This window comes from Mesorhizobium sp. WSM4837, assembly GCF_055811435.1.
Genome location: NZ_JBVVQE010000050.1, coordinates 1 through 54,381, shown reverse-complemented (window position 1 = coordinate 54,381; position 54,381 = coordinate 1). Strand labels below are relative to the sequence as shown.

The following is a 54,381-nucleotide window of genomic DNA, read 5'->3' as shown; positions in this document are numbered from 1 at the left end:
TGGGGGGGGGTTTTTTTCCCGCCCCCCCAACAAACCCCCACCCCCACCCCCCCCCCCCGCCGCCCCCCCACCCCCCCCCCCCCACCCACCCCCCCCCCCCCCCCCCCCCCGGCGGGGCCCGCCCCCCCCCCGGTTCTTTTGGCCCAAGGGCGGGAGATTTGAAAATGGTTAGCGCGACACGAAACAGTTGCCGCCGGCAGCCTTGTAGTTGGTGCACAGGCTGATCGCATCGTTGCGCGACTTCGCCGGGACGCGAACGCGATAGAACGTTCCCTTGCCGGCGATCTCGGCCTTGACGATGTTGGCCGTGTGGCCGGAAAGCACGCTGCCATAGCGACGCTGCAGATCCTGATAGGTCGACTGGGCGCTTTCGACGGTCGGCTGCGAGGCGATCTGCATCGACCACGAGCCACCGCCGGTCGAGGCCGCCGCCGGACTGATGGACGCAACCTGGTCGGGCTTGACCTCACCGACGACGTCGACCGGCTGGTCGGACGGACGCTGCGGCGCCACCGGAACCGTGGCCGGCGTGTTGGCAGGCTGGTTGGTTTGAGCTTCAGCCTCAGCCGTGGGCACGGCGGCCAGATTGACTGCTTCCGGCGTGGCGGTTTCGGCCCGGTCGCCGGCCACTGGGTCGCCCACCGGATCGCCGCCCAACAGGTCGCCACTTGCCTGGTCGGCAACAGACGCTACGGTACCGGTCTGCGCCGCGTCGCCGGCCTGACCCGCCGGGGCCACAAGCTGCGGCGCCGGATCGACAGGCTCGACGGCAGCCACCTGCGATGCCGCAGGCGCCGGATCCTCGCGCGCAACCAGTGAACCATCAGATTTGACGACCATGGTTCTCACCTTGCGTGGCGCAACGGCGACGACATCCGGGTCGATGCCCTGCTCGGCCTCTTGCAGAACCTGGGCGATACGATCCTCGGACTTGGGTGCCGGCGCGGCGGCGTCGGCATTCCCGGCCGCTTGCGTGCCGCCGGCCGCATCGGCGGCTTCAGCCGTGTCGATGTCGTCGGGCGAAAGATCGACCACACGGCTCTGCGGCGGTTCCTTGGCCGCCACGTCCACCGGCTCTTCGGTGTTGGTGACCAGTTTTTCCTGGACCGGTTCGGCAGGCCTCGCGCCCCCCTTGGCCACGGCGTCGTAAACCTTGTTGTCCTGGTTCGGCACGACGGTGCCGCCCGGGTTTTCCGGCCTGACCTTGATCGGTGCGTTGTCCGCCTTGACGATGACCGGCGCATCGGTGCCGCCGTTGCCGCCGAAAGACAGCGCGAAGGCGCCAAGACCGCCGGCGATCGCCACGGCGCCGACGACTGCGGCGACCAGCAGGCCGCGGCTCCGGGGCCTCGCGGCATTCTGCTCGGCCAGGCCTGGAACCGACATGGCCTCATCCAGTTCGGGGTCGTAGTCGAGTTCGTCCAGGGCAAAATCGTTGGCTTGCGCTTGCGAAACCGGCCGGCCGCTGGGCAAGTCGCCCAGATCAAAGCCGCTGGCGGCATCGGCGTAAGACGCACTGACGGGCGCTGCTGCCGGTCTCGCCGCATAGGTCCGCGTTTCAACGCGGTCGGGCTCATGGCCTGACTGGAACCCGGCCGCTGACTGGAACCCTGCCCCCGGCTGGGGTCCGGCCCCCGGCTTGAATCCGGATTTGTAGGATTCGTCGTCATACGCCGTGCTGCGCGCCGGGCCGGCAGCGACGTCCACGGCATTCATTTCCGAGAGAAGGTTGGCGAACTCGGTATCGAGATCGTCATAGGCAGGCGCCGGCGGTGCGTCTTCATTGACGTCGAGTTCCGGAATATCGAGGTCGTCCGCCAGCGCTACGACGCGCTCGGGCACATCGACTGTCTCGACATCGGGCATCTCGTCATATGCAGAGGCTTGTTCGCTTTGAGCGGGCGCAGGTGCCGCATTGGCGGCATCGTCTTCGGCCGGCTCATCCTGATAGGCCGGCTCATCCTGATATGAGGGTGCCGCAGCGGTTGGCGGTGTCGTTGTTTCTGTGGTCGCCGAAGCCGTCGGCTGGGCTGCAAAGGCGGGTTGCGGCTGTGCCACCGGCGTTACGCGGCTCCACGAACGGGCCGGCGCAGGCGCGGCGGAGGGTGCCGCCATCCAGCTGAGCGAATCATTCGGATCCTGCTGTGGAGCGGGGTCATCGCCATGATCCAGACCGATGTCCTTGGCGAAGGCGGCGTGCAATGCATCGTCGTCGAAATCGATATCAGCCGGTCCGGCAGCGTCTTCAGCGCCGAAATCATGGCCCACGAGCCCGTCGAGGAGAACGGTGTCGAGGTCGGCGTCGGCGGCCTGGACCGCGTCTTCATTCGACTGCTCCGAAAGGTCTTGCTCGTCAAGGCTCCCGGCCAGTTCGTCGGTGGGATCCACTGGTTCGTCGGCGGCTTCTCCAGCCGCGGCTACAGGTTGCTGGACCATGGCGGCCGCGGACGCTGCCACCGGGGCAGCCCGTGCGCTCATGGTGCCCAACAGCGCGTTCAATTCGTCTTCGAGGCTCCGCTCCTCAGCGACGGCGGCTGGCGCCGTCGGTTCGGCTGCAACGCCGGGGGCCTGAGTAGCCGGCTTCTCGGCTTCCTCGGCAAGCGTGTCGTCGAAGCTCAATTCAAAATCGTCGTCCAACGCATCTTCCGGGGTCGCGGCGGAAGGCTCGTCGTCGTTGGCGGCGATAGAATCCGGCTCGTCAATTTCTGGCTCGTCGACTTCGACCGGCTCAGCCGTGCGAATGTCGAAATCCATGTCGACGTCATCCATGGCGACGTCGGCCATAGTGTCGTGGTCGGCAAAGTCCTCGTCGGACTCATCCGAAACGGCCCAAACAGCCGCAGCGGGAGCCTCGACAACGGCCTCGATCGGCTCATGCTCGTCGAGCGTCAGCTCGTCTTCGAGCGAGCTTGCGACGGCGTTGTCGAATTCATCGTCGAACGCGGGTTCGGCGGCCGGCGCGGCGATGTCGGCGGCTTCGGCAGCCTGCTCCACCTGCACGTGCTCGTCGAGCGTCAGCTCGTCTCCGAGTGAGCTTGCGACGGCGTTGTCGAATTCATCGTCGAAGGCGGGGTCAGCGGCCGGCGCGGAGATGTCGGCGGCGGTATTCTGTTCGTCCGTCGCATCGTCGTCCAGCCGGAAATCCTGTTCGATCGACGCAGAGAGTTCGTCGTTTACCGGCAAATCGTCTTCGAACGGCGACACGTCTTCGAGCGAACTGGCGATCGCATGGTCAAAATCGTCGTCGAACGCCGCTTCAACAGCCGGCGCGGATACTTCGGCAACACCGGAACCCAGGTCGGCGGCGGCAACGGCATGGGCAGTTTCGTCCGCCGTGTCGTCGTCCAGCCGGAAATCCTGTTCGAGCGACGCGGCAAGCTCGTCGTTCCCAAGCTCGTCGTTCGCAAGCCTGTCGTTCATCGGCAAATCGTCTTCGAATAGCGACACGTCTTCGAGCGAACTGGCGAGCGCTTCGTCGAAATCGTCGTCGAAAGCAGCTTCAGCAGCCGAGGGAGTTCCGGCAAAGCCAGAGCGCACATCGTCGGCAGCAATGGCAACGGCGGTTTCGTCTACCGCATCGTCGTCGAGCAGGAGATCCTGTTCGAGCGACGCGACAAGCTCGTCGTCGATTGGGTCAGTAGCAGCCGCGTCGAAAGCCGGCTCGCGAAGCTCGGCTGCGCCGTCATTGGCGTCGCCGCCGAATTCGCCCATCAACTCCTTCTCGAGGTCGATGCCGAAATCGCCGTCGTCCGCTGGCTGACTTGCTGCAGCCGCCGTCGACTGGGCCTGCGGCTTGACCGGCTGGCGCGGGTCGAAGCCCATGATCCTGGTCAGTTCCGCGAACGGATCATCGTTGGCGATATCGTTTTGGGCGGCTGCTTTCAGCTGGGTTCTGTCTGCCATTATTGTTCCCGAACTCGCACTCATTCGGACGCCGTTGACGTCGCGCAGGGTTGGCCCTTACCAGCGCAATGTGGGCAAAAGGTGACAGGTTTTTTAGTCAAACCTAACGCATTTCGGTGGGCGCATCGGCTCCGATCAGCGTCAGGCCGGACGTCAAAACGTCCGAAACAGCCTGCACCAGCCCTAGTCTGGCATGGGTCAATTGTCGGTCGTTAACCTTAACAAAACGTAAGTCGGGATTTTCGGTGCCGCGGTTCCAATGTCCGTGGAAACTGGAGGCGAGATCGTAGAGGTAGAATGCCAGCCGGTGCGGCTCGAGCGCAAGTGCCGCGGATTCGATCAGCCGCGGATATTCGGCAAGCTTCCTGATCAGGCCGATCTCGCCTTCGTCGGTCAGCGAAGCGGTGGCGGCGGCCAGCCGATTGCGGTCGAAATTGGCCTCGCCCAGCTGTTCGCTCGCCTGCCGGAACACCGAATGGCAGCGCGCCGAGGCGTACTGGACGTAGAACACCGGATTGTCCTTCGACTGCTCGGTCACCTTGGCGAAGTCGAAATCGAGCGGCGCATCGTTCTTGCGGTAGAGCATCATGAAGCGGATCGGGTCGCGACCGACCTCCTCCACCACTTCGCGCAGCGTTACGAAATCGCCCGACCGCTTCGACATGCGCACCGGCTCGCCCTCGCGAAAAAGCTTCACCAACTGGCAAAGCAGCACGGTGAGCTTCACCTCGTCGCCGGAAATCGCCCGGGCGAGCGCTTCCAGGCGCTTCACATAACCGCCATGATCGGCGCCAAGCACATAGATCAGCTCGACGAAACCGCGATCGACCTTGTCCTTCAGATAGGCGACGTCCGCGGCAAAATAGGTGAAGGTGCCGTCCGACTTGACCAGCGCCCGGTCCATGTCGTCGCCGACCGCTGTCGAGCGGAACAGCGTCTGCTCGCGATCCTCCCAGTCGTCCGGCTTCTCGCCCTTGGGCGGCGGCAGCTTGCCCTTGTAGATATGGCCCTTGAGGGTCAGGTCGTTGATCGCCGAGCGGATTTTCCGGGCGTTGTCGGCGTGCAGGGTGCGCTCCGAGAAAAAGACGTCGTGATGCACATTGAGCAGCGCCAGATCCTCACGGATCATTGCCATCATCGCGTCGATCGTCCTGTCCTTGACAATGGCAAGCGCTTCCTCATCCGGCATCTGCAGCAAGGAACGGCCAAATTCGCTTACCAGAGCCTGGCCGACCGGCACGAGATAGTCGCCTGGATAGAGCCCGGCAGGAATCTCGCCGATGTCTTCGCCGAGCGCCTCGCGGTAACGCAACATGGCGGAGCGGCCGAGCACGTCGATCTGCGAACCGGCGTCGTTGATGACATATTCCTTGATCACGTCATAACCGGCGAAGGCCATCAGATTGGCGAGCGCATCACCCACCACCGCGCCGCGGCAATGGCCGACATGCATCGGTCCGGTCGGGTTGGCCGAGACATATTCGACATTGGCCTTCTTGCCGCCGCCAACGGTCGAGCGGCCGTAATTGCGGCCTTCGCCGAGCAGCGCAGTCAGATGCACCTGCCAGAACGCGTCCTTGAGCCTGAGATTGACGAAGCCCGGACCGGCAACGTCTGCAGCGGCGATGTCCGGGTCGGCGCGCAGCGCTTGCGCCAGCCTTTCAGCCAGAACGCGCGGCGGCTGGCCGGTCGGCTTGGCCAGCACCATTGCCGCATTGGTCGCCAGGTCGCCATGGCTGGCGTCGCGCGGCGGCTCGACGGCGACGCGCGACAAGTCCAGCGAACCGCCGTCTTTGTCTTTCAAATCAAGCGCTTCGACGGCCTTTATAATTCGCGCGTTGAAATCGGCGAAGATGTTCATTGGTGTGGCCCTGGCTCTGGCGGCTTTGCGGGAATCCGGTCTATTGGCCGGCAAAATCGAGCCCCGCCTAGCTTAATTCAGGCGTATGGTCAAACAAACGGCGGTGTTCCTTCAAAGCGTAGGTATCCGTCATGCCAGCCAGGAAATCGGCGACGCTGCGCGCCTTGATGCGATCATCAGCCCGGTCGAGCCCCTCGCGCCAGCCATCGGGCATGGCGCGCGGATCGGCGAAATAGACATCGAACAGGTCGTTGACGATCTGCTCGGCCTGGTTGCGCACGCGCACGACTTCGCTGTGTCGATAGAGATGCTTGTAGAGAAAGGCTTTCAATTCCTCTTCGAAAGCGGCCATTTCGGCTGAAAAGGTCACCATCGTCTCGCCTGCCGCCCTCACCGCGTCGGCGCTGTCCGGCTTGATGCGGGCCAGATTGGCGGTGGTGGAGACGATGACATCCTCGACCATCATCGTGATCTGCCGGCGCATCAGTTCGTGCCCTGTCCTCACATCGTCCAGCGCCGGATAGCGCTGACGCACGCCGTCGAGGATCGAGCCGGGCAGCGAAACCTTTTCCAGCATGTCGAGCTTCAGAAGGCCCGACCTCAGGCCGTCATCGATGTCATGGCTGTTGTAAGCGATGTCGTCGGCGATCGCCGCGCACTGCGCCTCGATGCCGGCGAAGCGGTCGAGCTCGAGGTCGTGCAGCTCCGAATAGTCGCGGATCGCTTGCGGCACCGGCCCCTTCAGCCCGTTTCCGCCGGCGTCGGTCAGCGGTCCGTTGTGCTTGACCAGCCCCTCCAGCGTCTCCCAGGTGAGGTTCAGCCCGTCGAATTCGGCATAGCGGCTCTCCAGCCGCGTCACCACTCGCAGCGACTGTGCATTGTGGTCGAAGCCGCCCCAGGCCGCCATCTTCTGGTTCAGCGCATCCTCGCCGGTATGGCCGAAGGGCGTGTGGCCGAAATCGTGCACCAGCGCCACCGCCTCTGCCAGGTCCTCGTCGCCGCGCAGCGCCCGCGCCAGGGCGCGCGCGATCTGCGCCACCTCGATCGAATGCGTCAGCCGGGTGCGGTAATGGTCGCCTTCATGCGCGACGAACACCTGCGTCTTGTGCTTCAGCCGGCGGAAGGCCGTCGAATGGATGATGCGGTCGCGGTCGCGCTGGAACGGCGTCCGGGTCGGGCTCTCCACCTCGTCGAACAGCCGCCCGCGCGACTTTGCCGGATCGCAGGCATAGGCGGCGCGTGGCCGATAGCCGAATCCGATTTCGCCCAACTCATTTGTCATCGCCCCAACCGATTTCCATAGCCCCAACCAATTTCCATAGCCCCGCCAATTTCCATAGCCTACGCCGCAGTTGACTTGCCCCCTCGCGCTTCATACCTATCATGTGAAACCGAAAGCAAGGTGACGCCCATGGGCGCTGATGCCAAGACCGCCATGAAAGTCGAGATGACCGACGCCGCCGCCAGGCGGATTGCCAAGATTGTGTCTGGCGAAGCCGGCAAGACGGCGCTGCGCGTTTCGGTCGAGGGCGGCGGCTGTTCCGGCTTTTCCTACAAGTTCGACCTGGTCGACACCCGCAACGATGACGACGTCGCCATCGAGAAGGACGGCGCCACCGTGCTGATCGATGACCTCTCGCTGGTCTATATGGGCGGCTCGGTGATCGATTTCGTCGACGATCTGATGGGCCAGTCGTTCCAGATCAGGAACCCGAATGCGGTCGCCTCGTGCGGCTGCGGCACCAGCTTCAGTATTTAGAGAATGCCTACCATTAGCGCGGTCCGTCAGGTCGCGCTTTCAGCCGGGCGCGATCTCGATGCAACGCTGGCGTTCTGGCAAGACGTGCTTGGCATGGCCGTGCACGTGCGCTTCGATCCGCCTGGCATCGCCTTCATCATGGCCGGCGATGTGCGGCTGCTGTTCACCGATGGCCTGCCGGCCGGCACCGTCTATCTCGACATTTCGGGCCTTGACGATTTCCACGCCTCGGCAAAAGCCGCCGGTGTCCCCTTCACTGCGCCGCCGATGCTCGTCCACCGCGATACCGAGGGCCTGTTCGGGCCGGCGGGGGAAAGCGAATGGATGGCCTTCCTAAAGGATCCGGCAGGCAATACGATCGGCCTCGTCGAACGCCATCCGCCCGAGCAGCAATGAGGCCGTCATGAAAATCGTCACCTGGAACATCAATGGCGTTCGGGCCCGTATCGGCAATTTGACCCACTGGCTGACGGAAAGCGCGCCCGACATTGCCTGCCTGCAGGAGATCAAGACGGTCGACGAGCAGTTTCCGCGGGCCGAGATCGAGGCGCTTGGCTACAACGTCGAAATCCATGGCCAAAAGGGTTTCAACGGCGTCGCCATCCTGTCGAAGCTGCGCTTCGACGAGGTCATCAGGGGCCTGCCGGGCGACGATGCCGACGATCAGGCGCGTTTCATCGAGGGCGTGTTCTCGACCGACAAGGGCGCGTTGCGCGTTGCCTCGCTCTACTTGCCGAACGGCAACCCGATCGATGACGAGAAGAAGTTCTCCTACAAGCTGTCTTGGATGGCGCGGCTGGAGCGCTGGGCCGAGGAAAGGCTCGTGCTCGAAGAGGCGCTGGTGCTGGCCGGCGACTACAATGTCATCCCCGAACCGATCGATGCGAAGTTTCCGGAGAACTGGCTCGGCGATGCGCTGTTCCAGCCGCAGACCAGGCAGGCGTTCCGCCGGCTGAAGAACCTCGGCTTCACCGAAGCCGTGCGCGCGGTCACCGACTCGCCGGACATTTTTACGTTCTGGGACTATCAGGCCGGCGCCTGGCAGAAGAACAACGGCATCCGCATCGATCACTTGCTGCTCTCGCCCGAGGCCGCCAATCGCTTTTCCTCGGCCTCGATCGAAAAGCATGTGCGCGCCTGGGAAAAGCCCTCGGATCACGTGCCGGTCGCCATCGAACTGGGTTTTGCGCCAATCTGATCATTCGGGGCCCGAACCGCCGGATTCCCGGTGGATGGACCGTCATATCGCCACAATCGGGGTTTCCGCTGCAATCCGGGTTCGGCCGGGGTTCAGGATGACGATCAGGTTTGCGATTTGCCCATGTGCCGCCGCGCTCGCCCTCGCGGCAACGTCGGCGTTTGCCAATCCTGCATGCCTGGCCAACGGAACATCATTCCAGATCGGCCAGGTCGCCTGCCTGACGCTTTCCGGTCGGAGCCATCTCGCCCGCTGCGACATGGTGCTCAACAACACGTCATGGACAAGGATCCGGAACGATTGTCCTAAAACCAAGCTGGCGCCGCCAGCCACGCCGATTTCAACGCCGGAGTCCGGTCCCGTTCCGACGCAACCGACCGAGAATTGATCTCGACTTTTCGAGATCCCCACTCTTCCTGGCTATTGACCCAGCCTTTACTGGCTGTTGGCTTCGTGCTGGTTTTACCGGTCGCCGCCACCCTTGGTGAGGATGTCGTCGGCCAGCGAAATCGCGGTGCGGCGGTCGGCCTCGCCCGCGGCGGCAAACGCCTCTTCCTGCATGCCGCGTATCCATGGCTGGTCGGAAGGCGCGGCCCGTTCAAGCGCCGCGGTCATCATCGCCAGCCCCCGAACGATCTTGCCGCTCTGGAAGAGCAGGTGGCCGAGCGTCGCCTGCGCGCCGGCATGGCCCTTTTCCGCAGCGAGTTGGAACCAGCGTCCGGCCTGCTTGATGCTCGCCTTGACGCCGCCCTTGCCATTCAGGAAGATCTGGCCCATCTCGAACTGGGCATTCGGGTTGCGGTAGTTGGCGGCGGCGCGCATGTAGTACTCTTGGGCCGCCACCTCGTTCTCTTTGATCGGGCTGCCGGGGATGCCCTTCCTCAGATAGTCGCCGAGCGCCACGAGCGCATCCGAGACATAGCTCTCTTCCGGCGAACCGGGCTCGACGTCCTGGTCGACGATCTCGCTGAAGAACTTGAACGCCGCGTAGTCGTCGCGCTCGACGCCGTCGCCCTCGGCATACATGCGCGCAAGCTTCCAGGTGGCGCCGATCTGGCCGTTTTCGGCCGCGTATTTATAAGCCTCCGCAGCCTGCTCCTTGCGGCCGTTCTTGTAGGCGGAGAAGCCGAACTGGAACACCGCCCACGGGCTCGACTGCGGCTTCACGCCGGTCTTGTCGTCGAACACCTTGTCATCGAAGGCCATGGCCTGGCCCGCGGCGCCCAAGGTCGCGCCAAAAGTGGCGATCGCGACCAGTGCCGAAAAGACAGACAGCCTCAGCAACTCAGATATCCGCATAACAATGTGTTTCTCTCGCACCACCGGGATGGGTGACCGCCCCGTCGCGGGCAGGCCCTACCGTTTGTGCATATTTCCAGATCGCGCCCGACTGATAGTCGGTCGCGCGCGCCTTCCATGCCTTTGCCCTGGTCGCCAGTTCGGTGTCGGACAGCGCCACCTCGATGGTGCCGTTCACCGCGTCGATCGAGATCAAATCGCCATCCCTGAGCAGCCCGATCGGGCCACCCACAGCGGCTTCCGGCCCGACATGGCCGATGCAGAAACCGCGTGTCGCGCCCGAAAAACGCCCGTCGGTGATGAGAGCCACCTTGCCGCCCATGCCCTGGCCATAGAGAGCCGCCGTCGTCGATAGCATTTCGCGCATGCCCGGACCGCCGCGCGGCCCCTCGTAGCGGATCACGAGGACCTCGCCCTCGCTGTAGCTGCGATCCGTAACCGCCTGGAAACATTCCTCTTCCGAATCGAAGCAGCGCGCCGGACCAGAGAATTTAAGCTCCGACATGCCCGCGACCTTCACGATCGCGCCTTCGGGGGCAAGGTTTCCCTTCAAGCCCACGACGCCACCCGTTCGGGTGATTGGTCGGTTGGCGGGACGGACCACATCCTGGCTATCATTCCAGGCAACGTGCTCCATATTTTCGGCTAAAGTGCGGCCGGTCACGGTCAGGCAGTCGCCATGCAAATAGCCGTGGTCGAGCAACGTCTTCATCAAGAGCGGAATGCCGCCGGCCTCGAACATGTCCTTGGCGACATATTTGCCGCCCGGCTTCAGGTCGGCGATATAAGGCGTCTTCTCGAAGGTCCTAGCGACGTCGAACAGGTCGAACTTTATCCCCGCCTCGTGCGCGATCGCCGGCAGATGCAGCGCCGCGTTGGTCGAGCCGCCGGTGGCCGAGACCACGGTCGCCGCATTCTCCAGCGCCTCCAGAGTGACGATGTCGCGCGGGCGGATATTTTTTGCGATCAGCTCCATGATCTTTTCGCCGGAGGCGAAATTGAAGCGGTCGCGCATCTCATAGGGCGCCGGCGCCCCGCAGGAATAGGGCAGCGCCAAGCCGATGGCCTCGGCGACGGTGGCCATGGTGTTGGCGGTGAACTGGGCGCCGCAGGAGCCGGCCGACGGACAAGCGGCTTGCTCGATTTCGAGGAGTTCGGCGTCGCCGATCGTGCCGACCGAGTGCTGGCCGACGGCCTCGAACACATCCTGCACGGTGATCTGCCGGCCCTTGTAGGAACCAGGCAGGATCGAGCCGCCATAAATGAAGATCGACGGCACGTTGAGCCGCACCATGGCCATCATCATGCCGGGCAGCGACTTGTCGCAACCGGCAAGGCCGACCAGCGCATCGTAGCAATGGCCGCGCATGGTGAGTTCGACCGAATCGGCGATGACCTCGCGCGACACCAGCGACGATTTCATGCCCTGGTGGCCCATGGCGATGCCGTCCGTGACGGTGATGGTGCAGAATTCGCGCGGCGTGCCGTTAGCCGCGGCGACGCCCTTCTTGACCACCTGCGCCTGGCGCATCAGCGAGATGTTGCAGGGTGCCGCCTCGTTCCAGCAGCTGGCGACGCCGACCAGTGGCTGCGCGATCTCGGCCGCCGACAAGCCCATCGCATAAAGATAGGAGCGGTGCGGCGCACGCGCCGGACCGACAGTCACATAGCGGCTGGGCAGCTTGGCCTTGGAGATGACTCTGGCGTTCATTCTCTTCCCTTGCCGCGAGCGGCGCGACCTGCCCCATAGCCGAGCCTTTTGGCATGCCCTGGGACGCATTCGAGGTGCGCCGGGTTTATGGCGGGAAGTAGGCAATGTCGGCGGGCGCCGTTGTGGCGCGAGGGTTGTTCAGAAACTGTTGCCAAAACATCACGATCGCGTGAGGCAGGGGGAAGCGGCGTCGTTGCGACGCCGCTTGGTTCGCCGGCAAGCCCCTCAAGCAAAAAAAGGCCGGGCGTCGCTCGGCCTTTTTGATATTGAAAACAGATGCTTAGAACTTGACCTTAACCGAAGCTGAGCCAGCAAGCAGCAGATCGTCGTCATATGTGTAGGTGATGGCATTTGCCGTGTCGCCAACGCCGGTGAAGGTCGACGACCCACTGGTCAGGACACCGATCGAGCCACCAAGTCTGACCTCGATCTTGTCATTCGGCGAATAGGAGATGCCGCTGGCGACCGCCCAAGTGTCGGACTGATAGCCGGAGGTCGTCGAGGTTCCACGATCCCAGGTCAGCGAAACCGCGGCCGACAATTGGTCGGTGAACTTGTGCGCTATGCCGCCCGTGACCGTCCAGCCGTCGCGATAAAGCAGATCGAAGGAAACTGGCGAGGGAGCACCGGTCACCGGGCTACGCACACCTTGGATCGGAATGATGCCAAGCTTGCTCCATTCCTGCCAGCGGATAGAACCAAACGCCAGCCAGCCAGGCGCTATGCCGCTCTGCAGCTTGAGTTCCACCGCCTGGGGTATCTCGGCCGAGGCGGAGACAGGGAACACCCCGGTGGCGCCTGGAACGAGATCCGCTGGAAAGGCGCCCCTGAACCCGGTCGTGTCGACGGTTCCCGACAGTTCGTCATATTTGTAGCTGGAAGAGTAGACCAGGCTTGCGCGCAAGGCGATTTCGGGAATTTCATAGGCGGCGCCAGCACGCCAGCCCCACGCCTCGTCGGAAAGCTGGAACTTGCCGAGGCCGGTATTGCCGAAGGCCAGCAAGGTCTGGCGCGACAGGAATGCATCGACCTCCTGGTAGGAGACCCCGCCGATGAAGCGCAGGGCGCCCTTGCCGACATTCACCTTGTAGGAGCAGGTAAGCCCGAAATCATTTGTTCTGACGTAGTATTCGACCGCTGATGGCGAATAGGCGTTGTTCGTTCCGAAGTCCGCCTCAGCACCATACGGTTCCGTATAGCTCGCAAGGCAATCCACTGGCTCAAAGATGTTGGCCTTGATGCCGATGCGCGGCACCGCATAGTCCCCACCAACGTCCACAGACGAAGACGACAGTCCCGAGCCATCCAGGCGCCGCACATTCTTCAGTGTGCGCTGTGGCGAAACATAGGTGACGCCGGCGTCGATCGAATATGGCGTGGCATCGAACAACTGGTCGATGTTGACACCGCCCCGGTCGAAGCCGCCGGCGTTGACAACGCCCGACATCAACAGCGAAAAGCACCCCGCCCCCAGCAGCGCTTTCAGACGCAAATTGTTCATGAATGTCCTCCCCTAGTACGAATGGACTAAGCTAGACCCAATTCAGGTTAACGGCGCAACAACGAATTCTCGATGCGTACATGTACGCCTCGCCGACCGTGTTTCAGACAAGGTGACAGCTTCACCGCAGAGCCGGAAAACGACCCATTTGGCTGCAAATCGAGCAAAAAAACTCGGAAAAACAAACCTGAAACTGCGCAAAAACCGCCCGTTTTGCGGCAACCGAGCCCATTGTTACATTATGGCAACAATGGGGCCAAAACATTCCGTTTACGTCAAGATTTACGCTGCGGAATGCCTATTTTTCGTGCAGGAAGCCGCCCGAAAAGCGCGTTCGCAGAACTCGCGAATCCGGAGCATCAGGCCCAAAAAGCGGAAGCCGGTTTGGCAAATCCGCTTCCTCAGCCGGTTAAACTCTCAAACACCAGAGATGATGGGTCAACCGGCTTCGCGCACGCGTGTCAGCGCCACCGAAAGCTTCTCTTGCGCCTCGCGATATTCGGCGAGTTTTTCGCGCTCGGCTTCGACGACATCTTCCGGTGCGTTGGCGACGAATTTGTCGTTGGACAGCTTCTTGTGCAGGCGGGCGATCTCTTCAGTCACCTTGACCAGTTCCTTCTGCAGCCGCGCCGCCTCGGCGGCAAGGTCGATCAGGCTGCCGAGCGGCAGGCAGATGGTGGCCTCGTTGAGCACGATTTGGGCCGAGCCCTTGGGCGCCGTATCGACAAGCGAGATGTCGCCGACCCGCGCCAGTCGCTTGATGGCCGAGGTCTGACGCTCAAGCCTTTCGCGGGTTGCGGTATTGGCCCCGATCACCATCAGCGGCGCGATCGCCGCCGGCGGCACGTTCATTTCCGAACGCACGGAACGGATGCCTGAGACCAGGTCGATCAGCCAGTTGATGTCGGCGGCCGCTGCCTCGTCCTCGAAGTCGGGCGACGGCCACGCGGCATGGCAAAGCAGCGACGGCCGTTCCTTGCCCTCACCCGATGTCTCAGCCCACAGCTCTTCGGTCATGAACGGCATCATCGGATGCAGCAGCTTGTAGATCTCGTCGAGCACGAAGGCGACGCAAGCCCGGCTCTCGGCCTTGGCAGCCTCGTCCGCGCCCATGAAGACCGGCTTCAACAGTTCCAGGTACCAGTCGCAGAACAGGTTCCAGACGAAGCGGTAGGCAGCAGTCGCAGCCTCGTTGAACCGATATGAAGTGATTCCATCAGTGATTTCACGTGCCGCGCGTGTCAGTTCCGTCAGAATCCAGCGGTTGACCGCCAGTTTGGCGTCGTTCAGCCAGAAATCGTCGTTTCTCGCGACGTCGTTCATCTCGGCAAAACGTGTCGCGTTCCACAGCTTGGTGCCAAAATTGCGGTAGCCGGCGATACGAGCCGGATCGAGCTTCACGTCACGCCCTTGCGCGGCCATCACCGTCAGCGTGAAGCGCAGTGCGTCGGCGCCATATTCGTCGATGAGATCGAGCGGGTCGATGACGTTACCTTTCGACTTCGACATCTTCTGCCCGTTCTTGTCGCGCACCAGTGCATGGACATAGACGGTGTGGAACGGCTCCTCCCCCATGAAATGCAGGCCCATCATCATCATCCGGGCGACCCAGAAGAAGATGATGTCGAAGCCGGTTACCAGCACGTCGGTCTGGTAGTAGGTCTTCAGCTCCGGCGTCTGGTCCGGCCAGCCGAGCGTCGAAAACGACCACAGCGCGGACGAAAACCATGTGTCGAGCACATCCTCGTCGCGGATCAGGATCTCGCCCGGCTTGAAATTCTCGAGTTTGTCCTCGACCCAGGCCTTCCACGGCCCTTCCAGCGCCAGATAATATTCGATCGCGGCGGCGAGCGCCTCCTCCTCGGTCTTCTCGACGAAGATGCGGCCGTCCGGCCCGTACCAGGCCGGGATCTGGTGTCCCCACCAGAGCTGGCGCGAAATACACCAGGGCTGAATGTTCTCCATCCAGTCGAAATAAGTCTTCTCCCAGTTCTTCGGCACGAACCTGGTACGGCCCTCGCGCACGGAGGCGATCGCCGGCTTGGCGAGCTCCGCCGCGTTCGCATACCATTGTTCGGTCAGGAACGGTTCGATCGGCACGCCGCCGCGATCGCCATGCGGCACGGCATGGCGATGCGGCTCGACCTTTTCGAGGAAACCGCCCGCCTCCATCAGCTCGACGATCTTGTTGCGCGCGACGAAACGATCGAGCCCGTTGAGCTCATCCCAGACGGCCCGACGCTCGGGCGTTATCTCCAGCCCGGCGAGAAACTCGTCATTGTCGGTGAGGGCGACCGCCGCCTCGACGGTGAGGATATTGATGGCCGGCAGCTTGTGGCGCCTGCCGACCTCGAAGTCGTTGAAGTCGTGCGCTGGCGTGATCTTGACCGCGCCGCTGCCCTTCTCCGGATCGGAATATTGGTCCGCCACCACCGGGACCTTGCGGCCGACGATCGGCAGGACGAGGTTCTTTCCGACCAGATGCCGAAAACGCTCGTCGTCGGGATGCACCGCCACCGCCGTATCGCCCAGCATCGTTTCGGGCCGCGTCGTCGCCACGGTGATGAAGGTTTTTGGATTTTCCGGATCGAAGACCTCGCCCTCGACGGGATAGCGGAAATGCCAAAGATTGCCGTTGACCTCCTGCTGTTCGACCTCGAGGTCGGAAATCGCAGTCAACAGCTTCGGGTCCCAGTTAACGAGGCGCTTGTCCTTGTAGATCAGGCCCTGCTTGTAGAGGGTGACAAACACTTCGAGCACCGCCCTGGACAGACCCTCGTCCATGGTGAAACGCTCTCGGCTCCAGTCGGCCGAGGCCCCCAGCCGCTTCAGCTGGTTGAAGATCGCGCCGCCGGATTCGGCCTTCCACTCCCAGACCTTCTCGATGAACTCATCGCGCGTCAGGTCGCGGCGGTGGATCTGCTTCTCCATGAGCTGGCGCTCGACCACCATCTGCGTGGCGATGCCGGCGTGGTCCATGCCGGGCTGCCACAGCACGTTCTTGCCGCGCATGCGCTCGAAGCGCACCAGAATGTCCTGCAGCGTGTTGTTGAGCGCATGGCCCATATGCAGCGAACCGGTGACGTTCGGTGGCGGGATGACGATGGTGAAGGCTTCCGCGCCCTCCTCAGCGCCTGCGCCGGCGCGAAACGCGTCGGCCTCCTCCCAGACTTTGGCGATCTTCGGCTCGACGATTTTTGCGTCGTAGGTTTTTTCGAGCATGGGAAGGCGTCCGGGCTGTCGGGTTTTTGCTGGTCCGGTGTAAATCGGAAGGTTTTGGCCAAGTCAACCGCGACGCGGCAGGCGAGCGGGCTCGCCCGCCATACAGATCGATCGGACAAGATCACAGGCAATGCCACTGCCGAGGCCGTAGGCATTGCATTGCGCATCAACGAAGACGTCGCCCGCTGCGGCGGGGTTCATCCGCCGACCGTCGGAATTATTACTGCGCGCCGCGCGCCACGCGTTCGATTTCTTCGCGTACCAGCCGCTCGACCAGCGTCGGCAGATTGTTGTCCAGCCAGTCCTGCAGCATGGGCCTCAGCATCTCCTCGGCCATCTCGTCGAAGGTTTTCTTGCTGCGGCTGGCGAACGCATCGGAAAGCTCGCCGAAGGCGGCGGCAACTTGCCGGCCCGTATGTTCGGAAAGGATCGCCGGACGAGCGGACGGTGCCTCGCTCGTCGCCGGGCGCGCCAACCCGCTTCGCGGCGCGGCGGGCTCGAAAGCAGGTTCGGCCGCGTCCTCCAAAACCTCAGCCTTCTGTTCGGCATCTGGCGTCTGTCGCAGCTCAGCCCTGTCTGGGGCCCTGTCCGGCCTGGCCGCGGTCTTCGCTTCGCTGATTGCGGCGATATCACGCCGCCACCCGGCAACGATACTGTCGGTCGTCTCCGCAACCCTTGCCATCGCAGGCGCATTCGGCTCCGGCTTGGCGGCCGGGGCCGCTTCGGCCGCGACCCTGTCACCAGCAAGCGTCACGGGCGATTTGACCGGAGCCGGATCGGAACGCACCGGCAGCTCCACGCGCGCGATGACAGGCTCGACAGCCGAGGATTGCGCCTGCACCTCGGTCAGCGTGGCCGGCCTCCTGGCGTCGAACCCCGGACGCAACTCGGCGCGAAACGCGCCTGCCGCTGGTGGCGCCCCGCCTGCCTCCGGCGGCGCCTCGCCTGCCGCCGGTGCCGGTGCCGGCACGGCTACCGACGTCAGATCCTGCAGCAGGTCGTCCGTATCGTCCGGCTGCTTGCGGCCGGTGTCGTTGTCCTCGATGATCCTCCTGATGGAGGCCAGTATTTCCTCCATCGAAGGCTCGCGCTGTACGCTGCTTGCAGTCGCCATCGTCACATCCGCCGCCCTTGTGACTCGTTGCAGATTTCCTGTCCGGCCAAAGCCGGATTCGAATCATGGCAACAGCGTAACCCACGGATCGCCTTAGGAGAATCCCCAATCTGAGGGCATGTTGGATTTCAACAGATTAGAGCCCGCGCGTCCTTTTTGGAGGCGCGGGCTCTAAATAGCTTGAAACTGGATGGAAGTTGAAACTGGTGAGGTGATCAGCGGCCGTCTGGCGTGCGCAGGCCAAACCACTTGTCTTTGACCGCATTGTAATGTTCTTCGGGTCTGTATTTCGTTACCTGAAGGGCGAGACGCTCGACCGAAAGACGACCGACAGCCGAAAGGATGGCATAGCTCGCCACCACCAGATCGCGTTCCGAACTGGCCTGGTTGATCTTGGCGGTGATGAGGGTGGCCTGGGCGTTGAGAACGTCGAGCGTGGTGCGCTGGCCGACATTGCGCTCCTCGATGACGCCGCTCAAGGCAAGCTGCGCGGCGGCGATCACCTGCCTGTTAGCCACCACGCTTTGCTGGGCGGCGATATATTGCGTCCAAGCCGAGGTCACCGCTTGCCGCACGGTGTCGCGGCTGACATCGACCTCGATCCGGGCCTGGCTGAGCGATTCCTTGTTCTGACGCACTATCGCCGACGTCCGCCCGCCCGAATAGATCGGTATGGTCAGCGTGGCACCGATGTTGGCCGTATTGGTTGTGCCATCCCCACTGCTGAGGGGATCGTTTTTGATATAGTCACTGGAAACGCCGGCGGAAGCCGAAAGCTGCGGCAGCAGCGCGCCTTCGGCCGATTTCACCGAAAACGCCGCCGCGTCGACCAGATGCTGGGTGGCGAGGATGGCCGGGTGCTCACTGGATGCAATCGCGATCGCCGAATCGAGGTTCGACGGCAACAGGTTCGCCAGCGGCGAAGCGGCCCTGAGCCTGCCGGGCTCGTCGCCGACGATCTGGCGATAAGTCGCAGCGCTTGCCAGCGCCTGCGCGCGGGCGGCGGCCAGTTCCGCCACGGCGGAGGAGCGCTCGGCATCGGCCTGTGCGACGTCGGTGCGGGTGCCTTCGCCGACTTCGAAGCGCGAGCGCGCCGCGCGTGCCTGCTCGGTCAGGAACTGCAGGTTCTGCTCCGTCAGCACCGCCACTTGCCGATCGCGAATCACGTCCATGTAGGCGCTTGCCGCATTGAACAGAATGTTCTCTTCGGTATTGCGCAGGCTCTCGACCGAGGCGCGGACCTGCGATTCGGCGGCGGCGACGTTGTTCTTGGTCTGAAAGCCGTCGAACAGGGTCTGGTCGATCTGGACGCCAAAGTTGCCGGTGGTTATCGCGATTTTTCCGTTCTCCCCGGGGATATTTCTCCGGGCATCGAAATACCCCCTGGAGTAGTCGATGTTCGCGGAACCGGTGATGGTCGGGCGCCAGCCGGACTTGGCGATGGCAACGCCCTCATCGGTGACGCGGACGCCGGCGCGCGCCGAATTGAGCTGGGAATTGTTCTGATAGGCTTTTGAAAGTGCTCCGAGAATGGTTTCCGCCGAGGCGCCTAGTGGAGAAAGCGCGGTCGCCGAAAGGAAGGCGGCAAAAAGACTCTTGCGTAAAGACGGCACGTTATTCCCTCATTCGTTTTGCATGGGAACCACACCGCGCCGGCTTCTCCCATTCGAGCAGCCGGCGCCGTGTGTTTCAGGTTCCCTGCTGTCTGCCCCCAAAAAGAACACCCCGGTTGTGCGGATCAGCAACAATTATTCAAGCGCAAGCGAACACGACAACGGCTTTGCTGCAAGCCAAAATCATTCAGAACTCGAACGCACGGATACGTTCGAATCCCGGTAGTGGCTTAATTGCCGCATTAAAGGCGCCTCTTCCGGTTACACCCCCCCCTGTTTTCAGAAACAATCGGGCCACGCCCGAATTGCCCTGCCCTTCGACGGCGACGAGCCGACCGCCTTCGGCAAGCTGGTCGAGCAGCGGTTCCGGCACTTTCTCGACGCAGCCGCCGATGAAAATGACGTCGTAGGGTGCCCCGGCGGCATGGCCTTCCGGCAGCGGTCCGTTGACCACGCTGACATTGTCGCAGCCCAGCGCCGAAAGCGTCGACATCGCGGTCTCGGCCAATGCCGGATCGCTTTCCAGCGTAACGACCGACTTTGCCAGCCGCGACAGGATCGCCGCCGCATAGCCGGTGCCGCCGCCGACATCGAGCGCCGAATCGCCAGGGCCGATCTCGGCCAGTTGCATCAGCTTGGCCAGCGGCGAAGGCTCCATGAGATAGCGCGGGCCGTCCGCGGTATTGGCAATGCGGATGTCCTCGTCGATATAGGCCAGATCGCGCTGATCGGGGGCGACAAAGGCCTCGCGCGGCACGACAAGCATCGCCTCGAGCAGCGGCGCGCTGGTTACGTCGGTGGTGCGGACCTGGCCGTCGACCATTTTTACTCGACGTTCGGCAAAATCAGCGCTCATGTTCCAACCAATCCGCCCAAGACCAACCTGTTCAAGATCAATCCGCCCAAGATCGATCCGCTTGCCGCGCCAAGACCGCGGCTCATGTCGACTGGAACCCCCTGGCGCTGGTGCGCGGGAGCTTGGGCAACTGGAGGCCTCGCCCGGAATCGAACCGGGGTGCAAGGATTTGCAGTCCTCTGCGTAACCACTCCGCCACGAGGCCTCATTGCTCCCGGCGTTCCACCCGGTTCCAATAGGTTGCGGCGAAAATGCCGTCAAGCGGCCATGGTGCATTCCCGACGGTTTCCCCTCGGCCACGATGCCACGCGTCGAGCCAACGACACGCATGCTCCGAGAACCGGAGCGCAGCGGACATTAGAGCGCTGCGCTTCCAATTTGACGCGCGGCGCCGTAGGTAAGCGCAGAACCGCCATCATCTGGCCGTCGGAGCAGTATTTCCAAACAAGGCTCTCAGCCAGTCCGGGCATTTAGCCAGGTCGCCGGAAAGACGCCTTCGCAGGGCTTGCCGGCTTGCGAAGTCGGTACAGCCGTCAGTTCGGCCGCCGCCGCCGTTCCCACCAGACGACGAGGCGGCGCCGGTGGCGACGCACCACGGCAAACTCGTAGGAGAGCACAAGCAATCCGATCGGCACCATCCAGAAGCCCAGGATCGGCAGAAAGCCGAGAATGCCGCCGAAGATCAGCACGACGCCGATTGCAATCCTGAGGCCGCGCGAGCGCGGCATGGTGAACTCACGGCCGAAGACCGATATTTTTCGTGCCGGTGGGTGGTTGTGGCTTGCTGCGCTCATGTCTGGTCAGTGGTCCGTTCGGGCAAACTAAAAGCACTAGCTGACGAAAGCCGCAATCGCCTTTTCGGTTCCGCGCACCCCGCCAGACGGCTCATATGAGGACGCCCGCACATGATTGCCAGAAATCGTGGCGCGAAAAAGCGCCGAAAATACGAAATGCTTCTTTGCAAAGCCGAAACGGGTTTGCTATAGGCTGCGCCACTCACATGAGAGCCTCTGTTCCCCGGTAGCTCAGTGGTAGAGCAACCGGCTGTTAACCGGTTGGTCGCTGGTTCGAATCCGGCCCGGGGAGCCAACATTTCCAAAGGCTTAGCTAAACTTAATTGAGGCTCATAAAGCCCACTCTCAGGGCGGTGGCAACAATTTGGCAACAGTTGGCAGGATTCGTTGCCACAGCGTTGCCGTTGCTTTCCAAGGGCTTCCTGCGACTATCGGCAGGTCCATGGGGGACGTGGGAGGGGCGAAACCAATGACGCTACCAGCGTGGTTTCCTGAACTGAAAGACGTTGTGCTCTTTGCGCTCTCACTATGGGGCGCTGTTCTGTCGACCATTATGTGGCGCAAGAATGCCAGTCGTGATCGGCGGAGCGTCAGTGTCGAGGCGTCAACCGGGTTTGCCGGCTATGATAACGGGATGACTGGCCCGTCGTTGATTGTAGTAGAGGCAACTAATATCGGGCATCGCGACGTCACTATCACGACGCTTGCGCTCGAGCTCCCCGAAGGGAAGAGGCTGCTCGCGATGGCCAGGAATGTCGTCCCTGGCTATGCAGATACGCCGTTGCCCACGACCCTCAAAGACGGGCAGCGAGCTCGCTTGGTTTACCTCTTCAGCGATGTCGGACAAGCGATCAGAGGCCAAGGATTGGAGAAAACGACACTTCAGGCCGTCTGCGTAGACAGCACCGGAGGAATTCATCGTGGCAAGAAGATGCCCGTCAGCGCCAGCGACTTGCTAAAGTAAGAGCCCGCCACCGTGAGGCAGCGGGCTATCAAGTGGAAATGTTTTCCGGTTGATCAGTGCCGTCCCGCGGGCCCCTCAAGAAACTCCATGAAGTTTTCCACCACCTTGTCCGAGGGTGTTGACCGGGAATTGCAGGCACTAAGAATGGCAGCCGCGATTTTCAGCATGTCGGTGCGACTTCCAACAATCTTTGAGACCACGGCGTTTTCTGTGCCGCCGTCATAGGTCGAGCGCTGCAAGACATGCAGCGTCAGCCTGAGATTGTCGCCCATGAGCTGAAGCGGGCCGGCGCCAGTGACGAACGTGTCAGAGATGCAAAAGGGTTCGACGGTCGGGGCGGAAGTAAGCGCGTTCATGCTGACACCTTCTTTCCGATGAAAGCTTCGAATTCGGGCTCGGATTGCCTCATCCATTTCTGGCGGTCCTTTTCGCCGATCTGAATGACCGAAAATACGCGTTCACCACCAACCTTTGTGTCGAGCAGTTTCACGGTGTAGCGGTCTCCTTCTGAATACCGACCGCTGCCGGCATAAACGCCATCGCCTTCATACCGTCCGGTAGCCCATTGCCCCATAATGAGGAGGGCGAGATGGCTTTCGGATCTGTCGAGATTGTCAATCGTGCGGTTGAAGCGAACGAGCGGGTTTATCTCTGTCGCCGCCTTCTTCATTTCCGCAAAATGGAAATCAAACCGCTCCCTGGCCGATTGCGCCGCCTTCGTGTCGATGATCATCGAAGCGGCCGCCAAAGCCACCGCAGTTGCCCCTGTGCCGAGCAGCATTTGCCGCCGGTCGATTCTTACTACATCCGTGGTCATTAGGTTTCTCACTGGGTTTGGGCTTATCACGGCCCCTCACATGGCGATCGGCGCCAAAGCCGGGGGGTGATAACCTGCCAGTGAGACAGGCCGGTGGCTTTTAACCGCGAGGTCTGGACAGCACCACCGCCCCCGGCCTATAAGAAGGCCGTTCGCGGCAGCCGCCAAGCTGCGCGTCATCCCGATAGACGGGATAAACGACTTGAGATCGCGCCAACGATTTTAGGTCGTCACTGGTCCGGGTTATCACGCCCACGGACATGATGCTCTCAGTCGGTTAATAATTCAAGCACGCCCTTTCGGGGGCGAAGCTTGCGCGATCCTCGCGGGTGCGCAATGCTCGGGTTGGCTTGGCCGGGGGGATTATCATGCGCTACGGCCGCCGAAACGCAAAGAGCCGTTGCGTGACATGGTGGACTAGCATCGAAACGGGGGCATGCTCGGTGCTAATCGCTAGTACTGTTCTGCTGAGCTTGCTTCAGTGCATCGAGCTTGGCGGGGTCAAAGGAAATAGTGGTTCCAGAAGCTTTTTCATAGTGATCGATCGTCCGTTGTATAACTTGCCCAAGCAATTTTAGCGTTTTGTGAGACATCACAACAGATACTTGCTCGTAAATCTGGCCGTCGCTGCGCTCATCCTCCACCCCGAATGTTATGATTGAGTCATTGTCGCTAAACCGCATGCCGATTGAGCTCGCGGGTATGTATCTAAACTCTGGCGCCCTAGTTGCCAACGGTCATCTCCCTAACGTGTGTTGAGGTTTTTTGCATCGGCGCGCTTATTTCGCTGCGACTAGTAGTCGCCTCATATTTAGCCAAAAAATCATGCGTTTGATTGTTGGATCGCTCATGTCCGATTTTCTCGAACTTTATCTTGGGGACATACCCAAGGGATAACGCGATGTCAGAGATTGTGTCTGATTCCAGATTACAGGGGGCAGAGAGCCATCGCGTTATCTGCTCTGGCCGTTTGTCGAGTTTTCTTGCAATATCCGCTTTAGTGATGTCACTTTCATGAAAGGCTTCGAGTAGCTGATCATTAATCTCACCACGAAAATTTTCCCTAAAGTAACCTATCCAATATTTTGCAATGTTAGGTTCTTTTATCGCGCTCATCAATCGCGTTAGAGAGATAGTCATCCAATTTACCTCCTGATACTGGACCATAGGTCACAAACAGAGATCGCCAGACTGCCTTGCACCGTCTTATTTCTTCGCGCCACACGGGCCATCTAATATATCCATCCGTAACCCATTGAAGGCTGAAAAGGTCGTGCGAGGTGCGTATGTTTGTCGCGATGAACACATCCTTCATCGCGAACCGGCCAAATATTCTAGTGCTCGGTCTGTCTCTCTTTCTAAGCTCCCAAACCTCGTCATCGCGAGGGTTAAGGATCTTGATATCGACTTGCAAATTCTTGTCACTTCCCACCGTGACCCTTCTGCCTTTTGTGAAGCCATCAATCCAAGCGCGCAATTGGCCAGCGTTTTCCCCATCAACGCCATCTGCAGTCTCCGGGTCCAATTCCATCAGGACATCAGGCGGCGCATAAACAACCCTTAGTCGATGCCCAGATATGATCGATCGGACCTCCAGAAGGCGGCCGTCGGCGAGGCACTGCGTTAGTATGGGGTCTATTGACATTAAAATCAATACAGGTTCTTAAATTGAGAGACAGGCTGACACGTAGGCGCGCCGCGCGCGCTCAGTCAAATGCTCTTGCATACGGTGAAGGAAGTTCCGGCAAGACTGCACCTTGGGATACAGTGGGGTAGCACAGGTCCTGCTGGACCACCCGACCGGACTAAGGCCTAGTTTCCGAACGGGTCTGTGTTGGCTGATGGTGCAAACGGGTTGCTGTCGTAAGTTCGCTCATAGCCGTTCTGGTATTGCTGGGTATAGCCACCACCCAAATTCTGGCTGGTCTGCGAGTCGAGCGTCCCGTTCCGATAGGTGTTATAGCCACCGCCAAGATTTTGCTCAGTCTGATATGTGTTGCCCTGGTTGTCGGTTGAACAGAGGCCCGACGTGTCGAACAAGCAATTCGCATTTGCTGCCGAGGCAGCTGCGAGAACCGCCACGATCGCAGTAATCATACGCATTGGATCAATCTCCCCGGCCCCGACGACTGTCGGACCACAAATTAGACTGTGTCATGCATACAGAGGATCGGCAAGCACCAGCGAGCGTTACCGGCCGGCGCGCGCCTCGCCTTCAATCCTTGTCCCAAAAATCCTGCAGCGAGGCGTGCCGAAGGTCGTCCTCGCCGCGCAAGTGCTTCACGCGGGCTTTGATCCCCGGCTTGACCCACTGCGTCGCCGGCCGCTTCGGCATGTCCCTGGGCGGTGGCCCGGCATGTTCCTGAACCCGCTTCCAAAGCCGCTCGCGCATCTCGCGATTTACACTGACGCACGTCCAGACTCAGCACGCCTTTTCGGAGCGAAGCCGCGCGCGCAGGCTACCTGCTAAAAGTGACAATCTGGGATAGCTCGGCGATGTCGCCATAGATCATCGAACCTTTGACGAGAAAACACTTATCACCGAGGACTTCGAAGAGTGAGCTTGACGCGGTGCAAACCGGCAGATTCTTCGAATTGGCGTACGTACCGAGCGTCGCGGTTTCGACCTTACGGTCCGCAGCTTCGGCATAGCTGACGCTGATCGCGAGGATAGCGATAGCAAGGTGGCTCGGGCGTAAGTAGGGTCGCGACATGCATCAAATTAGCACCGGCCCTTGATGGGTTTCGTCCATCGTTTGGATGAAGCGGTCACCTATATTAGCAATCTCTTGACTAAGACGCGGGCCGCTCCAGACTCATGGAATGGCGCGGGGAATTGGGATTGGAGATCTGGTGGCGATCACGGCCACCGTCCGCAGGCGGGTCACTGAGGACCGCGTCAGCGTCTCAATCCCCTCTTACAATTTCCCGCATTCGATCATCGATCATACCAAGGTGAAGAAGGGGCAGCAGATCGAGCTTACCGGAGAGGTCACGCGCATAGACGAGGAAGGCGGCAGGGTGACAATCGCCATGGGACTGCTGGTGACGGTCGACATCGACAAGATCAGGCTCGTCGAGAAGTACAGGCCACCGAAGCGCAAAAAGCCGCTCCGCGACATGGTGGATTAACCACGATTAGGACTTCCGTGATCGCGTATCTCCGCCCGCCCCCAACCTCTGTTAGCTTATTCGTGCGGCGGACCCCAATCCGCCAGGCCGGCGTCCTACGCGCAATCTACCCCAACACCCCGCCCAAGCGGCGCCGGCCACTTTCAGCCCTCTCGTTCGAATGTTGGCTTCCAGTCTCGATTGCGTGCCCGCTGCTGGCCTTCGTAGTCAGGAATGCATGTGAAGAACACCGACCGTCGGTCACGGCCGGCAGCCTTGCAATTTGAGCAGACAAAGAGCCCGACTAGGTCGTCATGCATCGAGCCGTGGTCACGGCCGAGCCTGTCAATCAGCGCCTGGATGTCGAGTTTCGTCGATTTGCAGCACATCGGGTGTCCGCAATTGACATAGATGGTTTCGCGGGCGGCCAAGGTGTCGGCGAGGGTTTTTCGAGGCATGGCGATCTCCGTTGAAGGGGTCGCCGCAACGGAAAGGATTATATTCCTGAGGTCTATCTGAAACGCAAGCGGGCCTGCCCATCAGAGCGTTGACGCAACTGCCTCATCTAATAGCCCCGAACCTGCCACGCCCAGGAGCAACAGCACGGAAAGCGCCAAGACAGCCAATAGCATGATGGGTGTTGCGTCTGGGAAGATGACGGTGATCGCGCGAGTCGACAGAGCCCCCAAAATCTCACCGCCGCCCTCGATCGACGCTTCTTTCCGCTGGCTTCTCCTCATCCCACGGGACGGGACCCCAACATTGTTCATGTTCAAAATTCTGGCCGAGATGTCTCTGGCAATTACCGGATCATCGGACAGATGGCCTGTAATCCATTCAGGGAGGTATTCCTCACCGCGCTCGCTCATGGCACCTAGTAACCCGCGTCACATTTACTCAACTTGTAGACTTAATCATATCAGTTACTACCATCGGTTGCGACAGGCAAGTCTTAAAGCGCGTCGCGTCTGACCGACCTCATGCGACGCGCTTTATCCTGGCGCGCGGCCGGTATGTAGTAGACCCGCCGCTCCATTTGCGAAGCGACGGGCCTCCAACCCGTTCCCCATCCTTGACCATGCAATTGCGGTGCCAGACGTATTGACCCATTGCGGGGCACCTTATGGCTTTACACAGCGGACTACCGCCAGTCAGCTGTGACGACACGACGCCGTACAGCGAAAAGCCCGCTGGCGGGAGGGGCCGACCGCGGGCTTTCATTTGGGAGTGTCTTAGCGGCTACATCCTGAAGGAATCGACCGCTGCAGTTGTAATGCGTGGTTTGTGCAACGGTTCCGAAGTTTTTTGAGGCAGGGACCACGACCAACCAATCAAGCCCGAGGCGGAGCATTTCGAACATTGTCCAGTGTGCGGGCAGCATTTCGACATGCGCGATCTCGGCCAGGTGCTTCACCATGCGAAGCCGGAGCATCAACCGCTGCAGCCTGTGAATTGAAAAGCCCGCGCTCCACAGAGGAGAATGAACCCCACGGCGGGGTGGCGCCTGCCTTGTCGGCTAGACGCTCTAGCTGCTCCGGGTGAAGCTGCGGAACCACTGGCGAAGGTGCGCGTTAGGCACGACCCTGGTGAGGATGCAGCATGACAGCTCGCCCAATCGTCTCGACAGCCGCGGCGATCCTGTTCGCCGCCACAAGCATGGCTTACGCCCGGCCGGATGCGCGCACCATGACTTGCGAACAGACGCAGCAGCTGATCCAGAGCCGGCGCGCGGTCGCCCTGACCACGGGCCGCAACACCTATGATCGATATGTCCGCCAATTTGGCAATGAGTGCGACCGCCCCGCCGTGCCCGTCGCCTCCTATGTCCAGACGCTTGACGGTCAATGTCGGGTCCATCGATGCGTGGAATGGCAGCATTTCGATTTCCAGTGAGCCGGCTTTTGATCCAATGTCTGTTCGCGCGACGTCTCTGCCCCCGCTCTTCACGGAGAAAAGCGAGAGAAGCCCGCGCCTCTGGCGGAGAGCGCGGGCCCGATCGGGCCGCATCCCGATCTGCAGCGGGCAAGCGGGGGGCCATGCCCACTGGTCACAGACAATCATTAGGATTTACTAAAGTTCCGCTTGAGAAACACACCCGAGGCGTCTTTCAAACGATAGGGGCGAGAACCGCGTCAGGGTCGAGGCCAAGGGCCGTGACTAGCCGGATTGCGTCCGGGTCGTCGCAGTAGACCTCAGGTCGATCGGGCGCGAACCAGCGGGCGAAATAGACCGGGTTTTGCGTCAAGGCGGCGTAGGCATCGGACATCTTGCTGGCGTCGATGATGCGAGCCTGCACGAGCGATTTCAGAACTGTCGGACGAGGCGGCGGCGTTGGCTCTGGACCGGTGAATTTCTCACCATCGAATGAAAAGCCGGCGAAAACATCGTCGGGAACCTTTGTCCATCCCGGCTCTGGGCGACCTTCGAAATAGGGCCGATCATACGAAATCGAATCCACCAGGCCATCAATGATTCGGGCGTATCTCATGTCGTCCTCCAGAATTTCACCCGGGCGTAGACTTCAGTGCCTTGCGACAGCGCCAGACCTAGGCCGTTGGCGGCGGCGGACGAGGCGTAATACTGGATCGCAAAGGCCTTGCTGGCGACGACCGCAGCGCCGCCCGTCGATATCCCGCCTGAGTTCGGGCTGCCGTTGCTATGCGCTACGACACCCATTCCGGCGGTCGTGCCGTCGGTGATGTTTTGCAGGCGTGAGCCGAAACTACCGATGGTATAGGAGTTAATCTCCCATTCGACCCAACCATCGACAGTCGGGGTAAACTCGTTGGAGGCTACCGACACCAGGCCTGATGGGTCGCGAACTTCGGTGTTGAGCGCATGCGTCGTCCATGTGGTAGCGACCGGCGTTCCGCCCCCTGTCCCGGACGACTTCTGATCTTCGAGGACTGCATCAGGAGTGCCGCCGACGCGAGCCGAGCCGACATAGAAGCCGCCGGTCCCGGAAATCGCGCCGGAGAATGTCCCGGTCGTTCCCGAGACCGCGCCGGAGAACGTCCCAGTTGTTCCTGAAACGCCGGCTGAAAATGTTCCAGTCGTACCTGAGACGGCACCGCTGAACGTGCCAGTCGTACCCGCAACAGAGGCCGGTGTCGTGGCCCCGAGTGTGCCGTTGAACGCATTCCCTGTCGTGAACGTCTTGTTGGTGAGCGTCTGCGTGTCGGTCAGCGTGACGTAGCTGGAATGGTCCGTCGCATCGAAGGTGACGGCAATGTCGTCAGTGCCAATCACCGGCTCATCGGTCGTAAATATAAACATGCGGCTGGCGTTGACCGTCCCGAGCTGGGTGCGAACCGACGTGCCCTTCTGCAGGGTGCGGGCGGTGCGGGCATCGGCGGCGCGAAACCATTCGCCTTCGGACGCGGCGTAAATCCCGTTTTGCGTGCCGTCGGTCTGATCCTTCACAAGGACACGGTCGCCAACCTCAGTGACGACGCCATCGATCGTCAGCAAGCCGCCGGCTTCGACCCCGATTGGGCCGGTCGTGGCAAGGCGGACAGGCTCTCTCTCACCCGTCAGGAGTCGAACGGCAGCGGTGGCAGGTCGGGCCATGGAAAGGTCTCCTCAGGGCGATGTCATTTTTTAGAACGCTCCGAACGGGTCGAGGGGCTTGGGGGCGATGCTATGCTGGCCGTATTGCTTCTTGCGGCTGCGTTCCACGCGTCTCGCGTAGCCGGGCGAAGCCACTTCCCGCATTGAACTCAGGAACAGGAAATCCAGAGTTGGCCGGACATAGAACAGGTTGGCGAAAATCGTGTTCTGGGTCGCGAAGTTCAGCAAATCGGCGAACCTCACTTCTTCGTCCGGGCTCAATCCGGCATCGCGGGCCTTCAGGAAAAGGTCGCCGAGATCGGCCAACGTGCCAATCGCGGGGCCAGCGGCTGTTTCGAGCAGTCCAGCATGAAATCTGTTCATTGTGGCGGCCTCCAGTCCGAACCTATGGGCTGCACCACGCCGCCACGTAGGAACGGAGAGAGCAGATCCAGCGAGGCGCTTAGATCGGCGTCATCTTCATCCGTGATCTCTTCCGACACCCACGGCGGCTCTCGACCGCCGACGACTAGGTGCATAGCCTCTAGATATTTCACTGGCGCCGTCACTACGGTCGGCGGGTCGAGTTGTCCCAGGAGGTAGACATGCTCCCCGGCCTTAGTCTCGGCGGTGCCCATGAAGATCTTGGTGACACCCAGCAGGCCGCTACCATCCAACGACTCGGAAAAGCCCTTGAACGGTCCGCCCTTTTTCAGGACCACGGCAACCAGGTGGCCGGCTCGAATTTCCTGCGACGGGTCGGCCTCCAGCAAGCTCCCGTCGGGAACGAGGTGCCCGAGGCAATAGCCATTGGCGTAAAACGAATAGATGTCGCTCATGGCTGCCCCGCCTGTTGATGCCGGTAATCGGCGTTGGACGTGACGCCCTTGGTTTGAGCCCGAACGCCGGATCGGTTGTCGAGCGGACCGCCGAGGCTCAGGAAGGACAGCAACAGCGCATCGGCTTGGATTGCCGGGCGGCTCAATCGTGCCGGGATAGAGGCCCGTGGCCCTTCCATCGCCTCACGACGAAGGGTCGTCAGGTTGACACGCAAATCGGGACGCTTTGCCTTCTCAAACTCGCCGTCGGTCGCGATCAGGGAACGCTTCAGCGCATCGGCCTCGAACAGCTCGCCGCGTATTTCCTCGATCAGGCCGTAGACCTTGCGCCACCGCTTCGAAAGGTCGTCCGCCTTGGCCGCGGCGTTCTTTCCAAGCGCCTCGATATCAACGGCAGCCTCGTCTTGTGCAGCCTTCGCACGCCTGAGATCGGCGCCCTCGATTGCCTTCTCGATGAGCTCGATTTCAGCATTGCAGTCAGCGATCGACGCGCGAACCTCGGCCAAGTTGCCATCGCCGAAAATTGCCTGATCCTCGGCTTCCGCGAGCTCGGCTTTCCGGGCCATCGCCGAGTTAAGGTCGTTGTCGAGCAGGGAAATCACCGCGGCGAACTCGGCGGAGGTGCGGGCAGCGTGAAGCGCCTCGGAATGGGCGGACAGTAGCAGGGTCGTCATGGGTCTTTTCCTCATCTCGGGTTCATCGGAAACCATTTGTTCAAATCCTCACCAGCCGCCTTGCAAAGCTCGATCGCACGACGCGGGTTCTCGCGGGCAATCGCGGTGATCGCCGACAGGCTCTTGATCTTCCCGTCTTCGCCGCGCTTGAAGGGGTTCTCAGGCTGAGCCGACGAGGGCCACTTTTCGCCAATCGTGGTCATTTCCGGGCTCCTTTCGCGGTGCGAGCCTTTGCCTTGGCCACGGCTTGTTTCTGGGCCTTTCGCAGCTTGGCCGCGTTCGCGGGGGCTGAGTTGGTTGCGGTCTGGGTCATCGGTAGTCCTCCAGTGGGTCAACGTTGACGGCGGGCCGCGGGCGCTCCACCTCCAGGGGTTCGATCTCGTCAATGTCGGCATAAGCTCGCGCCTGTTCCCCAACCACGCGGCCCTCCCGGTCGAGCTTCAGGTAACGGTTGCGTGCCCTGTCCAAGCGCTGCACGAATTCGCTCATCGGAAAAACTCCAGCGGGTCGGAAATCTTGTTGGAGTGATTGGCCGAGGCCTTCACCGGCCAACCGTCGTCATCGGCCTTGTCGAAATCGAGGGTCAAAACACCGGCCGCAGCATTCGAAAAATCGTCATGGTCGCCGATCTGGTGATCGATCTGGGCGCCACGCACGACCAGCGTCAAAAGCTGCTCCTGCAACTTCGGCACGTCGAGCAATTCGACCTCACCAGCGTTGAGAAGCGGCTCGAAAGCCTCGTAAATCTCGGTGCGGCTCAATTCCGAGCTTTTGAGTTTGATTTGCTCCAGCGTGCTCATGAGCGGCCGCCCGTCGATCCAGAAGAGCCTTTCGAAGAAATCGAGGGGGCTCGGCACGGAAGGCGTCATGCCGACACCTCGCCGAAGCTCTCGACGCGGGCCAGATGCAGTTGACGCGCCCATTCCTCGAAAGCGAGCACGTCAGCAGCGGCGATCGCCTCGCGCATGAGACGGTGGCAACCGGAGGCGTAGCGACGATAACCGACAGGAAGGCTACGCAAGGCGGTACGGCTTTCAACGGCATAGGTGTGCCGGCGGCGGCGCAGATCGGTGCGGGCAATCGCCTGCCAATCCGTAAAGGTGATCCGCTCAGCCATGCTGCGCCCCCATGATCCGGTCGCGGAGCGAGCCGGGCGTGACATCCCTCGGCACCGGAGCCCCTATCAGTTCGCCCTCGCGGCGCCGTGCGTTGGCAATGGTGGTGAATTCCGCCCAGTCAACCGATTGGCCGTTGAGCCACTGAACCTGCATTGCCCGAAGCTGCGTCGTCAGAACGGACCACGTCTCGGCGGACACGGCCCTGGCGATATCAACCTGATCCCTGCCGCCGCGCTCTGAAATCACCTTCTCAATGAGATCGGTGGTATCTCGATAGGAAGCAGTGCGCTTGTCCAAGTCATTGAGCGACGGCAGACGCATCTTGCCGTTACGCGTCACACCACGTTCCCGGCGGGTTGCCTGCTTCGTCTCTGCGGCTTCTGCCTGCATTTTCTGCCTCGAAATCACTGCCCATGTTGCCATGACGTTGCCACGGCACAAATCACCTGATGCAGTTATCGCACTGAAAGCCTTTAAATACAAGGCATACGGCCTTTTAAAACAAACGGTGGAAACCCGGTTGTCGGCTAAAACGGCTGATTTTGCATGCCGAGGGCGCTGCGAAGAAAAAACGACGCGCGGGCGAGTGCTTCAGGCCACGAATGTTCATTTGACCTCTTCCTCGTACAAGCGGGCCACGATGATATCTGCGGCAGCCTCTTTTGCGTCTTCGATGGAATAGTGAATGGATTTTGCCCGCCACCGGCCGTTTTCGAACACCTGTAGTTCGAACATCTCGGCAATGCGGTGCGACGGCAACATGCCTACAACATTGGAGCGCTGGCTACGGGGCGGGAATTGGATTACCTCACCCACGGACTTCACCCCGAGATATAGATGTAGTGGTGGAATCCGCACTAAGCTCTGTAGTGGTGGAATCCGCACTAAGGATTTGCTTTTTGTGGTGCACAATCCGCACTGAAATCTGGCGTTTTCCACCACTGGACTTTTGTTTCTGAGATGCAGCCCGGGCAGCCCGGGCAATGAGTTCCGCAGCCTCTATGGTCTCAATCTTTCGCCAGTCATCTGTCGGTTGTGTCAACTCAGTGTGGCGGTAGGTCAGCCGGAAGAAGTTGGGCCGGCGCCATTCAGCATTTCCGGCCCTGCCTTCCTGTGTGATCTCGACAAAACCGAGCGCAACCACCTCACGCACCGCTGGCGCGATAGCGTGTCTGTGTATCCCATAGGCTTCGAACTGATCGAACGTCGTCGGCAGCTTGCCATTGTCGTTGCCGCCGTGGCGTCCAATCTCGATCTCAAGCCTGTCCAGCACGCGGTGACCGGATTGCGAGAGCACCCGATAAGCCGGGGACTCCTGCATCTCGACCAGGCGCCACGAGAACTGGCCTGCTATCTGAGTCCGTCGACCCTTTCGCGCTCGGCCTTTGTCAGCCATTGACGGCCTCGCATTTCAGCCGGATGTGGACTCGCCGGTGATGCAGCCGACATAGCCAGCGAACATCCATGGGGCGGTCATAGCTATCGTGGTGCGCCTCGGCATCGAGGGCGCCGCACTCCTCGCAGGGCTCCTGAATGATCAGGCCACGTTTCACCGCGGATCGGAGTGCTTGCTGAGCCCAGACAGCCTTGGGGTGCGCGTTCTTCCACTTCGTTGCCGAGGAGGTCATGGGCGGCCTCCCAGGCAGGCGAGCTCGACCACCACACGCGCAACGGGCGGTGTGAGACGATGCCGGACGGCGATGATGGCGGCGGCGATCTCCGTTGCCGAAACCCCTACGTTGGGGTACAGTGCCATTGTCTGGATGCCTTCGGAAAAAGCGCTGGATATTTCGACGCCGCCCTGCCTGACCGCAGGTGCGGCGTCTCGCTTATGAGCTTGTCTCATCCACGCTGACCCCTCAGAACGGAGGCAATGCGAACAGCCTCGACAGCTTCGGGCGCCGACAAGCCGAATTTCTTCCGCAGCAAGGGGACGATCGGTTGCCCGATCTGCTCGCGGCTGGTCTGCGAATACCACTCGCCGGCAAAGGCGACAGCTTCGCTCGTTTCATGATCGATATAGGACATCTCACGCGGCCTCCCGCTGGGCGGCCCAAGCCTCAAGCCATGCGTCGATTTCAGATTCCACCCAGAGACGGCGACCGGGAACCCGCCTCGGGAACCGTCCCTCCTTCTCCATCCTGCGGAGATGTTCGGCGCTGTAAGGAATGCCCTTCTCGGGCTTCAGTGCTGCATGCGGTATAAGTCGCATTGGATATTGCTCCTGTCGTGAAAGTTGCTGACAGGTGGCAATATGGCGGTGTTCATGGGTCCGCGAATACGACAGAACCCTAGCAGGAACCGAGGGGGGTTTTGTTCAGGCTTTGTTTCAGTTTGGCAGCAGCGCGCCTCACCTGAAGATCGATCTGCGGCTCGTCTTCGTCGGGGTCTCGGCCTTGGGCAATGGAGTAGAAGGCTTTCGCAAATTCAGAGAACCTTTTCCCGGGTGTCCCACTGATCTGCCCAGGCAAAAACATTTGAAAAAACCGGGCCGCCATATCGATGGTCCGCTGTTTTCGGTGTTCCGGGGGACGACCATTTTCAACGGTTTGAGCGTCGCGGGCGGCTTGAGCGATCGTCTGTACCGCTGCCAAGACGAGGGGCCGTTCGAACTGAGAAATGGTCTGTTCGAGCCGGTCGTTGTAAACAGGTCCAAATACGTCTGAGAGCCAAAAGTCTGCGTGAGAATGCGGATGGACACGGAGGGCGGTGATCCGCTCCATCAATGCTTCAGCTAGTTCTCCGACCTCTTTAATTGGGACATTTCGATCCGAAGATGACGGCCTCGCTTTTGCTCGCGGATGAGGCGTCGCCAGCAAGCATCCATTAAGTACCTGCCGAGCCGAGTGATTACAAAGGTCAAGCCTTGCGACGCCAAGAAGGTGGTCAAGCTGCTTGTCAGTGAACTCGCGCCTGTAGGGATCTACGATCTGTTGCTGGCCCATCACGCCCGCCCCCGGTACGCGTCGAGATCGGAAACGTTGTCCGGCGGCAACGGCGGCGGTGACACGATCTCCCGCAGCTTGCGCGCCCACTTGTCCAGCGCCTCGCGCATTTCGTCGGCGTATTCGTATTGATCGTATGTGCGTTCAATGCCCTTCTTGCCGTGGCCGGCGACCATTTCTGCGACATTGCTCGGCACTTTCAACGAAGAAAGCCGGGTCCGCACGGTGCGCTTCAGATCGTGATTGTGGAAATCGGCCGCGGCGCTGATCGGCGCGCCGCGCCTTCTCGCCATCGCCTTCAGTATGTTGGCGACGTGCTTGCGCTGGCGCTCCTGCGGCTTGCCAAGCGAGGATGATGGTTTCGTGCCGAACGTGGTTGAGAAGATATGATCGCCGGTATTCTTCCCGGTGAAGCGCGGCAGGCTTTCCAGCAGCGCGACCGCGTCGTCGCTGAGGTGGACCAGATGCGGCACGTCCGACTTGAAGCGCTCCGGCGGAACGGTCCAGAGCCTTTTGGCAAGGTCGATCTCGCTCCATCGCGCCTCTGCCGCCTCGTCCTTTCGGACGCCGGTCAGCAGCAGGAATCGGAACAGCGGCCCATAGGGATAGGCCATGCGCCCGGTCGCGCGCCAGAAGGCGACCAGTTCGTCATCAGTGAGGACGCGCAAGCGCGGCTTCTTCTCGCCGGTCAGTTTCTTCGGCTTCACGCTCTCGGCCGGCGAGAACTCGAGTCCGTATTTGTTACCGGTACGGGTGTCACCATCGTCGATGGCCCAATTGAAAAACGCTTTGATATGACCGAGCACGTTCCGCGCATGGGCGCCGGCCGGCGCACGCTCGACAATGGCCTGGATGAGTTCCTTCACGTCAAAGCGCGTGATGTCGCTCACCATCTTGTCTTTCCAGACTGGGATAAGCTCTTTGCGGATTTCGTATTCGGCGACCTTGCCGCGACGCTGGCCTTTCAGGGTCTTGATGTATTTCTCCACAACGACGCCGAACGCGTTCTGATTGCCCCTCTCGACCTCCTGGGTGGCGTCCTGGGTGGCCTTCCGCTTCGCTTCCGCTGCCTGCCGCATCTCCTCGCGGGGATCGATGCCCTTGCGGATCTTGCCCCGCCACTCGTCGGCCAGGGCGCGGGCCTGCTCCAGTGTCAGGTCGCCGCTGCCGCTGTCCTTATATTCACCGAAGGCATGGCGAACCGGATTGCTGCTGCCGGGGAACCGCGTCACCAAGCAGAATGTGCGGCGAAACTCGCCCTTGCCGTTCTCCGGCCCGACGCGGACGATCAGGTTGCGGGTCTGCTCGTCCTTCACATCGTACCACTTTTCGGAAGGCTTCAGCGCCTTCACTTCGCGGTCTGTTTTATAGCTGCGCTTTTCCATACCGGTTGGCCCTTCGTGGCAACGTTATGGCAACATTTTTCTTGCGCTACTGCTTGTTGCCATGTGCTACAATGTGGCATGGCTTAGACCTAACCGCAAGAGATAATTGGATTTTATGTGCTATGGCGAACCGGTATGTGCTACGATGTGCCGGCGCAAATGACGGCTGTTAACCGGTTGGTCGCTGGTTCGAATCCGGCCCGGGGAGCCAACATTTTCAAGCACTTAGATACCAATCTGAACTCTGCAATTTCGCAGGCAACTCGCTCTGGGCTACATTCCGGGCTACATCTGAGGCAACAAGTGACTTTCGCGTTTGCTTTCGTCACTCGACGATTGGCGTTCGTCGCAGCTGACCCGGCGCTTAAGCGGTGCGCCCGACGCGCATGGCCTTCTAGCTACCAAGCTGTGCAGCCTTGAGACGTCCGACGGTCAAGGTTCATCACTTACGCTGGCGCTGGCGCCAGGTCGGGCCGAAAGCCGTTCGAGGTCAGTGAGTGGATCGAGCGCGTTTTGCGTGGTGCCAACCGGACATTAAATCAGACCTTGTTGGAGATTGCTGCTGCTGCTGAGGAGCAACGTTTGGATAGCCATGCTGCTGGCCACACTTTCGGCTACGCGGGCTTCGTGGACGGGAAACCCAGGTTGCACGCGATCACATCGCGAGTTGAAATGCGAATGCGGGTCAAAGACAAGAACTCGCCGGTGGACACCGGAGGCCACACCAGGTTTCGGGTGATGAATTTCAACCTCGGCGACCGAGTAGACAATTGCGCTCGCTCGTGGGAGCGGTGCCCAACATTTCCCGCCGCACGCAATTATACAGATGATGGCGAGGCAGTCTGCCAAGGCTCGCACGAAAGAAGTTGCTGCGGATCGTCTTTGCGCGTGGTTTAACCACATCAACCGAGAGATCAGCGCGAAAGAGTCCGCAACTGTCGGGCCTGAGGCAGTTTGCGCATGGAAATTCGCCGGAGGCGGAGGTGCGCACATTGCCTACGATGCCAACGGCCAGCGGAGTAACAACGCTGGCTTGTTGCCAGCAATTTCAAAAGGCTTCCCGCTGAACCAGTTGCTCCAGCCAATGTGGGACCAAATGCAACTGCGAATGAAAGGGTGGAAGCCGGGGGATCCTCCGCCGGTACCTTCCCGCGAGGACTTGGAGGAATTGAACAAGATCGCCCGGTCGATCGACACTAGACCGCAACGAAAATTCTAAAGACACCCCGCCTTGGTCAAATAACCCGCCACCGTGAGGCAGCGGGCGCCGTATGACCGCACTCTGCTTGACCTTCAGGCAGCCTCGAATCCGCCGGGGTCGAGTTCATCCCCGAGAACGGCGGCGGCGCCGGGGTGAGGTTGAGGAAGAAATAACGCGGAAATCGTCAGCGCGCCCTTGCACTTGAAACTACACTTTTATGCGATAACCCTTTATGCGGATTGCTCTGGCTTGCCTTTGCGCCAGATCGGCGCGATGCTGCCCTTGGGAGTTGTCAAAGGAGAGATCTCCAGCAGCACACCGCTACCAGGAGGTAAGCGATGGGTCCTATGGAAAAGCCGCCTTATGTGCCGACAGAGATTCATGTCGGAACGGTCACGGACAAGATCGGCAATCTCGGAATCCTCTCAATCCAGACGACAGAAGGCCGCCTGGATGTTGCGCTTGACCGCCAGGCAGCGGAGGCGATCGTCAATGCCATTAGCGCAATTCGGAGGAAGCTTGCATCGAACCAAAGCTAGTGGCCTAGTCGTTCAACATTCTGCCGGTAAAAGCTTTCTAGTGACTTCCGCTTTTGCGGTTGGAGGGGCATCAACTGAAACGGCTTTGGAGATTCCTGATGCACCTCGTCATAGCAGCACTGAGATGGCAGTCCAATCGTTCGAAGGCAGCACTGCTCCTGGGATCGGCACTTTTCGCCGCTAGCGCATCCGTAGCATGGGCCGATGCTCTTGAGGTTTTGCAAGGCGTATGGGTCGGGGAACGCACCGACTGCACGAGGGTGTTCGAGAAGATCCAGGGGAAAGTCCGCTTCAAGGACCGTACCTATGCGTCCGAGCACGGTTTCATCATTACCGGCAACAAGGGAAAGGGCCCGGTTGGGGGCGCCTGCACGATCTCGCAAGTCAACGAGGAGAACGACCGCTTCTCCGCCCTATTAACCTGTGCGGACGCTGTTGTATCCCGGAACTTTTCATGGTCATTCCGCATCATCGACGCAACCCACTTTGAGCGCTTTGATGCGATGGTTGGTGCCTTTAAATACAAGAAATGCGCGTTCTGACTAAAGCGTTGAACAAGCCCGCCCGACACCCACTCATGGAACCGAGTCTAGGCTCATCCGATTTGAGGGCTAGAGGAACCGAACACAGCCGTCTTGCTAAGTTAGCAGCGATGCTTGAGCGGCCTACAGTCTTCCCAGCCGGCGAACCTACCCCGTTTGCTGGTTAGGCCCGGCGGCCGGCTGTTGATCACCCCCAATAGTGGCTGTCGGGCCGCTCGAACTTGCGGTGATGGCTGAAATGCAAAAAGCCCCGCCGCTCCATTTGCGAAGCGGCGGGGCCCCCCACTCGCCCCGATGCTGACCATGCAATTGCGGCGCCAGCAGCAAATGACCCACTGTGGGACAGGCCCACGGGCGCCGTGGTTTTTCCGTGCCGTACAGAGCCTCGCCAGCGTGCGTTCCCGCTGGCCGCTGTCCTACACCGCCGAAGCACCTCGCGCGTCCTGGCGGCCCCTTGTGCCAGCGCCGGCACTCACTCTTTTAGGCACCAAATTGACTCTAGGCTCATCCGATTTGACAGCCAGGGGAACGGAACGTGACCATTTTACTAAATTACCAATGATGCATTTAGCCGCCTATGGTCGAAGTAGCCGGCGACCGTCCCGCAGACGCCACCCGCCGGTCAGGCCCAGCGGCCACCCACCCAAACTCCAACTGGCTGCTGGGCCGCCCATTGACTCTCGCTCTCGCTACTCAAAGCTCGGGCTGCGACGTGCACACCTTCGCCGTGCGTAACGGAAACTCAGGCGCTATAGAAAATACCTGCCAGCGAGGGCGTACCAGGCCAAGCCCAACATTGAGAGCACATACAGAACCAGGAACGGAAGCACGGGCGGCTGGCTGTCTAGGACGGCGTCAGCTTCTTCCCATTCCTCAACCAGATTGCGATCCCGCCACGCCTCCGTGACCGCGAAACCGTCCGGCCCGATTTTACCCTCAATCTCTCTCGAAATTCTGTTCGTGATATCGGCTAGGATCACTGGATCCTCGGGCAGGTTGCCCGGAAACCACTCAGGAAGATTGTCGCCATCGTTCTTGTCCATGGCGCCAACAATGTTTCTGCCTCACTTATGTTCCAAGTTGCTGAGCAAGATGGTGGCTGCCGAGCGAAGAAAGCACTGCGCCTAAAACTTGTAATACGCCCTATCCACGAGGGCGAAGCACTTGCGAAGGCAATCATTGAGACCGTCGCAAGGCTAGAGCGCCGCGACAGCGAAAATCCGTGACGCCTAAGCTCGGCGACGCTCTTCGGACCCCAGCCCTGCCCTGAGTGCCTCCAGGCTGTTCGCGCCATTTCTAAATAGCAACATGACTAGCCACGCGGCGTCGTCACGGCCTTGCTCGTCCGAAATCCCACGAGTGAGGCAATACTCGTGCAAAGCTTGGCGAAGAATGCTGAGCTGTTCCGGGTCAGCTATTCCTGTGAAAGGCATCGGGCCAACTCCCTTTTGCGTTAGGGCGAAAGCGATCGACACTTTCAATCGCCCCTGTGCCGTTCGAAAGCAGGCGACGGTTTATTGTATGAGATCGGGCAGAAGAGTCTATTCGGAAGTTGGTGGAAAAGCCCGCCTACCGCTTGGCAGCGAGGGCCTTTGCTTCCCGGAGCAGCGATGCCCAATGGAGCCCGAGGAAAAAGATAAGCTCTCGGGCCTGTTCTTCAGTAATGCCGGTTTCTGTGACCAAGCGTCGAACGACGACTTCAGGGTTGTTCGGCGTTCTGTCCTGTTCGTCAGCCATAGGAGAAACTCCTTACGTTGGTAACTTCGCTATCTAGCGCTTGTTCCCAAGCGCGTGACATCGCTCGGCTTATTGCCAGAGGCTGGCGCAACGGAAACTCAAAGCGCGCTATGGAAGATACCAACTAGCGAGGGCGTACCCTGCCAAGCCCAACATAAAGAGCGCATACAGAACCAGAAACAACGGAACCACGGGCGGCTGGCTGTCGATGGCGGGGTCAGCTTCTTCCCATTCCTCAACCAGATTGCGATCCCGCCTGGCCTCCGTGACCGCCAAACCGTCCGGCCCAATTTTACCGTCGATCTCTCTCGAAATTCTTTTCGTGATATCGGCTAGGATCACTGGATCCTCGGGCAGGTTGCCAGGAAACCCCTCAGGAAGATTGTCGCCATGGTTCTTGTCCATGGCGTCACCAATGTTCTCTGCCTCACTTATGTTCCAAGTTTCTAATGTGAAATTTTGACCAGATCCGGCCACCTCAACGGCGTGGTAAGGAAAGGCGGCTGTCGGGGAACGACACAACCAACCCTCAACCAGCCACCCAGACAAGCAGTGCGACGCCGATGAAGAGCATGGCCCGTTGGGCCTGTCCTAAACTTCTAGGCTGATTTGCCGGACGCCGATCACTTCCATGCACATCATGAAAAACGCGGCGGTGAAGCTGCCCCGGCTTATCTTGTTGGCCAGATTGCGCTCGCTCTCGTGCGCCCCTCGTTCATTCAATTTCTCGGCGAGCAGCGCATAGGTTATGCCCCGGCGTTTCAGCTCGCCCTTCAGAATGTTTTTTGCTTTTTCCTCATAGAACGCGGTGGGGGAAACATCGTCGGACATCATCATTTCTCCTGCGAAAAACACCGCAAATGATGATGTACCCCCTTGCATCTGCTGATTCAAGATCCCACATCCGATGTCCAACATCATCGGATGTGATATGTCTCGGCGATTTTTCCTCCTTGTGGTTCTTTTCCTCAGCCCCTCATTGGCCATGGCCGGGAAGAACGATGCCGAGTGGAACCCGCCCGCCCGCTTCGATCACGCCTATACCGGCCAGTTGACCGTGCGTTATCTGCCTCAGAAGAAGGTCGTCACGGCTTGCGCAAAGCTGTTTGCCGAATACATGGTTGCGACGAAGTCATCCTTTACCCAGCGCGGGTGCTCAGCGATCACCAACAAGACATCCTGCACCGTGATTGTGATCGACAAGACCTTTGGGCTAGCTACGCCGAAGGCAGTCCTTCGCCACGAAATCGGCCATTGCAATGGCTGGTCGGCGAGCCACCCTGACTAGTACTTCGGGTACGATTGCAGGAGCATCGAAACGAGCGCGCTGCTGCTGCTGGTAAAACTGACCACACGGTTGCTCTGCAGCACAGTCGGATGATCCCAGCCCCAACTTCTCGTATGGCTGCCCTGGGTGTCCTCGCCCTGCTCTGTCAGATTGGTCCAGGTGATGTTGTTCGTGTTGCGCTTGCCCTTGTCGCCGTAACGGCGTCGCTACCGGCCAGAAACTGCTTGGGCGGATTGTCCATGCCGGCGATTTTCACAAGGGCGTCGCCAAGTTTGGCGAGGTCACCCTGCTGCTTGCCGTTGTAGCCGGACCACATGGCTTTGGCGCTGCCTTCTGCAGCATAGTCGTCGATGGTGCTGCTGCCTGGCGTTCTGATCGTCGAGGAGGTCGGTGCGGAAAAAGCCCGGCGCGACGGCTGTGACAATGATGCCGAATTGAGCGACTTCCTGAGCCACCGACTGCGAAAGGCCTTCGACGGCGAACTTGGCGGCGCTACAGGCTCCGCAATGCTTGAATCCGATGATTCCGGCGAGCGAACTGACGTTGATAATGTGTCCTGAGCGCCGCTTGCGCATGACCGGAATGACCGCACGCATGACGTGAACCACGCCGTGCAGATTGGTCGAAATCAGCCCATCGAATTCAGCGGTGGTCAACTCTTCGAAATTGCCGAGCAGGCTGTAACCGGCATTGTTGACCAGAACGTCGATGCGGCCGAACGCCTCCATCGCCTTGTCGACGGCCGCCTTGGCCTGAATTGCATCGGCCACGTCCAACTGGACGACCGCAAGTCTGTCGCTGGCGACACCACGCAGGGCGTTCCTTATCTTGTCGGGATTGCGGCCGGTGGCGACCACCCGATCGCCTGCTCCCAGTGCCGCCCTGGCGGTTTCGGCGCCGATGCCGCTGCCAGCCCCTGTGATGAACCAGACTTTGCTCATATCCAACTCCTGTTTTCGATGATCAGGAAGTTAGGTGATGGCGCGCCGGCCGATTAGACGGCATAATCGGCATGAAGTTAGAAATCACATTGATAAATGATCGGCCACCCCTTACCCCCTGTATCGGAGGGCGTCGACCAGAAGCGTGAAGGCGGCAGTATGCTGCCGCCGGCTTGGATAATAGAGGTGGTAGCCCGAATATGGCGGGCACCAGTCTTCCAGCACCCGGACCAGGCGGCCGTCCGCAATATGCTGGGATATCTGGTTTTCGAACGTGTACACCAAACACAAGCCATCGACTGCGGCATGCAAGAGCATCTCGCTGTCGTTGAAAATAACCGGTCCATTGACCCGGACCTCAAGTTCGACACCGTCCTGTTCGAACTCCCAGGCATAAAGGCCGCCCCCGGTGTTCTGGCGATAGCTTGCGCATCGGTGTTCGCTCAAGTCGCGGGGTGTCTGCGGGGCGGGATGATTGGCAAAGTAGGCCGGGGATCCCACGACTGCCATCCTGACGTCTGGGCTGATCCGGACCGCAACCATGTCCTTTTGCACCTGTTCACCCATGCGGATACCGGCGTCGAAGCGCTCTGCGACAATGTCGGTGAGACCTTCATCGACATGGACCTCAACCATGATGTCGGGATAATTCTGCAGCAGTTTCGACAATACGGGCCACAGGACAGTTTGGGCGGCATGCCGGAACGTGGTGATGCGAATCGTGCCTGCAGGCTTGTCGCGAAGCGCGGTGAGCGCAGCAATTTCACTGTCGATATGGTCGAATGCCGGCCGCAGGCTGATAAGCAGCCTTTCGCCTGCCTCGGTCAGCGACAGGCTGCGCGTCGTTCGCGAGATCAACCGCACACTGATCCGTTGTTCGAGCATGCGCACCGCATAGCTGAGCGCGGATTGGGAGAGGCCGAGCTTCGCGGCCGCGCGTGTAAAACTCCCCTCCTCGGCAACCGCGATAAACACAGCCCATTCGCTGAAGTCGCCTTTTCTCACCTATAAACCTCATTTCTGTATCCATGAGGATTATGGCAGATCATCAGCATACCTGTCTCGTCATATTTATGCTCCGCGCGCCCCGACGGCACGAGTCAGCATCAGGACTGCCTGGTACTGCGCGGATTCCGAACGCCCCGATGGCAGCCGAGCGCCGACAAGGCGTTATCTGCCTTGCTCGCTGCCGGAACAGCACGCAGCGAGCAGAAGCGGTCTGGCGTAAAAACGGCTACTTCAGATTGAGCGGCAATTGACGCAGCGGTTTTCCCGTGAGCCGTGCTATTGCGTTGGCAAATGCCGGCGCCAATGGTGGTAAGCCGGGCTCGCCCATGCCCGTGGGCGGTTCGGCGCTAGGGACGATGTGGATGTCGAATTCCGGCACGTCCGTGATGCGCGCCACCGTATAGTCACTGAAGTTGCCCTGCTCGACGACGCCGTCCTTGAGCGTTATTGCAGAGCCTGCCAAGCACATCGACAAGCCCATGATCGCCGCGCCCTGTACCTGCGCCTCCACGGTCAGAGGGTTGACGGCCAGATTGCAGTGAACCCCGGCCGTGACCCGATGCAGTTTAGGCTGTCCATCGGCAACAGAGGCTTCCACTACGTAAGCGACCACTGAGCTGAAGGACTCGTGCACCGCCACACCCCAGGCCCGCCCCTCGGACAATTGCGTCTTGCCGTACCCGCTCTTGTCGACGGCCAGCTGCAATGCGTCACGATGGCGGATGTGCTGATCGCCGAAGAGCTGCATGCGGTAGGCTACAGGGTCTTGGTCGGTTGCACGCGCTATATCGTCGAGCAGGGTCTCCATCACATAAGCCGTATGGGTGGAGCCGACGCTGCGCCACCACAGAACCGGCACGTTGTCCTTGGGATGATGCACCGTCAGCCGCATTGGAAGCGGATAGGGAGCCCGCATGCCCTCCGTCGTGGCGGCGTCGATGCCGTTCTTCACCATGAACTGCTCGAACACGGTTCCGGTAAGTATCGACTGGCCGACGATGCTGTGATCCCAGGCCAGCACCTTGCCTTGATTGTCAAAGCCGATGCGGGCGCGGTGCAGGTGCAGTGGACGGTAGTAGCCGCCCCTCATATCGTCCTCGCGGCTCCAAAGCGTACGGATCGGTGCATTCAGCCCCGCCGACCTGGCGGCCCTGGCTATTTCGCAGGCCTCGACCACGGTGTCGGAGGTGCTGGAAAAGCGCCGACCGAAGCCGCCGCCCGACATCTGCACGTTAAGCACGACCTGTTCCGGCTTGAGGCCGAGCGCGGCCGCGGCAGCGGCGGCATCGGGTCCGGCACTTTGGCTTCCCATCCAGATCTCGGCACGATCATCGGCAAGCCGTACCGTGCAGTTCAGCGGTTCCATCGCCGCGTGGGCGAGATACGGGAACACGAACTCAGCTTCCAGCTTCAGCGGCGCCGTTTCCAATGGCACCATGTCTGAATCGAACTGGCGCGGGCCGGGCCGACTGGCCATCTCGCGATAGTGCGCGAGTTGCCGTTCGCTATCGACCTTTTCGACGGCAGATGTGTCCCACTCCACCTTAAGGGCATCGCGGCCCTGAGACGCCTGCCAATATCCGTCGGCCACGACGGCCACGCCCTCGGCACCGCGATCCAGCGGCACGCGCAGGACGGCCCTCACGCCCTTGACGGCGCGGGCTGCGCTGTCATCCAGGGTGGCTATCCTGGCTCCGAAGACCGGAGGACGAGCCACCACGGCCGTCAATTGTCCCGGCAGCTTGAAGTCGATGCCAAAACTCTGTTGGCCGCTGCTCTTGGCTTGAGCGTCCAAACGCCGGGTGGGCTGGCCGATGATGCGGAAATCCTTGGGATCCTTCAGCGCAATCTTCTGCGGCACTGGCAAGGCCATGGCCGCTTCGGCAAGTTCTCCATAACCGAGCTTGCGGCCATCGGAGGCCAGAACCGCGCCGGCCTCGGTTCGCAGAATGGACGCCTCCACGTTCCAGCGGGTCGCCGCGGCCGCCAGCAGCATGGCGCGAACACGAGCACCCAGCTCGCGATACTGCGTAAAGCTGTTCTTGATTGTGTTCGAACCGCCGGTAAGGTGCATGCCGAAGAGCGGATCGACATAGGCCATGTCATTGGTGCCGAGTTGGCTGCGCACCAGGTTCCAGTCCGCATCGAGTTCTTCGGCAAGGATCATGGGCAATGCCGTTTGGACGCCTTGACCGAACTCCAGCCGGTTGATTGTGACCGTAACCTCTCCATTGGGCGCGATGTGGACAAATGCAGAGGGCTGCTCGGTCGGCTTCAGACTGGCTGCCGCCTCATCGGCCTCGGACGACTGCGCGACTGCCAAATCAGGGAAAATGCCGACAGCCAGGCCGAGGGTCCCCGTCAGCTTGAGAAAGCTGCGGCGTGGCATCGCCTGGACCGTCGTTGAACGGCCCCGTTCCAGGATGTGTTGCAGCGCACGCGGCAGCTCTTTGTGATCCATGTTGGGGAACATATGCGTCTCCTTCAGACGAGGGTGCTGGCGGCGTCGGCTATAGCGGCGCGGATACGGGCATAGGTTCCACAGCGGCAGATGTTTCCGGCCATGGCGGAGTCGATCTCTTCGGCGGTCGGCTGCGCGCCGGGCGACAGCGACGCGAGCAAAGCCGTCGCGCTCATGATCTGGCCGCTCTGACAGTAGCCGCATTGTGCCACGTCGTGCCTGACCCATGCAGCGTGGACAGCCGAGCCGACACGGTCGGTGCCGTCGGTTGTCTTTTCAATCGTGGTGATCCTGCCGCTTTCAACGGCGGAAACCGGTGTGCTGCACGAGCGGATTGCCTCGCCATCCAGATGCACCGTACAGGCGCCACAGAGCGCTGCGCCGCAGCCGAATTTGGTGCCGCTCATTCCGAGCGTGTCACGCAGGACCCAAAGGATCGGAGTTTCGGGGTCAACGTCAATCTCGTGCTCTCGCCCGTTGATATTCAGTGAGATCATGGCCGGTAGGTTCTCCTGGGTTGCTCCACCCGAACAGGTTTCCCAAGCGGCCTGGGGCTTCCCGGCCGACTGAGACATTGGCAATTTGGTGGCTAGCGCTAAAGCTAGCTCGCCGGGCGATGCTGGATTAGACTGCGCAATTTGCATGACCTTAGAAACGTGGTTTCTGAATGCGTCACACAGGCGAGGCACGTCCGCGTTTGCGCGGTCAGCGCCGGCATTGCCGTTCACTGTGTTCAAAGAAGGTGCGCAGTGGAACTCAGCAAGCCGGGTCGGTCGATTGGATCGCCGAGCTTGCGCGGAATGGCTGCCCTCTCCCGGCGGAGTGGGCATAATTGCAACGGAGTTCGCCGACGATGATGCGGAGCTAGAGAGACGCAAACACGTACCCCACCGGTGTATTCCACAGAATGTGCTATAGTTCTTGTCGTTCCACCGTCGATGAGAGGGCAGATGAGCGGACCAAGCGACCTCAATCTCTGGCACCGCATTGAAGGCTACAATTTCGATCAACCCGACATCGATCTGCCCTTCTCGGCCAGGCTTGCCCGAGAAAACGGCTGGCCGCCGGAGTTTGCGCAGCGTCTCGTCGAAGAATACAAAAAATTCGTCTACCTGATGTGCGTCTCTGACGAGATGCTGACCCCTTCGCAGGAAGTCGATGAAGCCTGGCACCTGCACCTCGTGTACACCCGTAGCTACTGGGACGATTTCTGCCGTGGTGTGCTGGGCAGGGATATCCATCACGAACCGACCGAAGGCGGTTGGGTTGGACGCCTTCCGAGAACGCCGCTCCGAATCGGCGAGCGCGCAGGTAAAGCCCGTCGAACAAACAACGTTGGAAGGGGAATCCTCGGAGGCCCGGCGAACTTCCGCGTCACGCCATAACCGATCTGGCGAACTTTGCTACGCCTTTCGTCGTGGCGAAACCCAATGCCGCCTGGCTCGGCGCCACCCTAGGCGACCCCACCTCCCCCGCTCCCTGCGGCGCCGGCCATCTTTTCGCTAATGTAATGCATGTCGCGCAAAAGCACGCCCTCGGGCAGGAACTGAGGGTGCGCAGCGGTTTGCAATAACGGCATGCGTAACCACAAAAACCCCAAGCGCGCCGCATGCGTCGCACGAGTCCATTCCAACGCAACGCGCCTCAGGCAGCTACATCGGTTAGGCAGTAACGCCACCGCGACCGGTTTTCTGTGCCGTCATCCAGGGCATTGCTGCAGAGACGTCCTCGAGGATCTTGGCCGATCTCGCGAAGCCGGCGAAGGCCTCGCGTGCAACTGAAATGGGAACCTGGCCATCATAGGCGCGCTGGCAGGCGCGGAACGCCGTGTCAAAGATTGGCCCTCTGCGATTGCTCGGCCATTCCTGCAGGCACTCGAAAGCATCGGCCAAGCATTCGATTTCCTCCACCATGAACTCCCCTTTCCTGACGAAAACAGGCCGGTCGAAAGTCCTGTCGTTCATTACAACCTCCATTCAACTGAACGAGTGTTTGAGCTTCCACGAGAGCCGTGAGCGACGGCTGCGGAAAATATGTGAAGCGCACTTTTTGCTGTCAAGGAGCGGCCAATTCGGGACTGAAGCAAACCTCCTCGCAGGACAGGGACCGCATGCGGAACGTCGCTGTGTAGCGCTGCAACCCGCAGCCGAGGACGGGCGAACGCCATCGCTCCCGATGAAACCGAACTCTCGCAAAGGCCGTCGGCAGCATTCGTCACGCCGGAAGGCCTGGACAACAGCAGAAAGCCCGCGCCCTCGGGGAGAAGACGCGGGCTGACCGGAGCTACCGATCTCGCAGCATTGTATGAGGGGACAATACTACGCTGCTGGCACCAAACTGTCCTCGCAGGACAGTGTTCCAGCCTCACAGGCTGGCACAGGCAAAAAAAGCCCGCCGTACCCGCAGGTGCGACGGGCGATCAAGCGGTCAAGCACGGCTTGGGGGGCTGAGATGTGCCCGGTGCGCGCGGACCGAGAAAAATCATTCGCGTGCCGGCTGCCCGGCGTCTACCAACCGCCAGTTGGAAGAGTGGGCCGAACGGAGAGCCCGCGCCTCTGCTGGAACAAGGACACGGCCTATTCGGCGCGCTCGCTGGCTCAGTCCGGCGCGCGCCTGGACGCGGCTTCCGCGCCCGGTCAATTCGCCTGGAACAAAACATTCCAGAGGTGGTTTTCCCCATGAAGGGACAGACTTTTCGAAGGAGACGTCTCGTGAAAAAAGTTCTGATCACCAGTATGCTGGCCATAGGCGTTGGCTGTGGCGCAGCATTCGCTCAGGAACAGCAGCCGGCCCAAAGCCAGTCCGGCACCGACTGCCCGGCCGGCTCGGCCGGTTGCCCGGAAGGTGCGATGGGCGAACAGGGTAAGGCCGGCGCCACCACCAAGGAGCAGGCTCAAGGCAAGGCGAAGATGCAGACCGACGAGCAAGCCGAGGGTAAAGCCGGCGTAACCACCGAGCAGCAGACTCAAGGCGAGGCTGGCGCCACAACCGAGCAACAGGCGCAGGACAAGGCCAAGACCCAGACCGAGCAGCAGCCCCAGGGCGAGGCTGGCGCCACGACCGAGCAACAGGCGCAGGACAAGGCCAAGACCCAGACCGAGCAGCAGACCCAGGGCGAGGCCGGTACCACCACCGAGCAGCAGACCCAGGGCGGCACTACTCAGTCACAGGATGAGACGGAGACCGGCGCGATCAGCAATGTGACCGTTGAACAGAAAACGGAAATCACCCAGATCCTCAAGGAGGAAAAGGTCGAACCGGTTGCCGACGTCGATTTTGACATCTCAGTGGGTGTCGAGGTTCCGCGGCAGAGGGTTGAACTGCGTCCTCTGCCACGGCGAATCATCGAGATCGTCCCAGCTTACGAAGAGTACCAGTATTTCGTGTTGGCCGATGGCCGTATCGTCATCGTCGACCCGGATACATTCAAGATCGTCCTTATTCTGGCCTGACGCCCTAGTTCGGGCTAAACGAGGGGTCCGCTGCCCCCACGGCGGACCCCTCGTTTGCATGGACCAGTCTCTGCCACCAAAGGCACGGCTATTACGCCTGTTCAAACTGACAGGCTTTCTGCGTGTCGAGGTTTCTTCAGCCGCTTCCCACCTGGATTACATCTGGACGGCGTCCTCCCTGCTCAAAAGGCCTGAGCTAGGACTTCGGTCTGGCCGCTTGCCGACCATGGGCTGGCCCAGGCAGTGCTTTGGTCCGGGACCGCTATGGCAAAAGCCTGAAATGGGGGAGTTTGTAGGAACCGAGCTCCTGCTGGCGTCGTTGCGATCCCGACACCGTGACAGGAGGCTGCAATGGACCCCAGCATTCACCAGGCACGTTGGCTGCTTTTTCCGATATTTGGCCTGGCGTTCGGGGTTGGAGCCGTTGGGCTTTTCATCGGCTGATGAGGTCCACCGATGAAGGCAATGCACTCGCGCAGTTATGAGTCCCTTCCTGCGCCAGCGAGACCCACCGGTTCTCCCCCTCGAGACTGGTGGGTCTTGACACAGCCCGATGATGGCGAAAGCCTGATAAATCGGTGCAGTTCAGAAGATTGGCTTGGGCGAAGGATTGACTTGGGCGAATTCGAAATAGGCAGAGATGCAACATAGGGCGTGACGGTAAAAGGATATTCTGGCGTGCTATTGGCAAATTCATTGATCACAAACGCAATACGGCCGCAGCGCCCGAAGCATTGTGAGACAAGAGTTCTCGCCGGTGCGCGGCCTGCCCGGCCTCAATCGCAGCGCAGTCTCAAATCTCTTCGAGGGCTTCGCGTCGCCATCTGCCTGAGCGCATCGGCCTTGGTTCTCGTCGTCAGCCCCTACCGTGTGGCACAGGACGGCCTGTCCCTGACGCTAAGCCCACAGGCCGCCTGGGCACAAGGGAACTCTGGGAACGCTGGGAACTCAGACTCCGGCAACTCTGATTCCGGCAACTCCGGCTCCGGCAACTCCGGCTCCGGCAACACTGGCTCCGGCAACTCCGGCTCCGGCAACACTGGCTCCGGCAACTCTGGCTCCGGCAACTCAGGAGACACTGAAAGCCCCGACAACTCTGGAAACGCTCCTGGAAATGCCACAGACCCTGGAAATGCCACAGACCCTGGAAATGCCGCAGCCCCACAGGCCACGGACCCGAACGGCAATGCGAACAAAACAAAAGCACTGAACGTCACTCCCCCGACAAATCCGGCTACCGCGCTAAATCCTGGCAACAAGCCCAAGACGTATATCAACGTGACCACTGGAGACCGGATCGAGGTGCGCGGGGCAAGCGTGGGTGTGGTGCATTCCAACGGGCTGAGCGAGCGCATCGACGGCGGCCATTACGAGATGCGCGATGCCATGGGCCGCACCATCATTCGGCGGCAGGCAAAGAAATCCGATCGGGCAAGACTGCTCCGGATGATCGAGTGATGGCGCGTTCCACAGGCCGCAAGGCTGTCTTGCTTCATGCAGGATCGCGGACAGGCGGATGCTGATGCTCGGTCGCGTCGCGCAATGTCATCGCGGCTTCGGTCCGGTTGCTCACATTGAGCTTGGCCAGAATCCGCGTCATGTGGTGCTTTATGGTTTTCTCGTGCAGGTTCAGCTGAAGACCGATCCGCTTGTTGCTCAATCCCGCGGCAACGAGCGTCAGGATCTCTCTTTCGCGACTGGTGAGTTCGGCCAGAACGTCGGGTTTCTCGATCGCGGTTGGTTGGCTGGACAGGTCGACCAACACGCGCGCCGACAATTGCGGACAAACATACCGTTCGCCCATCGCCACCGTGCGCAGTATGGCGGCCAGGGTTCTCGATCCGACACCTTTTAGGACATAGCCTCTTGCCCCGCTCTGCAAGGCGGCCATGACGTGCTGGTTTTCCTCCGAAACGGTCAGCATCACGATTTTCAGATCCGGGTGCCGCTCCAAGGCCGGCCCGACTGCGCTGAGGCCCCCTCCAGGCACTGAGATGTCCATCAGCAGAATATCGAGCTGCTGGTCTTCCGATATCCGCAAGGCGTCATCTCTACTGCTGCCTTGGGCAACGATCTCGAACCCGCCGATCTGCTCGAGGGTGCGCACAACGCCTTCCCTGAACAGCGGATGGTCGTCGACAATGGCGAGCTTTATGGCCGCTGCCATCACGCCTGTCCTATTTCGACTGTGTTGAGAACCATTTTCACCACCGTGCCGTTCTGTGAAGATGTTACATCAAATTGGCCGCCGAGGCTTTCTACCCGCTCACGCAGCCCGATGAGCCCCAGCCGTTCAGGATGGATGATCTTCGGGTCGAAACCTGGGCCGGTGTCGGAAACCTCGATAGAAACGCGCTCCCCGTCGAAATGTTTCGCGACCGATTGATCGGCACCCCCGGCATGGTGAAAGCCGTTGTTCAGCGCCTCCTGAATGAAGCGAAAGATGCAGATCTTGGCCGCTGGCGACAAGGGTGTGTGGCTCCCGGTCATGGACAGCATCACTTTGACGCCGGTCCGCTCTTCGTGCGCTCGCACGGCAAGCTCGAGGATTTCCGTCAACTCGGCATTCTCGACATGCGGCAGCATAAGACCCTTGCTGACATTCCTGATTTCTCGCATCGCATCGTCCAGATTCGCTTTGACCACCTGCAATTCCCGTGCGCGCGCCGCAGCCGGCGTGGCCGGATCGGTCAGCACGGGGCTGTCAATCCCCAGCGCAGCGAGGGCAACCAGTTGCGCCGGCCCGTCGTGCAGGTCCGCGCCGATTCGCCTGAGGTGACGTTCGTTAAGTGCCGTGGCGCGCTGCGAAGCACGTTGCACCCGCAGCCTCAACATTCTGTTTTGAGCGACCAGATCGGAAAGTTCGGCAATACGCTGCTTCAAGGAGCGGCTCTGGGAACGAATCGTGCGGCTGCCACGAAAAACGATTACCGAAAGCCCGAGGAAAAAAACCGCGGTGACTGCTGCGACATCGAACCAGGTCCGAACGAGTGCCTGCCGGAGATCCTTTTCAAAATCGGTGGCGATCTCGTCGAATTCCAAAACAGCCACGACTTCGCCCGACCACGGCTGAAGCATCGGATTATAGATTTCAAGAAGATGCAGGCTACTGTCCCTCTCAGCCTGGTTATCATAGTCCCTGTCCAATTCAGCAACCATGTCGCCGGCGAATGCGGCCCGGAGATTGTCGCTGAGTGGAAGGCGCTTCCCGACCAAATTTTTATTGGTTGAATAGAGGATGGTGCCATCGCGGCGCCAGAGCTTGAACGATTCGAGCCTTGTGCCGAGTGCGCCTTGTCCCAGCGTTTCATCCAGCGCGTGCGCAACGCTCTCGTCCAGCATCTCGCTCCTGCGCATGTCGGGAAGCAGCGGCGCGATGACGCTGTCGACGTAAAGAGCGGTAGAGGCGGCCGAGTTCCGGGTGACCGCGGCTTCAATCTGGCTTGTCACGGACATTCCCACCACGATCATCGCCGACAGCGAGAACAGCCCGCCGGCGAGCAGAAACTGAGTGGCCAGCGACAGTGCATTCCACCGATCGAGCAATCTTGTCGGTCTGTATGGCGCCATATCTCCACCGGCCCGGTCGGCGGCGCGTCGCGCCAGCGGCACGATTCGAGAGAACCAGCCAATCTGTCGTCGAACGACGCTAAATGACGCCATCTTTGATCTGCACCGATCAATAACAAGGGAACTTAGGGCTTGCGGGCTGGACGAAAACCGCGACCTTGCGTTTTTTTGCGCAAGCGCCACTGCCATGGTTGAGCGAGGCAGCAAATATGACTCCTCAACCACGTGCTGCCGGCACCGGTCGCCCCTGGCAGCGCGACGGAAGGTGCGGCGTCTTTCACTTCCGGTCGCGCAATGCTCTCACCGCTTGCGTAAGGGTCACCCGATCGTTGCCGTTCTTTTTGATCAGCCTGCTGACCTGGCTGGGCGAAACGCCATTTTCTCGCGCGAAATGCTCCACCTCGTAATACTGGTCCACCGAAAGGCGGTCGCGGTCGAGAAACGATCGATCTTTGTTGTTGTCGTCCATTTCCGTTTTCCCACTAAAGCTCGTTTGAACATTGGACGCAAACGAGGGACCACCCGCCAAATCGAGGAATGGCGGGTGGTCCCTTATCGGCGCAGGAAGGGACTTAGCTGCGCAGATATCTTCGTCCATCAGCCACATCGTTAAGTCGGTCGTTCATCAGCTGACGACTATTCCAATTGCCAGGAAGGCAATGGAGACAGCGAAGACCGGTGCAAGTAGCCAGCGGGCTTGGTGAACACTATTCTCCAACGATTCCTCCCGTGACGCACGGCGAGCAACGAGTGCTGGCAGTCGTGGTTCCGGGCCACACGCCATCGTCGCCCTTTGCGCACGACAATTCAGACTTAGGTCCATCGGCACGGCGTCTCTGGTAGGACCGATGCCCAGCCGCGGAACGTTTGCAGCTGTCTCGTTGTTGAAGGTGAGCTTGGCGCGACGAAGATGCGTCCCAGCGCAAGACAGCTCATCAGGAAGGAAAAACTTATGAGAATGCATCTTTCCACTGCAGCCGCAGGATTTCTGCTGCTGGCAAGTGTCGGCGCCGTGGCTGCCCAGGACGTGATCATCCAGCCCGAACAGGAGACCGTCATCAGGGAGTATGTGAAAAAGCAGCCGCTCGCCTCGGTGAACCTGCTTGGCGTGGAGCTCAATATCGGCTCGGCGCTGCCCGAGACGGTCGAGCTTCATGAAGTTCCCGACGTCCAATATCGCTACGTCGTCGTCGACAATCGGACCGTTCTTGTCGATCCAGGCACACGCAGGATCGTTAAAATCATCGATTGACTGAAATAGCCTGGGGAGGAGACGCGGGGGGGGGGGGGGGGGGGGGGGGGGGGGGGGGGGGGGGGGGGGGGGGGGGGGGGGGGGCGGCCGGGGGGGGGGGGGGCGGGGGGGGGCCGGGGGGCAAAGTGAGTGAGGGGTGGCCGGCCACGCCCCCCCC

The 54,381-nt window shown here is 60.7% G+C and carries 60 protein-coding genes and 2 tRNA genes; 14 read left to right on the top strand and 48 right to left on the bottom strand.

The annotated features are described in order from the left end of the window. Positions 1–168: 168 nt before the first annotated feature. The 3 genes from AC0L3D_RS25200 to AC0L3D_RS25190 all read right to left on the bottom strand — a co-directional run bounded on the left by AC0L3D_RS25200 (position 169) and on the right by AC0L3D_RS25190 (position 7,046). Positions 169–3,903 carry an SPOR domain-containing protein gene (locus AC0L3D_RS25200; protein ID WP_473646182.1) on the bottom strand — a complete coding sequence of 1,245 codons (3,735 nt, stop codon included), beginning with the start codon at positions 3,901–3,903 and terminating at the stop codon, positions 169–171. A gap of 103 nt (positions 3,904–4,006) precedes the next feature. Further along, positions 4,007–5,764, bottom strand: coding sequence for an arginine--tRNA ligase (gene argS, locus AC0L3D_RS25195; protein ID WP_473646180.1), 1,758 nt, complete (start codon positions 5,762–5,764; stop codon positions 4,007–4,009). 67 nt (positions 5,765–5,831) lie between these two features. After that, the gene (locus AC0L3D_RS25190; protein WP_473646179.1) at positions 5,832–7,046 is read right to left on the bottom strand and encodes a deoxyguanosinetriphosphate triphosphohydrolase; all 1,215 of its coding nucleotides are present in this window, start codon (positions 7,044–7,046) and stop codon (positions 5,832–5,834) included. 129 nt (positions 7,047–7,175) lie between these two features. On the opposite strand from AC0L3D_RS25190, the gene erpA reads away from it, so the two are divergent. From erpA to xth, 3 genes are read left to right on the top strand one after another with little or no spacing between them, the layout of a single operon-like run. Beyond that, complete coding sequence (gene erpA / locus AC0L3D_RS25185; RefSeq protein ID WP_006335221.1) at positions 7,176–7,523, top strand: iron-sulfur cluster insertion protein ErpA; 348 nt, start codon at positions 7,176–7,178, stop codon at positions 7,521–7,523. Between the two features lie 3 nt (positions 7,524–7,526). Continuing rightward, on the top strand, positions 7,527–7,919 hold the full coding sequence (locus AC0L3D_RS25180; protein WP_023802579.1) for a VOC family protein: 393 nt from the start codon (positions 7,527–7,529) through the stop codon (positions 7,917–7,919). 7 nt (positions 7,920–7,926) lie between these two features. Then, positions 7,927–8,721: an exodeoxyribonuclease III gene (gene xth, locus AC0L3D_RS25175; RefSeq protein ID WP_473646177.1), complete on the top strand. Its 795-nt coding sequence runs from the start codon at positions 7,927–7,929 to the stop codon at positions 8,719–8,721. Between the two features lie 462 nt (positions 8,722–9,183). Here xth and AC0L3D_RS25170 read toward each other — a convergent pair whose 3' ends face one another. The 9 genes from AC0L3D_RS25170 to AC0L3D_RS25130 form a co-directional block, all read right to left on the bottom strand. Continuing rightward, positions 9,184–10,020: a tetratricopeptide repeat protein gene (locus AC0L3D_RS25170; RefSeq protein ID WP_023802582.1), complete on the bottom strand. Its 837-nt coding sequence runs from the start codon at positions 10,018–10,020 to the stop codon at positions 9,184–9,186. Next, entirely contained in the window at positions 10,007–11,731 is a 1,725-nt protein-coding gene (ilvD, locus tag AC0L3D_RS25165) for a dihydroxy-acid dehydratase (RefSeq protein ID WP_473646176.1), read from the bottom strand. Before ilvD ends, AC0L3D_RS25170 begins: the two co-directional genes overlap by 14 nt. Positions 11,732–12,011: 280 nt before the next feature. Next, positions 12,012–13,232, bottom strand: coding sequence for an OmpP1/FadL family transporter (locus AC0L3D_RS25160; RefSeq protein ID WP_473533974.1), 1,221 nt, complete (start codon positions 13,230–13,232; stop codon positions 12,012–12,014). Positions 13,233–13,670: 438 nt separating this feature from the next. Next, on the bottom strand, positions 13,671–16,454 hold the full coding sequence (locus tag AC0L3D_RS25155) for a valine--tRNA ligase (protein ID WP_473646174.1): 2,784 nt from the start codon (positions 16,452–16,454) through the stop codon (positions 13,671–13,673). Positions 16,455–16,674: 220 nt separating this feature from the next. Continuing rightward, on the bottom strand, positions 16,675–17,568 hold the full coding sequence (locus AC0L3D_RS25150) for a PopZ family protein (RefSeq protein ID WP_473646173.1): 894 nt from the start codon (positions 17,566–17,568) through the stop codon (positions 16,675–16,677). 215 nt (positions 17,569–17,783) lie between these two features. Beyond that, positions 17,784–19,181, bottom strand: coding sequence for a TolC family outer membrane protein (locus tag AC0L3D_RS25145; RefSeq protein WP_473628905.1), 1,398 nt, complete (start codon positions 19,179–19,181; stop codon positions 17,784–17,786). A gap of 187 nt (positions 19,182–19,368) precedes the next feature. After that, positions 19,369–20,037 (bottom strand): protein-L-isoaspartate O-methyltransferase family protein, encoded by a 669-nt coding sequence (locus AC0L3D_RS25140; protein WP_473628906.1) that lies wholly within the window; start codon positions 20,035–20,037, stop codon positions 19,369–19,371. Positions 20,038–20,168: 131 nt separating this feature from the next. Further along, positions 20,169–20,242, bottom strand: a tRNA-Cys gene (locus AC0L3D_RS25135). A gap of 328 nt (positions 20,243–20,570) precedes the next feature. Beyond that, positions 20,571–20,831: a hypothetical protein gene (locus AC0L3D_RS25130; RefSeq protein WP_023802589.1), complete on the bottom strand. Its 261-nt coding sequence runs from the start codon at positions 20,829–20,831 to the stop codon at positions 20,571–20,573. 220 nt (positions 20,832–21,051) lie between these two features. Here AC0L3D_RS25130 and AC0L3D_RS25125 point away from each other — a divergent pair. Continuing rightward, positions 21,052–21,126 (top strand) — tRNA-Asn (locus AC0L3D_RS25125). A gap of 174 nt (positions 21,127–21,300) precedes the next feature. Then, complete coding sequence (locus AC0L3D_RS25120; RefSeq protein ID WP_473646171.1) at positions 21,301–21,795, top strand: hypothetical protein; 495 nt, start codon at positions 21,301–21,303, stop codon at positions 21,793–21,795. Positions 21,796–21,848: 53 nt separating this feature from the next. Here AC0L3D_RS25120 and AC0L3D_RS25115 read toward each other — a convergent pair whose 3' ends face one another. The 5 genes from AC0L3D_RS25115 to AC0L3D_RS25095 all read right to left on the bottom strand — a co-directional run bounded on the left by AC0L3D_RS25115 (position 21,849) and on the right by AC0L3D_RS25095 (position 25,004). Further along, a complete protein-coding gene (locus AC0L3D_RS25115; protein ID WP_473646169.1) occupies positions 21,849–22,151 on the bottom strand; it encodes a hypothetical protein in 303 nt (100 codons plus the stop codon). Beyond that, positions 22,148–22,612 carry a hypothetical protein gene (locus AC0L3D_RS25110; protein ID WP_473646167.1) on the bottom strand — a complete coding sequence of 155 codons (465 nt, stop codon included), beginning with the start codon at positions 22,610–22,612 and terminating at the stop codon, positions 22,148–22,150. Before AC0L3D_RS25110 ends, AC0L3D_RS25115 begins: the two co-directional genes overlap by 4 nt. A 723-nt stretch (positions 22,613–23,335) precedes the next feature. Next, a complete protein-coding gene (locus AC0L3D_RS25105) occupies positions 23,336–23,752 on the bottom strand; it encodes a hypothetical protein (RefSeq protein ID WP_473646165.1) in 417 nt (138 codons plus the stop codon). A gap of 672 nt (positions 23,753–24,424) precedes the next feature. Further along, positions 24,425–24,715, bottom strand: a complete 291-nt coding sequence (locus tag AC0L3D_RS25100) for a hypothetical protein (RefSeq protein WP_473646163.1) — start codon at positions 24,713–24,715, stop codon at positions 24,425–24,427. A 112-nt stretch (positions 24,716–24,827) separates the two neighbouring features. After that, on the bottom strand, positions 24,828–25,004 hold the full coding sequence (locus tag AC0L3D_RS25095; protein ID WP_473646161.1) for a hypothetical protein: 177 nt from the start codon (positions 25,002–25,004) through the stop codon (positions 24,828–24,830). A gap of 431 nt (positions 25,005–25,435) precedes the next feature. Between AC0L3D_RS25095 and AC0L3D_RS25090 the strand changes: the two genes are divergently transcribed. Further along, positions 25,436–25,744 (top strand): hypothetical protein, encoded by a 309-nt coding sequence (locus AC0L3D_RS25090; RefSeq protein ID WP_473646160.1) that lies wholly within the window; start codon positions 25,436–25,438, stop codon positions 25,742–25,744. A gap of 143 nt (positions 25,745–25,887) precedes the next feature. Here AC0L3D_RS25090 and AC0L3D_RS25085 read toward each other — a convergent pair whose 3' ends face one another. Both AC0L3D_RS25085 and AC0L3D_RS25080 read right to left on the bottom strand, forming a co-directional pair. After that, on the bottom strand, positions 25,888–26,181 hold the full coding sequence (locus AC0L3D_RS25085) for a hypothetical protein (RefSeq protein WP_473646158.1): 294 nt from the start codon (positions 26,179–26,181) through the stop codon (positions 25,888–25,890). 81 nt (positions 26,182–26,262) lie between these two features. Next, positions 26,263–26,592 (bottom strand): hypothetical protein, encoded by a 330-nt coding sequence (locus AC0L3D_RS25080; RefSeq protein ID WP_128248488.1) that lies wholly within the window; start codon positions 26,590–26,592, stop codon positions 26,263–26,265. 730 nt (positions 26,593–27,322) lie between these two features. Here AC0L3D_RS25080 and AC0L3D_RS25075 point away from each other — a divergent pair. Then, positions 27,323–27,616, top strand: a complete 294-nt coding sequence (locus tag AC0L3D_RS25075) for a hypothetical protein (protein WP_473646156.1) — start codon at positions 27,323–27,325, stop codon at positions 27,614–27,616. A gap of 214 nt (positions 27,617–27,830) precedes the next feature. On the opposite strand, the gene AC0L3D_RS25070 is transcribed toward AC0L3D_RS25075, so the two are convergent. The 17 genes from AC0L3D_RS25070 to AC0L3D_RS24990 form a co-directional block, all read right to left on the bottom strand. Further along, positions 27,831–28,211, bottom strand: a complete 381-nt coding sequence (locus AC0L3D_RS25070; protein ID WP_473646155.1) for a hypothetical protein — start codon at positions 28,209–28,211, stop codon at positions 27,831–27,833. Continuing rightward, positions 28,208–29,293: a hypothetical protein gene (locus AC0L3D_RS25065; protein ID WP_473646153.1), complete on the bottom strand. Its 1,086-nt coding sequence runs from the start codon at positions 29,291–29,293 to the stop codon at positions 28,208–28,210. Before AC0L3D_RS25065 ends, AC0L3D_RS25070 begins: the two co-directional genes overlap by 4 nt. A 30-nt stretch (positions 29,294–29,323) precedes the next feature. Further along, the gene (locus tag AC0L3D_RS25060) at positions 29,324–29,599 is read right to left on the bottom strand and encodes a hypothetical protein (RefSeq protein ID WP_473646152.1); all 276 of its coding nucleotides are present in this window, start codon (positions 29,597–29,599) and stop codon (positions 29,324–29,326) included. Positions 29,600–29,652: 53 nt separating this feature from the next. Continuing rightward, positions 29,653–30,111, bottom strand: coding sequence for a hypothetical protein (locus AC0L3D_RS25055; RefSeq protein ID WP_473646150.1), 459 nt, complete (start codon positions 30,109–30,111; stop codon positions 29,653–29,655). Further along, a complete protein-coding gene (locus AC0L3D_RS25050) occupies positions 30,108–30,785 on the bottom strand; it encodes a hypothetical protein (protein WP_473646148.1) in 678 nt (225 codons plus the stop codon). Before AC0L3D_RS25050 ends, AC0L3D_RS25055 begins: the two co-directional genes overlap by 4 nt. Positions 30,786–30,796: 11 nt before the next feature. Next, a complete protein-coding gene (locus AC0L3D_RS25045) occupies positions 30,797–30,988 on the bottom strand; it encodes a hypothetical protein (protein WP_128168094.1) in 192 nt (63 codons plus the stop codon). A gap of 106 nt (positions 30,989–31,094) precedes the next feature. Then, entirely contained in the window at positions 31,095–31,274 is a 180-nt protein-coding gene (locus tag AC0L3D_RS25040) for a hypothetical protein (protein WP_473646146.1), read from the bottom strand. Further along, a complete protein-coding gene (locus tag AC0L3D_RS25035; RefSeq protein WP_473646144.1) occupies positions 31,271–31,654 on the bottom strand; it encodes a hypothetical protein in 384 nt (127 codons plus the stop codon). Before AC0L3D_RS25035 ends, AC0L3D_RS25040 begins: the two co-directional genes overlap by 4 nt. After that, entirely contained in the window at positions 31,651–31,902 is a 252-nt protein-coding gene (locus tag AC0L3D_RS25030) for a hypothetical protein (RefSeq protein WP_473646143.1), read from the bottom strand. Before AC0L3D_RS25030 ends, AC0L3D_RS25035 begins: the two co-directional genes overlap by 4 nt. Beyond that, positions 31,895–32,293: a hypothetical protein gene (locus AC0L3D_RS25025; RefSeq protein ID WP_473646141.1), complete on the bottom strand. Its 399-nt coding sequence runs from the start codon at positions 32,291–32,293 to the stop codon at positions 31,895–31,897. Before AC0L3D_RS25025 ends, AC0L3D_RS25030 begins: the two co-directional genes overlap by 8 nt. Positions 32,294–32,509: 216 nt before the next feature. Continuing rightward, positions 32,510–32,719, bottom strand: coding sequence for a hypothetical protein (locus tag AC0L3D_RS25020; RefSeq protein WP_473646140.1), 210 nt, complete (start codon positions 32,717–32,719; stop codon positions 32,510–32,512). After that, positions 32,712–33,299: a hypothetical protein gene (locus tag AC0L3D_RS25015; protein WP_473646138.1), complete on the bottom strand. Its 588-nt coding sequence runs from the start codon at positions 33,297–33,299 to the stop codon at positions 32,712–32,714. The genes AC0L3D_RS25020 and AC0L3D_RS25015 overlap by 8 nt, the downstream gene beginning before the upstream one ends. Then, positions 33,292–33,531, bottom strand: a complete 240-nt coding sequence (locus AC0L3D_RS25010) for a hypothetical protein (protein ID WP_473646136.1) — start codon at positions 33,529–33,531, stop codon at positions 33,292–33,294. Before AC0L3D_RS25010 ends, AC0L3D_RS25015 begins: the two co-directional genes overlap by 8 nt. Then, on the bottom strand, positions 33,528–33,749 hold the full coding sequence (locus tag AC0L3D_RS25005; protein WP_473646134.1) for a hypothetical protein: 222 nt from the start codon (positions 33,747–33,749) through the stop codon (positions 33,528–33,530). The genes AC0L3D_RS25010 and AC0L3D_RS25005 overlap by 4 nt, the downstream gene beginning before the upstream one ends. Beyond that, on the bottom strand, positions 33,746–33,931 hold the full coding sequence (locus tag AC0L3D_RS25000) for a hypothetical protein (RefSeq protein ID WP_473646132.1): 186 nt from the start codon (positions 33,929–33,931) through the stop codon (positions 33,746–33,748). Before AC0L3D_RS25000 ends, AC0L3D_RS25005 begins: the two co-directional genes overlap by 4 nt. Before the next feature lie 263 nt (positions 33,932–34,194). Continuing rightward, positions 34,195–34,848 carry a hypothetical protein gene (locus AC0L3D_RS24995; RefSeq protein ID WP_473646131.1) on the bottom strand — a complete coding sequence of 218 codons (654 nt, stop codon included), beginning with the start codon at positions 34,846–34,848 and terminating at the stop codon, positions 34,195–34,197. Beyond that, on the bottom strand, positions 34,848–36,233 hold the full coding sequence (locus tag AC0L3D_RS24990; protein ID WP_473646129.1) for a tyrosine-type recombinase/integrase: 1,386 nt from the start codon (positions 36,231–36,233) through the stop codon (positions 34,848–34,850). The genes AC0L3D_RS24995 and AC0L3D_RS24990 overlap by 1 nt, the downstream gene beginning before the upstream one ends. Positions 36,234–37,781: 1,548 nt before the next feature. Between AC0L3D_RS24990 and AC0L3D_RS24985 the strand changes: the two genes are divergently transcribed. Both AC0L3D_RS24985 and AC0L3D_RS24980 read left to right on the top strand, forming a co-directional pair. Further along, positions 37,782–37,973: a hypothetical protein gene (locus AC0L3D_RS24985; protein WP_287063668.1), complete on the top strand. Its 192-nt coding sequence runs from the start codon at positions 37,782–37,784 to the stop codon at positions 37,971–37,973. 98 nt (positions 37,974–38,071) lie between these two features. Continuing rightward, positions 38,072–38,515: a hypothetical protein gene (locus AC0L3D_RS24980; RefSeq protein WP_128246819.1), complete on the top strand. Its 444-nt coding sequence runs from the start codon at positions 38,072–38,074 to the stop codon at positions 38,513–38,515. A 749-nt stretch (positions 38,516–39,264) separates the two neighbouring features. Here the strand turns inward: AC0L3D_RS24980 and AC0L3D_RS24975 are convergent. From AC0L3D_RS24975 to AC0L3D_RS24960, 4 genes are all read right to left on the bottom strand, one after another. Next, positions 39,265–39,558: a hypothetical protein gene (locus tag AC0L3D_RS24975; protein ID WP_473628907.1), complete on the bottom strand. Its 294-nt coding sequence runs from the start codon at positions 39,556–39,558 to the stop codon at positions 39,265–39,267. Positions 39,559–40,084: 526 nt separating this feature from the next. Next, positions 40,085–40,252 carry a hypothetical protein gene (locus AC0L3D_RS24970; protein WP_473534020.1) on the bottom strand — a complete coding sequence of 56 codons (168 nt, stop codon included), beginning with the start codon at positions 40,250–40,252 and terminating at the stop codon, positions 40,085–40,087. 108 nt (positions 40,253–40,360) lie between these two features. After that, entirely contained in the window at positions 40,361–40,657 is a 297-nt protein-coding gene (locus tag AC0L3D_RS24965) for a hypothetical protein (protein ID WP_473646127.1), read from the bottom strand. A gap of 186 nt (positions 40,658–40,843) precedes the next feature. Continuing rightward, positions 40,844–41,146 carry a DUF6471 domain-containing protein gene (locus AC0L3D_RS24960; RefSeq protein WP_287285440.1) on the bottom strand — a complete coding sequence of 101 codons (303 nt, stop codon included), beginning with the start codon at positions 41,144–41,146 and terminating at the stop codon, positions 40,844–40,846. Between the two features lie 13 nt (positions 41,147–41,159). On the opposite strand from AC0L3D_RS24960, the gene AC0L3D_RS24955 reads away from it, so the two are divergent. Then, a complete protein-coding gene (locus tag AC0L3D_RS24955) occupies positions 41,160–41,540 on the top strand; it encodes a hypothetical protein (protein WP_473628908.1) in 381 nt (126 codons plus the stop codon). Positions 41,541–41,821: 281 nt separating this feature from the next. On the opposite strand, the gene AC0L3D_RS24950 is transcribed toward AC0L3D_RS24955, so the two are convergent. From AC0L3D_RS24950 to AC0L3D_RS24935, 4 genes are all read right to left on the bottom strand, one after another. Continuing rightward, entirely contained in the window at positions 41,822–42,481 is a 660-nt protein-coding gene (locus AC0L3D_RS24950) for an SDR family oxidoreductase (RefSeq protein ID WP_473628909.1), read from the bottom strand. A gap of 111 nt (positions 42,482–42,592) precedes the next feature. After that, on the bottom strand, positions 42,593–43,486 hold the full coding sequence (locus tag AC0L3D_RS24945) for a LysR family transcriptional regulator (RefSeq protein ID WP_473628910.1): 894 nt from the start codon (positions 43,484–43,486) through the stop codon (positions 42,593–42,595). Positions 43,487–43,715: 229 nt separating this feature from the next. Beyond that, positions 43,716–45,962 carry a xanthine dehydrogenase family protein molybdopterin-binding subunit gene (locus AC0L3D_RS24940; RefSeq protein WP_473646125.1) on the bottom strand — a complete coding sequence of 749 codons (2,247 nt, stop codon included), beginning with the start codon at positions 45,960–45,962 and terminating at the stop codon, positions 43,716–43,718. 11 nt (positions 45,963–45,973) lie between these two features. Further along, a complete protein-coding gene (locus AC0L3D_RS24935; protein WP_473534025.1) occupies positions 45,974–46,447 on the bottom strand; it encodes a (2Fe-2S)-binding protein in 474 nt (157 codons plus the stop codon). 453 nt (positions 46,448–46,900) lie between these two features. Here AC0L3D_RS24935 and AC0L3D_RS24930 point away from each other — a divergent pair, with 453 nt between their 5' ends. Then, positions 46,901–47,335 (top strand): glycine-rich domain-containing protein, encoded by a 435-nt coding sequence (locus AC0L3D_RS24930; protein WP_473534026.1) that lies wholly within the window; start codon positions 46,901–46,903, stop codon positions 47,333–47,335. 276 nt (positions 47,336–47,611) lie between these two features. On the opposite strand, the gene AC0L3D_RS24925 is transcribed toward AC0L3D_RS24930, so the two are convergent. Then, entirely contained in the window at positions 47,612–47,914 is a 303-nt protein-coding gene (locus tag AC0L3D_RS24925) for a DUF982 domain-containing protein (RefSeq protein ID WP_473646123.1), read from the bottom strand. 747 nt (positions 47,915–48,661) lie between these two features. On the opposite strand from AC0L3D_RS24925, the gene AC0L3D_RS24920 reads away from it, so the two are divergent. Both AC0L3D_RS24920 and AC0L3D_RS24915 read left to right on the top strand, forming a co-directional pair. Beyond that, entirely contained in the window at positions 48,662–49,402 is a 741-nt protein-coding gene (locus AC0L3D_RS24920) for a DUF1236 domain-containing protein (RefSeq protein ID WP_473646122.1), read from the top strand. 843 nt (positions 49,403–50,245) lie between these two features. Next, positions 50,246–50,860, top strand: a complete 615-nt coding sequence (locus tag AC0L3D_RS24915) for a hypothetical protein (protein WP_473628914.1) — start codon at positions 50,246–50,248, stop codon at positions 50,858–50,860. Between the two features lie 34 nt (positions 50,861–50,894). Here AC0L3D_RS24915 and AC0L3D_RS24910 read toward each other — a convergent pair whose 3' ends face one another. The 3 genes from AC0L3D_RS24910 to AC0L3D_RS24900 all read right to left on the bottom strand — a co-directional run bounded on the left by AC0L3D_RS24910 (position 50,895) and on the right by AC0L3D_RS24900 (position 53,570). Beyond that, positions 50,895–51,569, bottom strand: a complete 675-nt coding sequence (locus tag AC0L3D_RS24910; protein WP_473534029.1) for a LuxR C-terminal-related transcriptional regulator — start codon at positions 51,567–51,569, stop codon at positions 50,895–50,897. Beyond that, positions 51,569–52,972, bottom strand: a complete 1,404-nt coding sequence (locus AC0L3D_RS24905; RefSeq protein ID WP_473646183.1) for a sensor histidine kinase — start codon at positions 52,970–52,972, stop codon at positions 51,569–51,571. The genes AC0L3D_RS24910 and AC0L3D_RS24905 overlap by 1 nt, the downstream gene beginning before the upstream one ends. 277 nt (positions 52,973–53,249) lie before the next feature. After that, positions 53,250–53,570, bottom strand: a complete 321-nt coding sequence (locus tag AC0L3D_RS24900) for a DUF3606 domain-containing protein (protein WP_287257902.1) — start codon at positions 53,568–53,570, stop codon at positions 53,250–53,252. A gap of 354 nt (positions 53,571–53,924) precedes the next feature. Here AC0L3D_RS24900 and AC0L3D_RS24895 point away from each other — a divergent pair, with 354 nt between their 5' ends. After that, on the top strand, positions 53,925–54,224 hold the full coding sequence (locus tag AC0L3D_RS24895; RefSeq protein ID WP_027156174.1) for a DUF1236 domain-containing protein: 300 nt from the start codon (positions 53,925–53,927) through the stop codon (positions 54,222–54,224). The last annotated feature ends 157 nt before the right edge of the window (positions 54,225–54,381 follow it).

What these genes read in the sequence shown, in the direction of transcription:
- AC0L3D_RS25200 (WP_473646182.1), bottom strand. Translation starts at nt 3,903, where the DNA reads ATGGCAGACAGAACCCAGCTGAAAGCAGCCGCCCAAAACGATATCGCC.
- argS (WP_473646180.1), bottom strand. Translation starts at nt 5,764, where the DNA reads ATGAACATCTTCGCCGATTTCAACGCGCGAATTATAAAGGCCGTCGAA.
- AC0L3D_RS25190 (WP_473646179.1), bottom strand. Translation starts at nt 7,046, where the DNA reads ATGACAAATGAGTTGGGCGAAATCGGATTCGGCTATCGGCCACGCGCC.
- erpA (WP_006335221.1), top strand. Translation starts at nt 7,176, where the DNA reads ATGGGCGCTGATGCCAAGACCGCCATGAAAGTCGAGATGACCGACGCC.
- AC0L3D_RS25180 (WP_023802579.1), top strand. Translation starts at nt 7,527, where the DNA reads ATGCCTACCATTAGCGCGGTCCGTCAGGTCGCGCTTTCAGCCGGGCGC.
- xth (WP_473646177.1), top strand. Translation starts at nt 7,927, where the DNA reads ATGAAAATCGTCACCTGGAACATCAATGGCGTTCGGGCCCGTATCGGC.
- AC0L3D_RS25170 (WP_023802582.1), bottom strand. Translation starts at nt 10,020, where the DNA reads ATGCGGATATCTGAGTTGCTGAGGCTGTCTGTCTTTTCGGCACTGGTC.
- ilvD (WP_473646176.1), bottom strand. Translation starts at nt 11,731, where the DNA reads ATGAACGCCAGAGTCATCTCCAAGGCCAAGCTGCCCAGCCGCTATGTG.
- AC0L3D_RS25160 (WP_473533974.1), bottom strand. Translation starts at nt 13,232, where the DNA reads ATGAACAATTTGCGTCTGAAAGCGCTGCTGGGGGCGGGGTGCTTTTCG.
- AC0L3D_RS25155 (WP_473646174.1), bottom strand. Translation starts at nt 16,454, where the DNA reads ATGCTCGAAAAAACCTACGACGCAAAAATCGTCGAGCCGAAGATCGCC.
- AC0L3D_RS25150 (WP_473646173.1), bottom strand. Translation starts at nt 17,568, where the DNA reads ATGGCGACTGCAAGCAGCGTACAGCGCGAGCCTTCGATGGAGGAAATA.
- AC0L3D_RS25140 (WP_473628906.1), bottom strand. Translation starts at nt 20,037, where the DNA reads ATGAGCGCTGATTTTGCCGAACGTCGAGTAAAAATGGTCGACGGCCAG.
- AC0L3D_RS25130 (WP_023802589.1), bottom strand. Translation starts at nt 20,831, where the DNA reads ATGAGCGCAGCAAGCCACAACCACCCACCGGCACGAAAAATATCGGTC.
- AC0L3D_RS25120 (WP_473646171.1), top strand. Translation starts at nt 21,301, where the DNA reads ATGACGCTACCAGCGTGGTTTCCTGAACTGAAAGACGTTGTGCTCTTT.
- AC0L3D_RS25115 (WP_473646169.1), bottom strand. Translation starts at nt 22,151, where the DNA reads ATGAACGCGCTTACTTCCGCCCCGACCGTCGAACCCTTTTGCATCTCT.
- AC0L3D_RS25110 (WP_473646167.1), bottom strand. Translation starts at nt 22,612, where the DNA reads ATGACCACGGATGTAGTAAGAATCGACCGGCGGCAAATGCTGCTCGGC.
- AC0L3D_RS25105 (WP_473646165.1), bottom strand. Translation starts at nt 23,752, where the DNA reads ATGACTATCTCTCTAACGCGATTGATGAGCGCGATAAAAGAACCTAAC.
- AC0L3D_RS25100 (WP_473646163.1), bottom strand. Translation starts at nt 24,715, where the DNA reads ATGCGTATGATTACTGCGATCGTGGCGGTTCTCGCAGCTGCCTCGGCA.
- AC0L3D_RS25095 (WP_473646161.1), bottom strand. Translation starts at nt 25,004, where the DNA reads ATGCGCGAGCGGCTTTGGAAGCGGGTTCAGGAACATGCCGGGCCACCG.
- AC0L3D_RS25090 (WP_473646160.1), top strand. Translation starts at nt 25,436, where the DNA reads ATGGCGCGGGGAATTGGGATTGGAGATCTGGTGGCGATCACGGCCACC.
- AC0L3D_RS25085 (WP_473646158.1), bottom strand. Translation starts at nt 26,181, where the DNA reads ATGCCTCGAAAAACCCTCGCCGACACCTTGGCCGCCCGCGAAACCATC.
- AC0L3D_RS25080 (WP_128248488.1), bottom strand. Translation starts at nt 26,592, where the DNA reads ATGAGCGAGCGCGGTGAGGAATACCTCCCTGAATGGATTACAGGCCAT.
- AC0L3D_RS25075 (WP_473646156.1), top strand. Translation starts at nt 27,323, where the DNA reads ATGACAGCTCGCCCAATCGTCTCGACAGCCGCGGCGATCCTGTTCGCC.
- AC0L3D_RS25070 (WP_473646155.1), bottom strand. Translation starts at nt 28,211, where the DNA reads ATGAGATACGCCCGAATCATTGATGGCCTGGTGGATTCGATTTCGTAT.
- AC0L3D_RS25065 (WP_473646153.1), bottom strand. Translation starts at nt 29,293, where the DNA reads ATGGCCCGACCTGCCACCGCTGCCGTTCGACTCCTGACGGGTGAGAGA.
- AC0L3D_RS25055 (WP_473646150.1), bottom strand. Translation starts at nt 30,111, where the DNA reads ATGAGCGACATCTATTCGTTTTACGCCAATGGCTATTGCCTCGGGCAC.
- AC0L3D_RS25050 (WP_473646148.1), bottom strand. Translation starts at nt 30,785, where the DNA reads ATGACGACCCTGCTACTGTCCGCCCATTCCGAGGCGCTTCACGCTGCC.
- AC0L3D_RS25045 (WP_128168094.1), bottom strand. Translation starts at nt 30,988, where the DNA reads ATGACCACGATTGGCGAAAAGTGGCCCTCGTCGGCTCAGCCTGAGAAC.
- AC0L3D_RS25040 (WP_473646146.1), bottom strand. Translation starts at nt 31,274, where the DNA reads ATGAGCGAATTCGTGCAGCGCTTGGACAGGGCACGCAACCGTTACCTG.
- AC0L3D_RS25035 (WP_473646144.1), bottom strand. Translation starts at nt 31,654, where the DNA reads ATGACGCCTTCCGTGCCGAGCCCCCTCGATTTCTTCGAAAGGCTCTTC.
- AC0L3D_RS25030 (WP_473646143.1), bottom strand. Translation starts at nt 31,902, where the DNA reads ATGGCTGAGCGGATCACCTTTACGGATTGGCAGGCGATTGCCCGCACC.
- AC0L3D_RS25025 (WP_473646141.1), bottom strand. Translation starts at nt 32,293, where the DNA reads ATGCAGGCAGAAGCCGCAGAGACGAAGCAGGCAACCCGCCGGGAACGT.
- AC0L3D_RS25015 (WP_473646138.1), bottom strand. Translation starts at nt 33,299, where the DNA reads ATGGCTGACAAAGGCCGAGCGCGAAAGGGTCGACGGACTCAGATAGCA.
- AC0L3D_RS25010 (WP_473646136.1), bottom strand. Translation starts at nt 33,531, where the DNA reads ATGACCTCCTCGGCAACGAAGTGGAAGAACGCGCACCCCAAGGCTGTC.
- AC0L3D_RS25005 (WP_473646134.1), bottom strand. Translation starts at nt 33,749, where the DNA reads ATGAGACAAGCTCATAAGCGAGACGCCGCACCTGCGGTCAGGCAGGGC.
- AC0L3D_RS25000 (WP_473646132.1), bottom strand. Translation starts at nt 33,931, where the DNA reads ATGTCCTATATCGATCATGAAACGAGCGAAGCTGTCGCCTTTGCCGGC.
- AC0L3D_RS24995 (WP_473646131.1), bottom strand. Translation starts at nt 34,848, where the DNA reads ATGGGCCAGCAACAGATCGTAGATCCCTACAGGCGCGAGTTCACTGAC.
- AC0L3D_RS24990 (WP_473646129.1), bottom strand. Translation starts at nt 36,233, where the DNA reads ATGGAAAAGCGCAGCTATAAAACAGACCGCGAAGTGAAGGCGCTGAAG.
- AC0L3D_RS24985 (WP_287063668.1), top strand. Translation starts at nt 37,782, where the DNA reads ATGGAAAAGCCGCCTTATGTGCCGACAGAGATTCATGTCGGAACGGTC.
- AC0L3D_RS24980 (WP_128246819.1), top strand. Translation starts at nt 38,072, where the DNA reads ATGCACCTCGTCATAGCAGCACTGAGATGGCAGTCCAATCGTTCGAAG.
- AC0L3D_RS24975 (WP_473628907.1), bottom strand. Translation starts at nt 39,558, where the DNA reads ATGGACAAGAACGATGGCGACAATCTTCCTGAGTGGTTTCCGGGCAAC.
- AC0L3D_RS24970 (WP_473534020.1), bottom strand. Translation starts at nt 40,252, where the DNA reads ATGGCTGACGAACAGGACAGAACGCCGAACAACCCTGAAGTCGTCGTT.
- AC0L3D_RS24965 (WP_473646127.1), bottom strand. Translation starts at nt 40,657, where the DNA reads ATGGACAAGAACCATGGCGACAATCTTCCTGAGGGGTTTCCTGGCAAC.
- AC0L3D_RS24955 (WP_473628908.1), top strand. Translation starts at nt 41,160, where the DNA reads ATGTCCAACATCATCGGATGTGATATGTCTCGGCGATTTTTCCTCCTT.
- AC0L3D_RS24950 (WP_473628909.1), bottom strand. Translation starts at nt 42,481, where the DNA reads ATGAGCAAAGTCTGGTTCATCACAGGGGCTGGCAGCGGCATCGGCGCC.
- AC0L3D_RS24940 (WP_473646125.1), bottom strand. Translation starts at nt 45,962, where the DNA reads ATGTTCCCCAACATGGATCACAAAGAGCTGCCGCGTGCGCTGCAACAC.
- AC0L3D_RS24935 (WP_473534025.1), bottom strand. Translation starts at nt 46,447, where the DNA reads ATGATCTCACTGAATATCAACGGGCGAGAGCACGAGATTGACGTTGAC.
- AC0L3D_RS24930 (WP_473534026.1), top strand. Translation starts at nt 46,901, where the DNA reads ATGAGCGGACCAAGCGACCTCAATCTCTGGCACCGCATTGAAGGCTAC.
- AC0L3D_RS24925 (WP_473646123.1), bottom strand. Translation starts at nt 47,914, where the DNA reads ATGAACGACAGGACTTTCGACCGGCCTGTTTTCGTCAGGAAAGGGGAG.
- AC0L3D_RS24910 (WP_473534029.1), bottom strand. Translation starts at nt 51,569, where the DNA reads ATGGCAGCGGCCATAAAGCTCGCCATTGTCGACGACCATCCGCTGTTC.
- AC0L3D_RS24905 (WP_473646183.1), bottom strand. Translation starts at nt 52,972, where the DNA reads ATGGCGCCATACAGACCGACAAGATTGCTCGATCGGTGGAATGCACTG.
- AC0L3D_RS24900 (WP_287257902.1), bottom strand. Translation starts at nt 53,570, where the DNA reads ATGGACGAAGATATCTGCGCAGCTAAGTCCCTTCCTGCGCCGATAAGG.
- AC0L3D_RS24895 (WP_027156174.1), top strand. Translation starts at nt 53,925, where the DNA reads ATGAGAATGCATCTTTCCACTGCAGCCGCAGGATTTCTGCTGCTGGCA.